Raw genomic sequence first — 57671 nt, forward strand, 5'->3', positions numbered from 1 at the left:
GTCCACGCCGGGTCGACCACCCCGATCCAGTGCTCTGGGGCCCGGCGGGCAGCCTCCCGTACGGCTTGGGGTATCTCGGGGGTGTCGACGCTCTCAGTGGTTCCCGCGGTGTCGGCAGCAGGTGACTCGGGGGTGGCGGTCGGGCCGGAGCCACCGGGCACCACGGGCAGGGCGTCAAGCCTGCCCTCTTGCCGTTCTCCGGGCCGCATCTTCACCTGAACTCTTCGGTTCGTACGAATTCTTGGGTGCGGCACAGCATGTGCGCACGCCGAAATTGATCAGATCGGGAAGGCAACAGAATGCCACACGAGCCCCGCGCGAGGCGCCTCCGGGCAGATCCGTTTCCTCCGCCCGCGTGCCCGTTTGCTGCCCGGGTGGAGAACTTTCCGGGAGCAGTGAGGCGTGGGTGGACAAAGCGATGGGCGCTTGGGGCCGAGGGTGCTGCTGTCACCCCCGCGACGGGCTAAGTTGGGTGCGCCATCGGACCCGTCCATGCACAAGGGCCTTCTGCCGGGACGTCCAAGCCAGGGCCGTACGGGAGGACTTGGCAGCTCGGGAAGGTACCGAATCGGTCTGATGCCGCCACTGCGGCGGGTCACACGGATCTCGACGACCAGGATCGAGCCGGACGGGCTCACCTCGGCGCGGCACCTGCCCAAGCCCGCCGAGCCGGCTGGCGTTGTTCCGACCCGGCCGCTGTTCCCGTGCCCACCACCGACAGCTCCGCCACCGAGGAGGAGTACCGCACATGTCCCCCCAGCAACAGACCCCCGGCGCGAATGCGGAGGCGGCCGCCACCCGCCCGGAAGAGGCCGAGTCCCCACCCGCGACCTCGGCACCGGACAAGCAGGCGACGGCCCCTGCCGCGAGCCCCGAGGCGGAGTCGAGCACCGCACCGGCCGGGGAAACAGGAACCACCCCGGCTGAGAAGAAGGGCACCGCACCGGCCGGAGAGACCACCGCTTCGGCGGCAACCCCGGCCGCCGAAGCGCTTGAGACGCCCGAGGAGGGCGTCGCCGTGGCGGCGGCCATCGGGACGACGCCGCCGGGCACCAAAACCGACACCGTCGTCCACAGCACACGCCCCCGCAAGCCGGTACTGGCGGGGGCCGCGATCGCCGGCGCCGTCCTGATCGCCATACCGCTGATGCTGGCCGGCAGCGCTCAGGACGACGGGCGCCCCGACAAGAAGGGACTGGCCGCAGAGGGGTCCGACACCGTCCTGAACGCGAGCTCCGCCCCTGCCGTCCTCGACGACTACGTGACCGAGAAGCCGAGTTCGTCCCCGCGCAAGGAGAAGCCGAAAAAGAGCGAGGCCGCGAAGGTCGTCCCCGAGGCCGTCGCGCCCGTACCGGAGACCAAGACGAGCAGCCCGCCCACGAAGAAGGCGAAGTCCACACCCAAGCCCAAGGCGGACCCGAAGCCCAAGGCGGACCCGAAGCCGAACTGGGGCACCAAGACCGTCTACGCGACCAGCGTCCTCCAGGTCAACCAGTCCTGGAGCACCAACCGCATCCGCATGGTCATGCAGTCCGACGGCAACCTCGTCGTATACAACGAGAAGAACAAGCCCATCTGGGCGTCCATGACCTTCGGCGCCAACCACCGGGCGATCTTCCAGGAGGACGGCAACCTCGTCATCCACAACGGCGACGACCGCCCGATCTGGGCCTCCCAGAGCCACGACCACGCGAACGCCCAACTGGTCCTCCGAGCCGACGCCAAGGTGGTCATCCTCCACAACGGCGGAGTCATCTGGTCGACCTGACCCAGCCCGGCGAGCTCGCGGTCCGAACTCACCGCTGCATGGGGAGAGGGTCGGTAACGCCCCCGAGGTGACGGGAGACCCCAGCCGACGCGCGGCTGGGGTTCCTCGACGCGATGAGCATCCGTCAACGGTCAGCGTTGCAGGGTGAGGACGCCCGGCCGCCACGGCAGTTGGTCGTAGGGGCCGCTCGCGCTGGGGGACTTGCCCTGGTAGAGGAACTGCAGGTTGCAGGGGTCGATGGTCTTGGTCTGGTCGGGGTTGTTGCGGACCAGGTCACCGTGGCTGATGTCGTTGGTCCAGGTGGCACCGCTGTTGGCCTTGCCCGCGAAGGGGTTGGATTCGGTGGCGGCCTGCGGCGTCCACGAACCGTTCAGGCTGGAGGCCGTGAACGAGCGGAAGAAGCGCTGCTCGTTCGCACCCCGAGCCTCGACGATCATCAGGTACTGGTTCTGGCCCTGGACCTTGTAGACCTCCGGTGCTTCGAACAGGTTCTTCACCGTGTCGCTCATGACCGTCGTGTACGACGAACCGAAGGTGCCCGGGAAGTTCCCGATCGGCATGCTCGCCCGGTAGATCTTGCCGTTGTCACCGGCGAAGAACAGGTACATGTTCTGGTCGTCGGCGATCAGGGTCTGGTCGATCGGGGCGGCCCCGGAGATGCTGCCGGTGAACAGCGGCTGGGGTGCGGACCAGCCGTTGGGGTTGGTGGGGTCGCTCGACGTGCGGTAGATGAAGGGCCACTGACCCCACTGGTACGCCAGCACCCAGATGTTCTTGGGCGCGAAGTAGAACAGCGTGGGCGCCACCGCGGCCTGGCTCATGCCGGTCTGGCCGGCCGACGCCATGTCGGACCAGTTCGTGAAGGGCGCGAACCGCATCGAGCCGTACGACGATCCCGACACGTTTGACGCGTAGACCAGGTGCTTGCCGTTGTAGACCACGTTGGTGAAGTCCTTCAGCGAGACCCACCCGTTCGCCGGCTGCGCCAACGCTCCCGTCGACGTCCACCGGTACGACGACGGCAGAGTGCAGTTGCCACCGCCCGGCGGGGTCGTCCCGGACAGGCCCGTCCACTTCTGGTTGCTGCCGCCGTTGCACGTCCAGATCTCCACCGCCGTGCCGTTGGCCGTACCGGAGCCCGTGACGTCCAGGCACAGTCCGGACTCCACGCCGACGATCGTGCCGTCGGAGTTCACTCGCCACTGCTGGTTCGCACCCCCGCTGCAGGTCCAGATCTGCACGCGCGTACCGGCCGTGGTGGCGTGGCCCGGAACATCGAGGCATTTGTTGCCGAACACGGTCAACTGATTGCTGTCCGTCGCCGTCCACTGCTGGTTGGTCCCGCCCGAGCAGTCCCAGATCTGCAGCAACGTACCGTCGGTCTGGCTGGAGTTCGGCACATCGAGACATCGGCCGGCGGCGACACCGCGCAAGGCGCCGCTGCTGGCCGCCTGAGCCGGGTTGGCGACGAGCATCGCCGCCAACGCGACCAGGGCCGCGATCGCGGCGGCGAGCACCACGGACACACGTCCGCGGTCGAAACTACGTCTGCGCATGGGGACCTCGTTGTCCTTGAGTGAGCGGCTCCGGCTGCCCCATCTGAAGGCCGGCCGGACTGTCGAGGTGGTGCGGTGCGTAGATGTCCGCGGCGGCGCAGGGCCGGTGGCTGCCGTCGACGCACGACAGTGAAAGCGGGCTTGGCAGGACCATGACATATGTATCGCGCGGCATACCCTTTGCGGCTCAGGCGTTGCGGCAGACGAGTGCGGTGACGTCCGGCGGTGCGAGTGGAGCGGCCCTCTTGTTCGCAATGCCGAACAACAGTCGAACTGTCGAGCAATCTGGATGATAGGGAACCGCAGAACGGCGTCAATACTTCTCGCATGATTCGCCATGAATCCCGAAACATTCGACGCGACGAGGAGCCACCAGAACTTGCCGACGGACGAGACGAGTTCGCCCGGTGGCCGAAACTGGCCGCCGACGTCGCCGACTTTCAGCCGCCCTCTCGGTCAACGGTCTTCCACGGGCCTCGAAACAGAACCGCCCGGATCCCTGAGGGATCCGGGCGGCGGGCGGTGCTGTCAGGTCAGGGGGCCAGCTGCCAGCGCGCGATGTACCCGACGTCGACGGACGCCCGGTCCTGCACGCGCAGCTTCCAGGTGCCGTTGAGCGGTTGTGCGGAGGCGTCGACCGTGAAGGTCTGGTCGACGTCGTCGGCGGAGCCGCCGCTGCGGTTGAGCAGGGAGTAGACGGTGCCGTTGGGGCCGACGAGGTCGACGGTCAGGTCACCGCGGTAGGTGTGGACGATGTTGACGTAGACCGTGGTCGTCGCGGAGGCGTTGCCGTCGCGGCCGGTGATGGTCACCGGGGACTCCACGGCTGCCCCGTTGTCGGGGATGTCCACCCGGGTGGCGTTGGCGTAGACGTAGGCGATGTGCCAGCTGAAGGTGTCCGAGGCGCTGGCCCCGGTGCTGTCGGTCACCTTGACGGTGACGTCGCCGGTGCCGAGGGTGGTCGGGGTGCCGCTGATCAGACCGGTCGGGCTGATGGTCAGTCCGTCGGGCAGGCCGGTGGCCTCGTAGGTCAGTGTGGCGTCGGTGTTGGTGGTGTACGCGTCCAGTTGGAGGCTGACCGCCTGGTTCAGGCCGCTGGTCTGGTCGGCGACCGGGGCGAGGTTGACGCCGAGGGCGATGCGGTTGCCGACGTTGATCGCCGCCCAGGCGTCGGCCACGGCGAGGTAGGTCGGGCTGTAGGCGCCGAACAGGTCGGCGGCGGCGGACAGGGTGGCGGTGCGGGCGCCGGCGTAGTTGGTCGTCGAAGTCATGTACGTGGTCAGCGCGCGGTACCAGATCGCGGCGGCGTTCTCGATGCCCACGCCGGTGACGGGACGGCCGTCGTAGGTCGGGCTGTCGTAGGAAACGCCGTTGACCGTCTTGGCGCCGCTGCCCTCGGAGAGCAGGTAGAAGAAGTGGTTCGCGGGACCGGAGGAGTAGTGGACGTCGACTCCGCCCAGCGTGGAGCTCCAACTGTCGTACGAGGAGCCGTCCTTGGAGGGCTTGTCCATGTAACGCAGGGGCGTGCCGTCGCCGTTGATGTCGATCTTCTCGCCGACGAGATAGTCGCCGGGATCGGCCGCGAGGTCCTCGTGGAACTCGACGGCGGCGGCGAAGATGTCGGAGGTTGCCTCGTTCAGACCGCCGGACTCGCCCGAGTAGACCAGGCCCGCGGTGGCGGCGGTGACGCCGTGGCTCATCTCGTGGGCGGCCACGTCGAGCGCGGTGAGCGGGTGGGTGTTGCCCGAGCCGTCGCCGTAGGTCATGCAGAAGCAGGAGTCCTGCCAGAAGGCGTTGACGTAGTTGTTGCCGTAGTGGGCGCGGCTGTAGGCGGCGACACCGTCGTTGCGGATGCCGTTGCGGCCGTATGCCTCCTTGTAGAAGTCCCAGGTGGCCGCTGCTCCGAAGGCCACGTCGACGCCCGCGGTCTGGCGGTTGGAGGGCAGGCCGGTGCCCCAGACATCGTTGTCGTCCGTGAACAGGGTGCCGGTGCCCGAGGTGCCCTGGTTCAGGTCGTACGTCTTGTGTCCGGCGCGGTCGGGGTCGACGAGCTGGTACGCCGATCCGGAGGGGGTGGTGCCGAGCGGGACCGTGCCGACGTACTGGCCGGTGCCCTCGCCGGTGTGCACCTTCTCGGCGGCCAGGAGTTCCTTGCCGGTGGTGGCATCGGTGACGACCTGGAGCTCACTGGGCGTGCCATCCCTCTGGACACCCTTCACCAGGGTCTCCCATGCCAGGACGGGCTTGCCGGAGCCGGCCCAGATCACCCGCCGGGAGGAGTTCTCCACCTCAGCGCGCTTGACGTGATCCTTCTTCGAGGCCGCAAGAGCCTTGTCGGTGGCCCCGGCAGCCGTGACCTTCGGGCTCAGAGCGGACACCGAGAGGCGTGCCGCGTTCGCCTTGGTGACGGTCGTACGGCCGCTGCTGTCGTGGACGACGAGGTCGCCGCCCAGGACGGGCAGACCGGCGAAGGTGCGCTCGTAGCGGGTGTGCGTGGTGCCGTCGGCATCGGCGACGACGTCCTTGACGACGAGCTTCTCCTTGGCGCCGAGACCGATGCGCCGCGCCGTGTCGGCCGCCGCGGACTGGGCACGCTTGACCAGGGCAGTGCGGCGGGCGGGGGTCAGGGAGGTCTGGGCCGCGCCGGCCCGGGGGGTGGCAGCGATCTTCGCACGCCCCAGGTCCGCCGGGGCCGCACCGGCCAGGCCGGGGGCGGCCACCACGAGCAGGGAGCCAACGGCGGTGAGGGCAAGGGCACTTGCGCGTCTGCGTCGCACGAGCGCGCGGTGGGTCAGGGACAACGGGTTCTCCTTCGGTACGAAAGCCGGCCCGTGGTGGGGGCCGTGGACGAGGCGGATCGGCGGGGTACGCCGGTCCGGAGCGCTGCACGGCATGCGGGTGGAAGGAGGTGGGGGGTGACGGAAGCGCGACTGGTCTCACGCGTGGAACCTGTGAGGGAACTGTAATTTCTCGGAGAAGAGTGGCACTGCGTGCCCAACGTTGTCATGGAAGCATCAAGACAACGGCTTGAATTGACCATGCCCACCTGGCAAATCGGCACATGGGGCGCCGGTTTTCGGCCGTCGAACGAGCACCAGTCACCCCGCGTCGATCTCGTCGCCGAGCCGGGAATCGAGGGGTCGATCAGTTCGGGCGCCGGCGACGCCGTCCTCGACGCCACCGGCCCTGCACGCACGTAGGGCGCCTGTGTACATCCGCTGCGTGGCGCACTCCCCCGGCCCGGTCAAGACAGTGCCACAGTCCCTGCTGACGCCCCTTGCACGGGGAACCCCGGGGTCATGAGCAAGACCGCACCGATCGTGTCGTCTTCGACAACGGCAAGGGTGAGTTCACCCAGACCCGTCGGCGCGTGTGGTCCAGCTACGGCCGGCTGCCCATGGGCGGCCTGACGGACCGTCGTCATGAACTGCCTGATGGGCGTTACCTGTCAGTTCTGCAGGCGCCAGTGCTGGTTGGCGCCGCCCGAGCAGCTCCACAGCTGGACTTTCGTCCCGTTGCCGGTCCCCTGGCCTACGGCGTCCAGGCAGAGCCCCGACTGGGCTGCTGTGATCGTGCCGTCGGGGTTGACGTTCCATTGCTGGTCTGGCTGTCCGCTGCAGTCCCAGATCGCCGCCGGGGTGCCGTTGGCCGCGCCCTGGCCGACGCCCAGGCACTTGTTTCCGTAGACAACCAGCTGCTTTCCGGCGGAGTAGGTCCACCGCTGGTTCGAGGCGCCGTTGCAGTCCCACAGCTGTGCCTGCGTGCCGTTCGCCGTGGTGGAGTTGTTGATGTCGAGGCAGCGCCCCGACTGCTGGCCGACGATCTCCTGGTTGCCGGACTGCGGGGGCGGCGGCTGGTTCGAGCCGAACTGGGTGAAGAACTGCCACACCGCCGCCGAGGTCCAGGTGCGCCAGCCGTCGCCGGTGGTGCCGTCGATGGGACCGGGATCGTGGCCCGCTCCGTCGAACGCGGCCCAGACGACGGGGTATCCGGACCTGCATCCGGAGTAGGTGGTGATGATGTGCGTCAGGCTTCCGTGGGCCGGCTCGGGCGGGTTCCGCGGGGTGCAGCCGTTCGTCCGGACGAAGGTGTCGCGCAGGTCGCGTCCCGACTGGATGGGCAGCACGTTGTCCCTGAGGCCGTGCAGTCCCATGTAGGCGAGGGGCTGGTTGCCGTCGCAGCGCGCCGAGGGCCGCTACCGCCTGATGCCGGGCATCATCGGCGCCCTGAGCGACCACGCCAACCCCTTCTCCATCCTGACGAAGGGCACGCTGATCCTGCGCGACCTGGACCTGCTGATTCGGGCGTCCGAGGTGACCGACGTCGGCATCTCGGTCTCGGTCGGCTTCACCGACCCCGCGCTCTGGCGCACCGTCGAGCCGGGTACTCCGGCGCCGGAGCGGCGCCTGGAGGTCGTACGGACGCTGGGCGAACACGGCATCCCGTGCGGGGTCCTGATGGCGCCGGTGATCCCGTTCCTGAGCGACCAAGCGGCCCGACTGCGGGAGACGGTGCGCGCGATCGCGGCGGCCGGGGCGACCTCGGTCACCCCCCTGATGCTGCATCTGCGTCCCGGTGCCCGCGAGTGGTTCATGGCCTGGCTGGCCCGGGAGCACCCGTATCTGGTGCGGCGCTACGAGCGGCTGTACGCGGACGGCTCCTACGCACCGAAGTGGTACCAGCGCCGGATCACCCGTCAGGTCCACGAGCTGGCCGAGGAGTACGGCATCGGTCCGACGCGCGCGGGGATGCCGCGCCGGATCCGGCAGCCCGAGCCGGAACAGCCCGACCTGTCCGAACCGACCCAACTTTCGTTGATCTGAGAGCATCCGAGCGCATAGCGCGACCCGATCGGGTCAAACTATTGCCAGAACGCGTTCTTCCAGGTCGTCTTTCCGGGACGATGCGGCGGGACCGCGACCCTCGCGGCCCGAAGACCCTCCGTCCTGGGAGGACTCCATGAGAAAACGCGCAGCCGTGCTGTGCGGTGTCGCCGTCGTCGTGGCCGGGGCCTTCACGGCCGTCCCGGCCGACGCGAGCGCCCCGCGCTCCGCGGAAACCGCTCGAGCCGCCCAAGCCGCTCAAGCCGCGAAACCCACCTGGAAGAAGTGCGGCACCACCGACTACCCGACGCTGCAGTGCGCGTCCCTCAAGGTGCCGCTCGACCACGCGAAGCCGCACGGGAAGCAGATCACCCTCGCGCTGTCGCGAGTGCGGCACACCGCGAAGAAGTACCAGGGCCCGCTGCTGGTCAACCCCGGCGGTCCCGGCGGCAGCGGTCTGACGCTGGCCGGCTTCGTCGCGTCCTCGCTGCCCAAGGCCGTCGCGGCACAGTACGACGTCATCGGCTTCGACCCGCGCGGAGTGGGCGCGAGCAAGCCCGCGCTGGACTGCAAGCCCGGCTACTTCGACCCGGTGCGGCCGGACTCGGTGCCGAGCACGCCCGCGCTCGAGAAGGCCAACCTGTCCCGCGCCAAGTCCTTCGCCGCCGCCTGCGGCAAGAAGTACGCGAGCGTGCTGCCGTACATCGACACGATCAGCGCCGTACGGGACATGGACTCGATCCGCGCGGCGCTCGGCGCGAAGAAGATCAACTACTTCGGTTACTCCTACGGGACCTACCTCGGCGCGGTCTACGCCAAGCTCTATCCGGACCGGGTGCGGCGCCTGGTCCTGGACTCGATCGTCGACCCCACCGGCGTCTGGTACGACGACAACCTCACCCAGGATTACGCCTTCAACGACCGTCACCGGGCCCTCATGGCGTGGATCGCCCGGAACGACACCGCATACCGGCTCGGCACCGACCCGGAGAAGATCGAGGCCAAGTGGTACGCGATGCGCGCGGCCCTGGCCAAGAAGCCGGCCGACGGGAAGGTGGGTGCCTCCGAGCTGGAGGACACCTTCATCCCGGGCGGCTACTACAACGGCTACTGGCCCTATCTGGCCGACGCGTTCGCGGCGTACGTGAACGACAAGGACACCGGCCCGCTGGTGGAGGCGTACGAGAACTTCGCCGCCATCGACGCGTCCGGGGACAACGGCTACAGCGTCTACACCGCGGTGCAGTGCCGTGACGCCTCCTGGCCGCGCGACTGGAACCAGTGGCGCAAGGACAACTGGGCGGTGTACGAGAAGGCACCGTTCATGACCTGGAACAACGCCTGGTACAACGCACCGTGCGCGTTCTGGCCCACCAAGTCGCTGAAGCCGGTGAACATCGCCAACAGCAAGCTGCCGCCGGTGCTGCTCTTCCAGGCGACGAACGACGCGGCCACTCCCTACGAGGGCGGCGTCACGGTCCACCGGAAGCTGGCCCACTCCAGCCTGGTGGTCGAGGAAGGCGGCGGGAACCACGGCATCACGCTCAGTGGCAACACCTGCCTGGACAAGCACCTGTCCGCGTACCTGACCGACGGCACCGTGCCGCGCGGTCACGGTGAGGCCGACGCGGTCTGCCGGGCGCTGCCCGACCCCAAGCCGCTGACCGCGGCCGCGGCCACGTCGGTGGCGCCGTCGGCGTCGGCACACGGCTCGACCCTGCACGGCCTGCTCGGCTTCCGCGGCTGAGCAACCCCGTGAAGGTCCGGCGGGGGCGTTGTGCCGGGGCGTTGTCAGACCCGCGGTCCACCATGGACGCGTGAGCGGGCTGACGAGGATGTCCGCCCTGGGCACGGTCGCCCCCGCCACAGTCATGGCCGCACAGCGGCTTTCGTGACCGTCGGCCGGGCGTGCCGTCCGCGTCGGAAGCTCAGGCGTGTACCTCCCCACCGCGCAGAGTCCACGCCCATCGGTAGGTCCCCGGACCTGCCAGGTAGGCGGGCAGGGTGTCCGGGCCGCAGGAGGCGGTGCCCAGTCCCCGGTGGGCGGCGTCGAGGTGGACGGTGACGCACGGCCGGGGGGTGAGTTCGTCGTGGTGGCGCGCGGCGGCCAGGTCGGCGGCGGTGAAGTGGGTGAGTTGGACCTGACGGGGTGTGTCCAGGTGCACGGTGAGGCCGTCGTCGTCGTCCGCCGTGAGGGAGAACCAGCGCACCCCGTGTCTGCCGCCGCTCTCCTGGGGCCGGACGTAGGGGGTGAACAACTCCCGCACCGGTGCGCCGTAGTGGCCGACGGCACCGCCCGCGTACCGGTCGGGGTACGTCTCTCCCGGGCCGTGGCCGAACCATTCGGCCCGGTCGAGTCCCGCGGCGGCGGTGAAGACCGTCCCGACCCGGGGCAGGTCGTCGAGCCCCTCAGGAATCACCGCGGTCTCCTCGACCAGGAGCACCCCGGCGGCGAGCGCGGTGAGTACCTGCTCGTGGAGGACCGGGCCGACCGCCGTGAGGTACTCCGCGCGGACGACGACGCGTTCGCCGTCCCGCTTGATGTCGGTGAGGGAACGCGCCGCGGACGGCAGGCCCTGCTCCGCCCAGCGGTCGGCGGCCCGGCCGAGCCGGTCGTTGTCGGTGGGAGCGCGCCACAGGCTGAGCACGGGCGGGGCGGCCAGCCGGGGGTGGACGAGGAAGCCCTGGTCGTCCACGCACACCGGGGCGGCCGATCGTTCCTCCCGCGCCGTGGCGCGGGCGAGAAGTCCGCGTGCCTCGCGGCGCAGCCGCACCTGCGGGACGCACACCTCGGTGCCGCGCGGCGCCCACACCTGGTCGGCGGCGGTGCGGACGCGGAGCGTCAGCCATGCCTCGCCGTCGGCCGCCTCGGGCAGCCGGGCGAGCAACTCCGCCGGGACGGGGAGCGTCGCGCTCTCGCCCGGCCCGAGGTGCGGCAGCTGCGCCGGGGCCAGGCCGGCGGCCGCGTCGGGGGTCTCCAGCCGCCACTCGCCGGTCAGCCACGTCAGGTCGCGGAAGTGCTGGTGGTTGGTGATCAGGACGTCGCCGGAGTCGAGCCGTCGCAGCCGGACGGGTGCGGCGATCTCCCGGTGCTCGTACATCGCGGGTTTGGGTGTGCGGTCGGGCAGGACCAGCCCGTCCGCGCAGAAGGTGCCGTCGTGGGGGTCGTCGCCGAAGTCGCCGCCGTACGCCCAGCGATAGCCGGGTGCGGTGACCCCGGCCGCGTATCCGCCGGTGGTGCCGGGGCCCGCCGGGCGGCCGGAGCCCGGCCCGTCGGCGACGCGTTGCAGGATGCCGTGGTCCCAGAACTCCCAGACGAAGCCGCCCTGCAGACCGGGGGTCGACTCGATGGCCGTCCAGTAGTCGGCGAGTGAGCCGTTGCTGTTGCCCATGGCGTGCGAGTACTCGCACAGGATCAGCGGCTTGGTCTGCTCGCCGGAGGTGGCGTGCGCGACGATCGTGTCGATCGGCGTGTACATCGGGCAGATGACGTCGGTGGCGGTTCCCGGCCGCGACCAGTCGGCGCCGAGCGCGCCCTCGTACTGCAGGGGACGCGTCGGATCGTAGCGGCGCAGCCAGCCGGCGGCGGCGTCGTGGTTCGGGCCGTAGCCGCTCTCGTTGCCCAGCGACCAGATGACGACGCTCGGATGGTTCTTGTCGCGGCTCGCCATCCGCGCCACCCGTTCCAGGAAGGCGGCGCGGTAGCCGGGTTCGTGGGCGATCTCGTCGTAGTGGCCGTGGCTCTCGATGTCGGCCTCGTCCACCACGTACAGGCCGAGTTCGTCGGCGAGGTCGAGCAGCGCGGGATCGTTGGGGTAGTGGGAGGTGCGGACGGCGTTGAAGCCGAAGCGCTTGATGACGGTCAGGTCCGCGCGCAGGTCGGCCTCGTCGAGGACCCGGCCGGTGAGCGGGTGGAAGTCGTGCCGGTTGACTCCCCTGATGAACACCCGCTCGCCGTTGACCAGCAGGTCGCGGCCGCGGATCTCGACGGTGCGGAAACCGACACGGCAGCCTGCCTGGTCGGCGACCGTACCGTCGGGGTGGTGGAGCCGTACCGTCAGCTCGTACAGCTCGGGTGTCTCGGCCGACCAGGGGCGGACCTCGGGGACCGTCGCGGTCAGGGTGGCCCGGCCCTGCCAGGGGGAGCTCTCGTGGGGCGGGACGGCCTCCCGGGTGAGCGGCTCGTCCAGGCCCTCCAGCTGTCCGGAGACGTACCAGCCCGCGGGGAGGAGACCGCCGGTGTGCCGTGGGTCGGCCTCGACCCGCAGCCGCCCGGTGCCGCCCTCGGCCAGGTCCGCCGTCACGCGGAGGTCGGCGAGGTACAGCGGGTCGGTGGCGTACAGGAACACCGAGCGGGTGATGCCGCCGTGCCACCAGTGGTCCTGGTCCTCGACATAGGTCGCGTCCGACCATTTGACGACCGTGAGCCGCACGGTGTTGGACTGCCCGGTGCGCACGGCCCCGGTGACGTCGAACTCGCTCGCCAGATGTGCGTCCTTGCCCGCCCCGACGGGCTCCCCGTTGACGTGGGCGATCAGCGCGCTCTCGGCGGCACCCACGTACAGGACGATCCGCCGTCCCGCCCAGTGCGCCGGGACGTGGATCTCGCGCTCGTGCACTCCGGTGGGATTGACGGGCGGCAGGTGGGGCGGCGGCTCGGGCCAGGGCATGCGGTAGTTGGTGTACTGCGGCAGGTCGCCGACGCCGTGGAGGTCGTCGAAGTCCTGCATGGTCCAGCATCCCGGCACCTCCAGGTGCGACCAGTGGGTGTCCGGCTCGGCGTCGGGGCCCGGCAGCAACTGGAAGCGCCAGCGGCCGTCGAGGTCGAGGCGGTCGCTCTGGCCGGCGCGGGGTACGGCGTGCAGGGGCAGTCGCCGCCAGCCGCTGACGTCGGGGCTCTCCCACAGGCGCAACGGGAGGGCGAGGGCGTGGGAGCGGGTCATGCTGATCCCTCCAGGGGGTGGGGTGCGCGCACGAACCGCAGGGTGACGATCTGGAACGGTCGCAGCGACAGCTCCACCGTCGCGTCGTCCCGTACGGAGGTGACGGCCGCCCGGTGCGGCCAGTCGTCGTCCCACGGCCGCTCCAGCAGGTCCGTCTCCACCACCCGGTCGGCGGTGAATCCCGGTGTGAGGGCGGCCCGCGCCCGGGCGCCGTGCGCCTCGTACAGCCGGACGACGACGTCACCGGAGCCGTCGTCGGCCAGCTTGACCGCCTCCACGACGACGGCCTCGGCGTCGTCGCCGACGACGGCCACCAGCGGAGCGACCCGCGCGTCGCCGGGCATCTCGCGCTCCGGAAGGTTGACGCGGTATCCCTCGCGGACGGCGTCGGCGATGCCCGCGCCCGGCACGAGCGCGTAGCCGAACCGGTGGACGCCGCGGTCGGGGTCGGGGTCGGGGAAGGTGGGCGCGCGCAGCAGCGACAGCCGGACGGTCGTGGTGATGCCGCCGTCCCCGCCATCGGCCTCGTCGCGGCGGGAGCGGGTGACGTCGTGCCCGTAGGTCGAGTCGTTGACGACGGCGACCCCGTAGCCGGGTTCGCCGACGTGGATCCATCGGTGGGCGCAGATCTCGAACTTGGCCGCTTCCCATGAGGTGTTGGTGTGCGCGGGGCGGTGGACGTGCCCGAACTGCGTCTCGGAGGACGACCGGTCGGTGTGCACGTCGAGCGCGAAGGCGGCCTTGAGGATGGTCCGCGTCTCACGCCAGTCGACGGTGGTGTCGATGTCGAGGCGCGCGGCGCCGGCGGCGAGCCGCAGCGTCTGCTCGACGCGCGAGTCACGGAAGCGGCGGACGACCTTGACGCTCACGGCAGCCGGTCCGTTCTCGAGGGGTGTCACCTCGTCCGCGTCCGTCAGGTCGGTGACGGTGTGCCGGTAGTAGTGGTCGACGTCCCAGGCATCCCCGTTGTTCGGCAGGTCGGGGTGGAGTTGCAGCAGGTTGCCGTAGCCACCGGGGGCGATCGCCTCCCGGCCGGTGGTGCTGTCCCGCGCGGACACGACGAGCCCCCGGGCGTCGATGACGACGCGCACCCGTCCGTTGTCCAGCACATGACCGCCGTCGCTGGGCGTGAGGGTGGCGGGCGACCCCTCTGCCGAGCGGGCGGTGGTGGGTGTGCCGCCGAGCGCGGGCACCCCGTCACGTCCGTGGGGCGCCGCGTTGAAGACGACGGTGCCGCCCGCCGAGGTGTCGCCGGCCAGCGCCCGCAGCGCCTCACCGATGACGGTCTCCAGCTCGGACATGACGTCCTGGTAAGTGGTGCGCGCCTCGCGGTTGACCCAGGCGATCGACGATCCGGGCAGGATGTCGTGGAACTGGTGCAGCAGCACCGTCTTCCACAGCCGGTCCAGCCGCTCGTACGGGTAGGCGAGCCCGGTCCGGAGCGTGGCCGTGGCCGACCACAGCTCGGCCTCGCGCAGCAGGTGCTCGCTGCGCCGGTTGCCCCGCTTGGTGGTCGCGACGGACGTGTAGGTGCCCCGGTGCAGCTCCAGGTACAACTCCCCCAGCCAAACAGGGGCGTTCGGGTAGTCGGCCCGGGCCTTGGCGAAGAACGCCGACGGTTTCTCGATCTCGACGCGGGGCGCGCCTTCCAGGTCGGCGAGGCGGCGGGCGCGGGCGAGCATCTCGCGGGTGGGTCCTCCGCCGCCGTCGCCCCAGCCGAAGGGCACCAGGGAGCGGGTGGCGGAGCCCTTGTCCTGGAAGTTGCGGACCGTGTGCGCCATCTCCTCGCCGGTGAACGAGGCATTGTAGGTGTCGACGGGCGGGAAGTGGGTGAAGACCCGGGTGCCGTCGATGCCCTCCCACCAGAAGGTGTGGTGCGGGAACTTGTTGAACTGGCTCCAGGAGATCTTCTGCGTCAGGAAGTACGTGGAGCGCGACAGGCGCACCAGCTGCGGCATCGCGGCCGAGTAGCCGAAGGAGTCGGGCAGCCAGACCTCGTCGGTCTCGATCCCGAACTCCTCCAGGAAGAACCGCTTGCCGTGGGTGAACTGGCGGGCCATCGCCTCCGAGCCCGGCATGTTGGTGTCGGCCTCCACCCACATGCCTCCGACCGGCAGGAACTGCCCGCTCGCCACCTTCTCCCGGACCCGCGCGTACACCTCGGGCCGTCGCTCCTTGATCCATGCCAGCTGCTGGGCCTGGGACATCGCGAAGACGAACCCGGGGTCGCGGTCCATGAGGTCGGTGACGTTGGAGGTGGTCCGGGCGACCTTGCGGACCGTCTCACGCAACGGCCACAGCCACGCCGAGTCGATGTGGGCGTGTCCGATCGCGCTGATCCGGTGCGCCGAGGCGTGCGCTGGTCTGGTGAGCGCGTCGGCGAGCACGGCACGCGCTCGGGGCGCGGCCCGGTTCACGTCGCCGTCGAGGTCGAGCAGGTCGACGGCGCGTTCGAGAGTGCGCAGGATCTCCCAGCGGCGCGGGTCGTCGGTGGACAGTTGCAGCATCAGCTGCTGCAGCACCTCGAAGTCCTGGGTGAGCTCCCACACCTCGGTGTCGAACACCGTCAGGTCCATGCGGCGCAGCCGGTAGATCGGGTCGTCACCTGAGGTGTCCCAGTCGCCCATCCGGCTGACCGGGCCGTCGATCTCCGGGTTGGAGGAGGCCTCCAGGTGCATCAGCACCGCTTCGCCGCCCTCGGCCTTGTCGACGACGCGTACCCAGGTGGTGCGGGGGTTGAGGGACTTGATGGCCGTGGCGTCCGGGCGGTAGACCAGCGCCTCCGCCTGGAAGCCGGCGACGGCGCCGGTGAAGCCGAGGTCCATGACGGCCTCGACCGCCCGCCCGGCCCACTGGTCGGGCACGGTGCCCCGGACCCGGAACCAGACGGTCCCCCATGGACGGCCCCACGCCTGGCCTGCCTCGACCGGCTGGTACGGCGCCGCCAGCCCCTCGGCCACCGGGACCGGTTCGCCGGGTGCGCTCCAGGCCTCGACCTCCAGGGGCACCGACTGTGGATGGACTGCCGGGCTGATCCGTTCCGCGAGTGCTTTCGCGAGCCTCGTCTCGATCAAGGTTCTGTCGTCGTGCATGACTGATGCTCCTTGTACACCGCGTCGGCAGCGCCAACTCATCGGATCTTTTGAGGCTTGCAGTACGTGTTGCCGGGTGTCAATGCCCTTCGGTGACTCAGCCCTCGACGGCGCGCCGAGGTGACCGGCAGGACGCTTTCCATCGCCTTCTCTCAGCAGCTCATAAACAACTTGACAGGGATGTTGACATACCGGCGGTGCGCCTCCATAGTCGGTTCGCAACAGAGCCCGTGAACGATCCCGGTATCGTTATCGGCGCAACTTCCCCACCGTGTGCTGCGCCTCTAGAGCTCCGATGTATCTGCTTCGGTCGGCCCATCCCCCAGAGGCCCCATCTGCGACGCGACGAGCGCGCCGAGAACCAAGCAACTCGGGAAGGAACCCACACATGAGAAAGCGGCTGCGGCCGGGTGCGTCTTGTGCCGTCGTGCTCGGACTGACCCTGTCGCTCGGCGCCTGTTCAGGAGGCGCCGCGAAGCAGTCCTCGGCCAACGCGGGCACGATCACCGTCGAGGCACCCAACAGCGCCCCCACGTTCACCGACAACTTCAACCCGTTCAGCGCCTCGGAGACGGGGCCGGGGCTGAACATCATCTACGAGCCGCTGGTCGCCACCAACCGCGCGAAGGGCGGCACGCTCATCCCCTGGCTGGCCACGTCATGGGCGTGGTCCGACGGCGGCCGCACCGCGACCTTCACGCTGCGGCCCGGCGTCACGTTCTCCGACGGCCATCCGATGACGGTGCAGGACGTGCTGTTCAGCCTCCAACTGCCGCTGAAGAACCCGAAGGTGGCCGGCGCGGACTACACGTCCGTCACCGCGGTGGGCTCCGACAAGGTGGCCGTCACCTGGAAGGACCCGGCCTACCAGGCACTGGTGAACATCAAGAACATCAACATCCTCGAGAAGACGCTCTGGACCGGCCGCAACCCCCTGACCTATCTGGACAAGAAGCCGGTCGGCACCGGCCCGTTCAGCATCAAGACCTTCTCGCCCCAGGCGGTCACCATGGCCGCACGTGGTGACTACTGGGGCGGCAAGCTCGCCGTGAACAGACTGCGGTTCGTCGCGGCGACCAGCGCCAACATCCAGACCCAGCTGCAGAACAACAGCATCGACTTCTGCACCTGCGACATCGACGCGAAGAGCTACGTCAGCTCCGACCCGAAGAACCACCACTTCATCATGGCCTGGGACGGCTCGGTCGTCTCCGTCATGCTCAACAACGCGAAGGCACCCTTCGACGACGTGAACGTGCGCCGCGCCTTCGCGAACGCGGTGGACATCACCGCGATCGCCAAGCTGTCCTCCAGCAAACTCCCCCTCACGCAGGCACCCGCCAGCCCCACCGGCCTGTCGACCAAGACGTACAAGGACTGGATCGATCCCAAGTACCTGGCGCCGCGGGCGCAGGACGTCGCGGCCGCCAAGGCCGACCTGCGGGCCGGCGGCTGGAGCGTGCAGGGCGGCTCACTCGTCAAGGGCGGCAAGAAGTACCCGATCACCTATGTGGCGCCCAGCGACACGCCGTTCCTGAAGACCATCGGCCAGCTGGTCGTGCAGCAGATCAAGCAGTCCCTCGGCATCCAGGTCACCCTCAGCGGCGGGTCCGGGGCCAACACGGGCTCCGACATCAACAAGGGCAAGTTCGACATGGCCGCCACCTGGCTGTCCCGGGGCGACAGCATGTACTACGCCCTCCAGCAGTTCGACGGACGTCTGATCCAGCCGCTCGGCACCGAGTCCGTCGGCGGCAACAACACCGTCCGGTGGAAGAACGACGCGTTCGACAAGATCCTCGCTCAGATGGCCGCGACGGACGACCAGTCCCGCCTCAAAGCCCTGTCCAAGCAGGCCCAGACGATCTTCGTGGACCAGGTGCCCACCATCCCGCTCTTCTCCTCGGGCGCGGCGGGCGTGGCCAACACCCTGCGCTGGACGGGCTGGCCCGACCCGGAGAACCCGGCCTACCTGGCCAACACCGGCTCGGGCTCGGAGTTCATCACCACGCTCCTGCACCTCAAGGCCGCGAAGGGCTGAGGGGAGAGACCCCATGACCGCCCCCCTGACCGCCGCCGAGACCGGCCTCGCCCACCAGGGCGGGGCCGGGGAGGCCACCCAGCTTCCGGCCCGCCGCCGCTCCAGCCTGACCTGGCTCGGCAGCCGGCTCGGTTTCTACCTCTTCGTCACCCTGGTCGCCATCACCCTGAACTTCTTCATCCCCCGGCTGATGCCCGGGGACCCGGCGCAGGCGATCATCCAGGCGATGACCCAGCGCAACGGTGCCGCGCCCTCCCCCGCCACCGTACGATCCATCGAGTTGCTCTTCGGCAATCCCGACAAGCCCCTCATCTCCCAGTACCTGGGCTACCTCGGCGAACTCGCCCACGGTGACCTGGGTCTGTCGATCAGCCAGTACCCGGTCCCGGTCGCGGACCTGGTCAAGGCCGCCCTGCCGTGGACGCTGGTGCTGGTGGGCAGCACCACCGTCATCGCGTTCGTCATCGGAGTGGGGCTGGGCATCGTCGTGGGGTGGCGGCCCGGTCGCCGGCTGGACACGGTGGTGACCCCGCTGTCGACCGTCCTCAGTGTCGTCCCGTACTTCTGGGTCGCACTGCTGGCCGTATGGGTCTTCGCCGTCAAGCTCGGCTGGGCGCCCGTCTCCGGCGGCTACCCGCCCGACGCCGTACCCGGATTCAATCTGCCCTTCCTGCTCGGCGCCCTGCACTACGGACTGCTGCCCGTCGCCACCATCGTCTTCTCCTGGTTCGGCGGCTGGGTGTTCGGACAGCGCAACATGATGGTCACCACGCTCAGCGAGGACTACGTCCTGCTCGCCCGGGCCAAGGGACTGCCCGGCTGGAAGGTCATGCTGAGGTACGCGGCACGCAACGCCATGCTGCCGAGCGTCACCCAGTTCGCCCTCGCCATCGGGGGACTGGTCGGCGGCTCCCTGCTCACCGAGATCGTCTTCTCGTACCCGGGCATGGGGTTCCTGCTGTTCGACGCGGTCTCCAAACGTGACTACCCGACCATGCAGGCGGTGTTCCTGCTGATCACCCTCACCGTCCTGCTCGCCAACTTCCTGGCGGACTCCCTCTACGCACTGCTCGACCCCCGGACCAGGGAAGTCAGGTGACACCAGGATGACCGAGCGACTGCTGGCCGGCTGGAAGGTTCGCCTGGGCCTCGCCGTGTTCGCCTTCTTCTGCGTGCTCGCCCTCGCCGGGCCGTGGATGACGAGTGCGTTGCTCCACCAGAGCCCCACCACGCTCGACCTCAACGCCGTGAGTTCGCCGCCCGGTGCCAAGCACCTCCTCGGCACCACCGCGAGCGGACAGGACGTGCTCGCCCAAGTGGTCACCGGGGCACGGGAGTCGATGCTCGCGGGGCTGGTGGCCTCCGTGCTCGGCACCTTCATCGCCGTCGTCGTGGGGGTGACCGCCGGTCTGGCCGGCGGGATCGTGGACTCCGCCCTCACCGGGCTGACCAACGTGTTCCTCACCATGCCCTCCTTCGCGCTGATCTTCGTGATCAGCGGCTACACCCAGGGCGCCGGCCCGCTCACCATCGGCGTCATCATCGGAGTCTTCGGCTGGGCGGGCGGCACCCGGGCGCTGCGGTCGCAGACCATGAGCCTGCGCGGCCGGGACTTCGTGCACGCGATGCGCATGCTCGGCGAGAGCCGCTGGCGGCTGGCCATGGTCGAGGTGCTCCCGCACCTGATCGGCTGGATCTCCGCGATGTTCCTCACCGGCTTCGTCGGCGGCGTACTGGCCGAGTCGGGCCTCGCCTTCCTCGGGGTGTCGAGCTCCTCCACCGTCAGCTGGGGCGTGATGATCAGCGAGGCGCAGCAGGGCAACGCCCTGATCAGCGGCATGTGGTGGTGGTTCGCCCCACCGGGCCTGTGCATAGCCCTGCTCGGCGCCTCCGTCGCCCTGATCAACTTCGCGGTCGACGAGGTCTCCAACCCGCGGCTGCGCAACGCCAATCGCGTCCTGGTCAAGCGCGCACGGAACGCCCAGCGCGCACGGACGAAGGAGGCCTCGCATGCCTGAGGAGTCCCGCATGCCCGAAGACGACCGCGAAACACTCCTGGACGTCCGGGCACTCACCGTCGAGTACGTCTCCGAGCACGGCTCCGTACGTGCCTGCGACGACGTGTCCTTCTCCGTCCGGCGCGGCGAGATCCTCGGCGTCGCCGGTGAGTCCGGCTCGGGCAAGTCCACCCTGATCACCGCGCTCACCCGGCTGGAACGGCCCCCCGCGGTGACCACGGCGGGCGAGATCCTGTTCCGTCCCCGGGGCGCGGCGGACCCCGTCGACCTGGTCGGCCTGAGTGAGCGCGACCTCAGGAAGCTGCGCTGGCGGGACATGGCCATCGTCCTGCAGAGCGCCATGAACGCCCTCAACCCGGTCGCCCGGCTCGGCGCCCAGTTCACCGACGTCCTGCGCGAACACGACCGGACGCTCAGCCGTCAGGCGGCGCGCCAACGCACCGAGGAACTCCTCACCCTCGTCGGCCTCACCGCCGGCCAGGCGAACCGCTACCCGCACGAACTGTCCGGCGGCACCCGGCAACGCGCCACCATCGCGCTCGCTCTCGCCTGCGGCGCCGACCTCGTCGTCATGGACGAACCCACCACCGCCGTCGACGTGGTGATGCAGCGTCAGATACTGGCGAACATCCTGCGGCTGCGCGCACGGCTCGGTTTCGCCGTGGTGTTCGTGACCCACGACCTGTCGCTGCTGGTCGAACTCGCCGACCGGATCGCCATCATGTACGCGGGCCGCATCATCGAGATCGGCACCGCCGCCGACATCTACCACCACCCCAGGCACCCCTACACCGAGGGCCTGCGCGCCTCCTTCCCGCCGCTGCGGGAACCGGTCCGGCGGCTGAGCGGCATCCCGGGCTCGCCACCGGACCTGCGCCACCCGCCGCCGGGGTGTGCCTTCCACCCGCGGTGTCCCGAGCGGTTCGCGCTGTGCGACAGCGTCCTGCCGGTGCTGGGCCCGGTCGGCGACCAGCAGGTCGCCTGCCTGCTGCACTCCGGGGGTCCCACCGTGGGGCACGCGCGAAAGGAGAGGACCGACGATGCTCTCGGACACTGACGGCGGCGTGGACGCGTGGCGGCACCCCGAGGAGTCCGACGTCGTCCCGGAACCGCCCGTCCTCGAGGCGGACGACGTGACCATGCACTTCACGGTGCGCGGCGGGCTCGGCCGTACCTCCACCGTCAAGGCGCTGGAACACGCGTCGCTGCAATTGCGACGCGGACGCATCGTCGCCCTCGTCGGTGAGAGCGGCAGTGGCAAGACGACCCTGGCGCGGTTGTTCGCCCTGATGTACACCCCGACCTCCGGTGAGATCCGGCTGCGCGGTGAGCCGGTCGGGCCACGTCGCGGCCGGGCGGCCCGGGAGTACTACTCCGAGGTCCAGATGGTGTTCCAGGACCCGTTCGCCTCCCTCAACTCCATGCACACCGTCCGCCACAACCTCGCGCGCGCCCTGCGCATCCACCACCGGGCGGGCCGCGGCGACATCGAGGAACGGGTGCTCGACCTGCTGGAGCGGGTCAGCCTCACACCCACCCGGGACTTCATCGGCAAACTGCCGCACGAGCTGTCCGGCGGCCAGCGCCAGCGGGTGGCCATCGCCCGGGCCCTCGCGGTCGGCCCCCGGGTGCTCCTCGGCGACGAACCCATCTCGATGCTCGACGTGTCGATGCGGTTGGACATCCTCAACCTGCTCGCCAGGCTGCGCGACGAGGAGGACCTGGCCCTGCTCTACATCACCCACGACATCGCCGGCGCCCGGTACCTCGCGGAGGAGATCCACGTCATGTACGCGGGCCAGATGGTCGAGGGCGGACCGACGGAAGAGGTCATCCAGAATCCCCAGCACCCGTACACGCGGCTGCTCCTGAGCTCCTCGCCCGACCCGGCGCGGACCCTCGCGCCCGGCGGGAGCTCCGTCTTCACCGACGTGGAGGACAGCGGCGAACCCCCGAACCTCGCGGCCCCGCCGACGGGCTGCCGCTTCCATCCCCGCTGCCCCTTGGCCACCGACAGCTGCCGCCAGGCCTTCCCCGCCCGGACCGAACACCCCACCGGCCAGTGGGTGCACTGCTGGCTCTACCCTTCCGGAGCTTCCGCATGACCATGAACATCAGCCGCAGAGCCCTCGGCAAGTCGGCGCTCGCGGCGTCCGCCCTGGCCGCCGTGCCCACCCTCGCCGGCGCCACGGCGGCGGGCGCCTCCACCACCTCCACGGTCCCGACCGGGGTCGCCCTGCCCAAGGGCACCGCCCTGCGGTCGCTCGACGTGATCCCGTCGGCCAACCTCACCTCCAACCCGGACCGGGTGCTGGTGGCCTCGCTCCAGGGCCTGGTCGCCAAGACCTCCTCCGAAGGCATCTTCATCGACGAGGGCGGGCCGGGCGCGATCTGGAAGAACTTCCTGCACACCACCTACGGCATCGCCCTCAATGACGCCTACCCCACCTGGCAGCAGCTGCTGACCCGCTTCCGGCGCACCGTACGCGGCTACATCCGGTACGACCTGACGGCCAACCCGGCGTCGCTCAACGTGGCGTCCTCGCTGGGCGGACCGATGAACGCCCTGACCGTCGACGTGACACAGGAGAGCGCCGTGCAGGCCCTCGGCGTCACGCGGATGCTGCTCGACGTCTCGGACAAGGACGAGCACTGGGCGTACAGCACCTACCGGTCCCTCTTCGCCGACCACATCGCGGCGGAACTCAACCCCACCGTCTACTACCACCTGCGCGACTACATCGCCCTCACCGACTCGTTCACCTTCTACGACGGGGTGACCAAATGGCGGGCCGGCGTGCTGGGCGATCTCCAGGCGCCCGCCACCCTCATGGGATACGGCAACGACGAGACCGCGATGATCCAGCAGGCGTCCGAGGAAGGCGTCGTGTCCATCCCGTCCGACCTGGCGCCCAACCTCTCGGTGCTGAGCGGCATCCACAGCACCGACGGCCTGTCCCAGAAGCCGGAACCCGCACCGGCGACCGCGAACAAGCACTACGTCACCTTCGTCATCAGCGACGGCGACAACGTGGCCTTCAACCTGTGGGGGCTGCACGAGTACTTCGCCAACCCGGTGCGCGGCAGCTTCGACGTGGGCTACGGCATCAGCCCCTCCCTGGTCGACCTCGCACCCGGCCCCCTGCGCTGGTACTACGAGAACGCCTCGGCCGGCCCGGCCTGGGACAACTTCGTCGCCGGTCCCAGCGGCCGCGGGTACACCTATCCGAGCCACATGTCCGCCGACGCGCTCGACGCCCACACCGTCACCCTGAACGCGTACATGGGCAAGGCGGACCTGCGGATCTGCGAAATCCTCGACGACCAGCCGGTGTTCAAGCGCTCCGACCTGTGGGCGCCGTACCTGCGGCAGCCGAACATCGACGCCCTGTTCTACTTCGGCCCCGGCGTGAAGGGCGGGGTCAGATGGGTCAACGGCAAGCCGGTGATCGCGCAGCGGAACGTCCTGTGGGCAGGGCAGACCGAGGAGCCCGACCTCATCGACGCCATCAACAAGCGCCCCGCCGCCCCGGGCTCCGCCGACGGTTACACGCTCATCCTGGTGCACTGCTGGACCAAGAGCCTGACCGATGTGCAGACCGTGGTGAACGGACTGGGACCGCAGGCCGAGGTGGTCACACCGCGCACCTTCGTCCGTCTGATCAACGACAACCACGTCCACTGAGCGCACCCGAGGGAATCTGGTAAGCACATGACCTCCGAACCCTTTCTCCGGGTCGCGGTCGACCCCGGCGACAGCGACGACGAGCTGCGCCGCAAGGCGTCCACGGTCCGCCCGGCGCCCCGGCAGGTCGCCTGGCAGCGACAGGAACTCGTCGCCTTCGTGCACTTCGGCATCAACACGTTCACCGGCCTGGAGTGCGGCACCGGCACCGACGACCTGTCCCTGTTCGACCCCAGGGAGCTGGACTGCGGACAGTGGGCGCGCAGCCTCGCGGACGCCGGTTTCCGGTCGGTGATCCTCACCGCCAAGCATCACGACGGGTTCTGCCTGTGGCCCAGCCGCTACACCCCGCACTCGGTGGCCGCGACGCCCTGGCGAGCGGGGCGGGGCGACGTCGTCCGCGAACTCGCCGAGGCCGCCCGCACGGTGGGACTGGGCCTCGGGGTCTACCTCTCCCCCGCCGACCTGCACCAGACGCACGCCGCCGACGGCTGCTACGGCAACGGCAGCCCCGCCGTCGAGACGGTCATCCCGACCCTGGTGCCGGGCGACGACCGGACGGCCCGCGTCGAGTCGGGGGAACTGCCTTCCTTCACCTACGTGGTGGACGACTACAACCGCTACTACCTGAACCAGCTGTACGAACTGCTCACGGAGCACGGGCCGGTGGGCGAGGTGTGGCTGGACGGCGCCGATCCGACCGCCACCAAACAGCACTACGACCACGACGCGTGGTTCTCCATGGTGCGCGCGCTGGCGCCCGACGCCACGTGCGCGGTCGGCGGTCCCGACGTCCGCTGGGTGGGCAACGAGAGCGGCTACGCCCGTTACAGCGAGTGGAGCGTCGTCCCGATGCGCGACGAGCCGTCCGAGTTCGGGCACACCACCGCCGTGGCGGAGGAGGAACACGACCTCGCGGGGCCCGAGGCCATGCGCCGGGCGGGCCATTTCGCCTGGTATCCCGCCGAGGTCGACGTCTCCATCCGGCCGGGCTGGTTCCACCACGCCTCCCAGGACACCGCCGTCAAGTCGCTGCCCCGGCTGATGGACCTGTACCGGCACTCGGTGGGCCGCAACGCCGTCCTGCTGCTCAACGTGCCGCCCGACCGGCGGGGCCTGCTCGCCGACCCGGACGTGGCACGGCTCACCGAGTTCGGCCGCGTCCTGCGCCAGGTGTACGGCGTCGATCTCGCCGCCGACGCGCACACCGGCGAGGACGGTCCCGGCAGCGTCCTGGTCGAGCTGCCGCAGCCGCGCACCTTCAACGTGGTGGGGCTGAGCGAGGACATCCGGCACGGGCAGCTCGTCGAGTCCTTCGCCGTCGACGTGTGGCTGTCGGGCGCGTGGCAGCGGGTGGCGACGGGCACGACCGCGGGCCACAAGCGCCTGGTGTCACTGCCCCGCCCCCTGACGTCCCACCGCCTGCGGGTCCGTGTCCTCGCCTCGCGTGGAGCCGTGCGGCCTGACGTCTCCCTCATGTTCGATCCGACGGTGCCCGCGCCCGTCGTCCACGAGTCCTTCGCCGCGGCCCGCGACAGCAGAGGGATCAGCGGCGACGACGCCCCCGGCCTCGCCGACCTGGGCGGCACCGGCATCAGCCTGTCCGCGCAGGCCCTGGCCGCGGCCGGCATCGTCCCCGGCGCCACGGTCGCGCACGGGGGCCTCGCGTTCCGGTGGCCCGACACCGCCCCCGGCGAGCCCGACAACGTACGGGCCGACGGGCAGACCATCACGTTGAGCGGCTCGGGGTCCCGAATCGGTTTCCTGCTCCTGGGCACCGCCGACCGCAGCTTCGGGCCGGGCCTGGCGACCTACACCGACGGCAGCCGGCAGGAGATCCCGCTGCTGGCCCTCGACACCCTCGGCGAGGGGGACTACCCGGCAGGCGCGCACACCGTCGTCTCCATGCCGTACCACAACCGCCCTGACGGCCGCGTCGACAGGCCCGCCCGCGTCGGCTGGTGCGCGGCGCCGCTCGACCCCGCGAGGATCCTGGAGTCGATCACTCTGCCGCGTTACGGAGAGGGGAGGAGTCCCGAGGAACCCGGGGTGCACATCTTCGCCGTCACCCTTGGCTGACAATGTGGGAGCTCTCAGACCAGGCATGAGCACACCTTTTTAAGGACGGTTGACATGGTGCCGGGCAAACAGCAGCGATCCGCTGATCACACACGCGTCCGGCCCGGCCGGGCCACGATCGTGGACGTCGCCAGGCTGGCCGGGGTGTCCCGGCAGACCGTCTCGCGTGCCATCAACGACAAGGGCGAGATCGGTCCCGCGACCAAGGAGCGCGTGCTGGCCGCTGTCCGCAGCCTCGGATACCGGCCCAGCCGGCACGCCCGGGGCCTGCGCCGGGCGGGCTCGGTGACCCTCGGGCTGGTCGTCTCCGACCTCGCCAACCCGTACTTCCCCGAGGTCGCCGCCGGTGTGCTGGAGGTCGCCAAGCCGCAGGGCTGGAACGTGACCGTGTGCGAGTCCCGGCACGACGCCGAGGAGGAAGAGGAGGCGCTCGACCTGCTGTCCGGCCAGGCCGACGCCATCGTCGGCTACTTCGACAGCACCGACGAGGTGCTCGCCCGGTACGCCGCCGGGCTGCCGATCGTGCTCCTGGAACGCGCCCCGGACCAGACCCGCTTCGGATCGGTGGGCATCGACTTCGCGACCGGCATGCGGGTCGCCATGGCGCACCTGGTGGAGCGGGGGCACCACCGGATCGGCATGCTGGACTGCGCGCTGCCCGGAACGCGCAGCCCCCGCGGCGAGTACTTCCTGGCCGAGGCGCGTGAGCACGGGCTGGCGGTGGGCCCGGACTGGCTGTCGCGCTGCGACGACCACAATGTGGCGGCGGGCGAGCAGGCCGTCGAGCGGCTCCTGGAGCGGCATCCGGACGTCACCGCCGTCGTCGGCTTCAACGACCTCGTCGCCATCGGCGGCATGCGGGCCGCCCGCCGCCAAGGCCGGCGGGTGCCGCAGGACCTCGCCGTCCTCGGCTTCGACGGTCTGTCCCTGGGCGAACTGGTCGAGCCCGCGCTGACCACCCTGCGCATCGACAAGCGGCAGGTGGGCCGTCTGGCGGTCGAGCAGGTGACGCAGATGCTGGAGGGCAAGGAACCCGCCGTGGGGGAAGGCGCGTGGATGGTCCCGGAACTCGTGGTCCGCGCCTCGACGTGACGGCCGGCCCCGGGCGCCCCGGTCGGCTAGCTCGTCGGGGTGGTACGGGGAGCCACTCGGGCCCGAGTGCCGTCCCCTCACCTCCGGCCCGCTGACGCCTCATTGGCGCTGCCGGGGGATCCGGGCCAGCGCGTGCACGGCCGCCTCGGCGAGCGCCGGGTGGGCCAGGGCCTCGTTGAGGACCGGCCGGGCCCGTAAGTCGCCGAGCGTGCCGAGCCCCTCCACGCAGGCGAGCGCCACCCTGCGGTACGGGTCGTGCGGGCGCAGCCGCCGCTGCAGGGTGGTGATCAGCGCGGGCACGGCCTCGGGGGCGCGCAGTTGCACCAGGAGGCGCACCGGGTGCAGGGCGTAGGCGACCCGCAGTTCGTTGGTGGCCAGGGCGGCGGCCGCGCGGGCCGTGCGCGGATCGCGGAGGCGGGCCAGGGCGTGGGCGGCGGAGGCACAGCGCGGCGGGTCGCGGTGGTTGAGGAACAGGACGAGGGATTCGAAGGCCCGCCGGTCGCCCGCCGTCCCGAGCCGGAACGCGGCCAGTTCCCTGGCCCACAGCGGCTGTCCGGGAGCGGTGAGCACATCCGCCAGGTCGTCGAGGTCCTCGGTCGCCACCAGCCGGTCGTAACCGGCCGTCGCCCCTGCCTCCTGCCGTAAGCGTTCCGTGAGTGATCGCAACTCTTCGTCCATGGAACCTGAGATTAGGGGCGCCGCCGGGCGACCGGGACCTACATCACAAACTCGGGGGCTGGCGCGCTCGTTACCCACCGGTTAAGCTCATACGAGCGAGTTACCCACTCGTAGATCGGTTCGCGGTGGCCTGGTGACGCAGCCACCGCGGAAGCAGTCGGTTCGGTACATCGCGTACCTGAGTTCGACCCGGCCCCGGGACAGGGCCGGTCGGTTCCGCCGTTGTGGGGCGTGTGCACGCCCGTCAGCACGGCACCGGGCGTGTGCGCTCGCAGCCCGGCAACACCCGCACTCCTTCTTCCGCACCCGGTGCACGTGGTTCCCGGCTTCGGCCGCGTTCCCCCCGCGCACCGGGCGCGTTCCCAGTCGTCACCTCTTTCCTGGAGTCCGCGATGGCCACTCCCCTGTCCGACACCCCTCTGTCCCCGTTGCAGACCGTCGCCGTGGTCGGCCTCGGCACCATGGGCACCGGCATCGCCGAGGTCCTGGCCAAGGCCGGCCGCGACGTCGTCGGCATCGACGTCAGCGAGGCGGCGACCGCCAAGGCCGTCGCCGCCCTGGAGACCGCCACCGCCCGCGCCGTGGAGCGCGGCCGGCTGACCGAGCAGGAGCGCGCCGACGCGCTCGGCCGGGTCCGCACGTCCACCGATCTCGGTGCGGCGGCCGACGCCGACCTGGTCATCGAGGTGGTCCCGGAGTCGTACGAGATCAAGCACCAGATCTTCCGTGAGCTCGACCAGATCGTGCGGCCCGAGACGATTCTCGCGACCGGCACCAACGCCCTGTCCGTCACCCGGCTCGCCGCCGACTCGGCCCGCCCCGAGCGCGTGCTGGGTCTGCACTTCTTCAACCCGGCGCCGGCGATGAAGCTGGTCGAGGTCGTCTCGTCGGTGCTGACCGCGCCGCCCGCCGTCGCCGCGGTCACCGACCTCGCGCTGGAGCTCGGCAAGGAACCCGTCGCGGTCGGCGACCGGCCCGGGTTCGTCGCCGACGGGCTGCTGTTCGGCTACCTCAACCAGGCCGCCGCGATGTACGAGGCGAAGTACGCCTCCCGCGAGGACATCGACGCCGCGATGCGGCTGGGCTGCGGACTGCCCATGGGCCCGCTCGCGCTGCTCGACCTGATCGGCGTCGACACCGCGCGCACCGTCCTGGAGGCCATGTACGCCGAGTCCCACGACCGTCTGCACGCCCCCGCCCCGATCCTCAAGCAGCTCAGCGAGGCGGGTCTGACCGGCCGCAAGTCGGGCCGCGGTTTCTACTCGTACGAGGCTCCCGGCAGCGCCACGGTCGTGCCGGACGCCCTGACACCGCTGTCCGGCAGCCTCGACGCTCCCGCCCGTACGGTCCGCTCCGTCGGCGTCGCGGGCTCCGGCACGATGGCGTCCGGTATCGCCGAGGTGTTCGCCAAGGCCGGTTACCAGGTCGTGCTCGCGGCCCGCAGCGAGCAGAAGGCGCAGACTGCCAAGGCCCGCATCGGCAAGTCGCTCGCTCGCTCCGTCGACAAGGGCCGGCTGACCGCGGAGGCCGCCGCGCAGACCCTGGACCGGATCACCGCGGCCGGCTCCTACGACGCGTTCGCCGACGTCGATCTGGCCGTGGAGGCCGTCGCCGAGGACCTGGAGGTCAAGCGGCAGCTGTTCGCGACGCTGGACAAGGTCTGCAAGCCGGGCGCGGTGCTGGCCACGACGACGTCCTCGCTGCCGGTCGTCGCCTGCGCCCGCGCGACCTCGCGTCCGCAGGACGTGATCGGCATGCACTTCTTCAACCCGGCACCGGCGATGAAGCTGGTCGAGGTGGTCCGTACGGTGCTGACGGCCGACGACGTCCACTCGACGGTGCGCGAGGTCTGCGCCCGGATCAAGAAGCACGCGGTCGACTGCGGGGACCGGGCGGGCTTCATCGTGAACGCCCTGCTCTTCCCGTACCTCAACAACGCGATCAAGATGGTGCAGGAGCACTACGCGTCCCTGGACGACATCGACGCCGCGATGAAGCTGGGCGGCGGCTACCCGATGGGCCCCTTCGAGCTCCTGGACGTCGTCGGGCTCGACGTCTCGCTGGCCATCGAGAAGGTCCTGCACCGCGAGTTCCGCGACCCGGGGCTGGCCCCGGCGCCGCTCCTGGAGCACCTGGTGGCCGCGGGCTGCCTCGGCCGCAAGACGGGCCGGGGCTTCCGCGAGTATGCCCGCCGCTGACCGGCCGGGCGACCGGTTCGACACGGACACGGGTACGGACACGGGTACGGACTGGGGCGGGCTGCTCGACCCGGGCAGCGCTCCCCCGTCCGCCTGGCCCGGCACTCCCCCGCCCGTCCGGGGCGGGGGGACCCCCGGACGGGCGCGGCGAGCTGCGCACATGCAGTACGTTCAGGTCATGTCCCAGCCCGCCAAGTCCGCACGTACCCCAGCCACGCCCGACGCGCCGGAGAGTGCCGCAGGCAACCGCGCCGCCGCCCAGCGGCTCAAGATGCGCCGAGAGCTGGCGGCCGCAGCGATGGAGTTGTTCGCGACCAAGGGGTACGAGGCGACCACCGTCGACGAGATCGCGGCCGCAGCCGGGGTGGCCCGCCGCACCTTCTTCCGTCACTTCCGCTCCAAGGAAGAGGCGATCTTCCCGGACCACGACGACACGCTGATCCGGGCCGAGGCCGTCCTCAACGCCGCCCCCGCGCACGAGCACCCGCTCGACACGGTGTGCCGCGGCATCAAGGAGGTCATGCGGATGTATGCGGCCCGGCCGGAGATCTCGGTCGCCCGCTACACCCTCACGCGCGAGGTACCCACCCTGCGGGAGGCGGAGATCGCGTCCGTCGCCCGCTACGAGCGGCTCTTCACCCGCTACCTCCTCGGCCACTTCGACGAGCACGCGCACGACGACGACGCCAACGACGACCCGCTGCTGGCGGAGGTCGCCGCGTCCGCCGTGGTCACCGCCCACAACCACGTGCTGCGCCGCTGGCTGCGGGCCGGCGGACAGGGCGACGTCGAGGCACAGCTGGACCACGCCTTCGCGATCGTGCGGAAGACGTTCGGGTCCGGCATCGGGGCCGGACGCAGCACCCCCGCCAAGCCCCCCGCCGCGACGGTCTCCACGCACGGCGAGGTGCTGGTGACGGTCGCCCGCACCGACGCCCCGCTCGACCAGGTCATGCGGACCATCGAGGAGGCCCTCAGGGACCGCTGAGTCCCGCCCGCACCGCCTGGTCCCGCTGTGATCACGGCCACCCTCCGGGGTGGCCGTTTTGCCATGTCAGGGGCGCTTTTCAGGCACCTTTCACGAGCCATTCGATCGATCATCGCTCATTTGTTACGTAAAGATTTCACCTGAGAGCAGGTTCTGGCACTCAGTGCCTTGCGAGGTGACACGCGGTGTCATACGTTGAAGGTGTCCGGGCGGCCGGCGTGCAGAGACCATGCGTACGCCGGCTGTCCCAGCAAACCAACGGTCTGCCCGCCCGGACGCCTGCGTCACAGGCAACCTCCCGCGCCACAAAGCGCTGCCGAACAGCACCACCGCCGAACCGACGGCACTTCTCCACCCACCCTCAGCAGCACCGACGTAACCCTCAGCGTCTCCCCTCAAGACGCCATAGGCCGGAGGCAACACCGTGACCGTTAAGGACATCCTGGACGCGATCCAGTCACCGGACTCGACGCCGGACGACTTCGCCGCTCTGCCGCTGCCCGAGTCGTACCGTGCGATCACCGTGCACAAGGACGAGACCGAGATGTTCGCGGGCATGCAGACCCGCGAGAAGGACCCACGCAAGTCGCTGCACCTGGACGAGGTGCCGCTGCCCGAGCTGGGCCCGGGCGAGGCCCTGGTGGCCGTGATGGCCTCCTCGGTCAACTACAACTCCGTGTGGACCTCGATCTTCGAGCCGCTGTCGACCTTCGGGTTCCTGGAGCGCTACGGCAAGGTCTCCGAGCTCACCAGGCGGCACGACCTGCCGTACCACATCATCGGCTCCGACCTCGCGGGCGTCGTCCTGCGCACCGGCCCCGGCGTCAACGCCTGGCGCCCCGGTGACGAGGTCGTCGCGCACTGCCTCTCCGTCGAGCTGGAATCCAGCGACGGCCACAACGACACCATGCTCGACCCCGAGCAGCGCATCTGGGGCTTCGAGACCAACTTCGGCGGCCTCGCGGAGATCGCGCTCGTCAAGTCCAACCAGCTGATGCCCAAGCCCGACCACCTGTCGTGGGAGGAGGCCGCCGCCCCGGGCCTGGTCAACTCCACCGCCTACCGTCAGCTGGTGTCCCGCAACGGCGCCGACATGAAGCAGGGCGACAACGTGCTCATCTGGGGCGCCAGCGGCGGACTCGGCTCCTACGCCACCCAGTTCGCGCTGGCCGGCGGCGCCAACCCGATCTGTGTCGTCTCCAGCGAGCAGAAGGCGGACATCTGCCGGTCGATGGGCGCCGAGGCGATCATCGACCGCACCGCCGAGGACTACAAGTTCTGGAAGGACGAGCACACCCAGGACCCGAAGGAGTGGAAGCGCTTCGGGAAGCGCATCCGCGAGTTCACCGGCGGCGAGGACATCGACATCGTCTTCGAGCACCCCGGCCGCGAGACCTTCGGCGCCTCCGTCTACGTCACCCGCAAGGGCGGCACCATCACCACCTGCGCCTCGACCTCGGGCTACATGCACGAGTACGACAACCGCTACCTGTGGATGTCGCTGAAGCGGATCATCGGCTCGCACTTCGCCAACTACCGCGAGGCCTGGGAAGCCAACCGCCTCATCGCCAAGGGCAAGATCCACCCGACCCTGTCGAAGGTGTACTCGCTCGACGAGACCGGACAGGCCGCCTACGACGTGCACCGCAACCTCCACCAGGGCAAGGTCGGCGTCCTGTGCATGGCGCCCGAGGAAGGCCTCGGCGTGCGCGACGCGGACAAGCGCGCCCAGCACGTCGACGCCATCAACCGCTTCCGGAACATCTGAGAACAGCGGAGGCACAGATGACTGAGCGTCAGACCGCTGACGGGCGGCGGGAGAAGGACCGGCCGTGGCTCATGCGCACGTACGCCGGCCACTCCACGGCCGAGGCGTCCAACGAGCTGTACCGGCGCAACCTCGCCAAGGGCCAGACCGGCCTGTCGGTCGCGTTCGACCTGCCGACGCAGACCGGCTACGACTCCGACCACATCCTCGCCCGCGGCGAGGTCGGCCGGGTCGGCGTGCCGATCGCGCACGTCGGTGACATGCGCCGGCTGTTCCAGGACATCCCCCTGGAGCAGATGAACACCTCGATGACGATCAACGCCACCGCCATGTGGCTGCTGGCGCTCTACCAGGTCGTCGCGGAGGAACACGGTGCGGACATCACCAAGCTCCAGGGCACGACCCAGAACGACATCGTCAAGGAGTACCTGTCCCGGGGCACCCACGTGTTCCCGCCGGGACCCTCGCTCCGGCTGACCACGGACATGATCGCGTACACGGTCTCCCACCTCCCGAAGTGGAACCCGATCAACATCTGCAGCTACCACCTGCAGGAGGCGGGCGCCACACCGGTCCAGGAGATCGCGTACGCGATGTCGACGGCGATCGCGGTGCTGGACGCCGTCCGGGACAGCGGCCAGGTGCCGCAGGAACGCATGGGCGACGTGGTCGGCCGCATCTCCTTCTTCGTGAACGCGGGGGTCCGCTTCATCGAGGAGATGTGCAAGATGCGCGCCTTCGGCCGCATCTGGGACCGGATCACCCGTGAGCGGTACGGCATCGAGGACCCCAAGCACCGGCGCTTCCGCTACGGCGTCCAGGTCAACTCGCTCGGCCTGACCGAGGCGCAGCCGGAGAACAACGTCCAGCGGATCGTGCTGGAGATGCTCGCGGTGACCCTCTCCAAGGACGCCCGCGCACGTGCCGTGCAGCTCCCCGCCTGGAACGAGGCGCTGGGGCTGCCCCGGCCCTGGGACCAGCAGTGGTCGCTGCGCATCCAGCAGGTGCTGGCCCACGAGAGCGATCTGCTGGAGTACGACGACATCTTCGAGGGCTCGAAGGTCATCGAGGCGAAGGTGGGCGAGCTGGTCGAGGAGTCGCTCGCGGAGATCGAGCGGATCCAGGAGATGGGCGGCGCGATGGCCGCCGTGGAGTCCGGCTACCTCAAGTCGCAGCTGGTCTCCTCGCACGCGGAGCGCCGGGGCCGTATCGAGTCCGGCCAGGAGAAGATCATCGGCGTCAACATCTTCGAGACGACCGAACCGAACCCGCTGACGGCCGACCTCGACACGGCCATCCACACGGTCGACCCGGCCGTCGAGGCCCGGGTCATCGCCTCGCTCCAGCACTGGCGCGACACCCGCTACCAGCCGCCCTTCAACCACCCGCGCCCCTGCAAGGCGCTGGAGAAGCTGAAGGAGGCCGCCAAGGGCACCGACAACCTGATGGAGGCCACCCTGGAGTGCGCCCGCGCGGGCGTCACCACCGGTGAGTGGGCGGGGGCGCTGCGGGAGGTGTTCGGTGAGTTCCGGGCCCCGACCGGTGTCTCGTCGGCGCCGGTGGCGATCCCCGCCGAGGAGGGCTCGGCCCTGTCCGAGGTGCGCCGAAAGGTGGACCTCACGGCCAAGGACCTCGGCGTCGGCAAGCTGCGCTTCCTGGTCGGCAAACCCGGCCTGGACGGGCACTCCAACGGTGCCGAGCAGATCGCCGTGCGGGCCCGTGACGCCGGCTTCGAGGTGATCTACCAGGGCATACGTCTCACGCCCGAGCAGATCGTGGACGCGGCCCTGGCCGAGGACGTGCACGCGGTGGGCCTGTCGATCCTCTCCGGCTCGCACGCCCAGCTGGTCCCGGATGTGCTCGAACGGCTGCGTGTGGCCGGTGCCACAGACATTCCGTTGATCGCCGGTGGCATCATCCCGAATGGTGACGCCGAACAGCTGCGGGCAGCCGGAGTGGCCGCGGTGTTCACCCCGAAGGACTTCGACATCACCGGAATCATCGGCCGTGTCGTCGACGAGATCCGGACAGCGAACAAGCTCGACCCCCTGGAGGTCCCCGCATGACAACGCCCGTCAACCGTCTGCGTCCGCGACGCTCCTGCCTCGCGGTCCCCGGGAGCAACCCCCGCTTCCTGGAGAAGGCACAGGGCCTCCCCGCCGACCAGGTCTTCCTGGACCTGGAGGACGCGTGCGCGCCGCTCGCCAAGCCCGACGCGCGGCACACCATCGTCAAGTTCCTCAACGAGGGCGACTGGACGGGCAAGACGCGGGTCGTGCGCGTCAACGACTGGACGACCGAGTGGACGTACCGGGATGTCGTCACGGTCGTCGAGGGCGCCGGCCCCAACCTCGACTGCATCATGCTGCCGAAGGTGCAGGACGCCCAGCAGGTCGTGGCGCTCGACCTGCTGCTGACCCAGATCGAGAAGACCATGGGCTTCGAGGTCGGCCGCATCGGCATCGAGGCGCAGATCGAGAACGCGCAGGGCCTGAACAACGTCAACGAGATCGCGCAGGCCTCCCCGCGGGTCGAGACCATCATCTTCGGCCCGGCCGACTTCATGGCGTCGATCAACATGAAGTCGCTGGTCGTGGGCGAGCAGCCGCCCGGCTACCCGGCGGACGCCTACCACTACATCCTGATGAAGATCCTGATGGCCGCCCGCGCCAACGACCTCCAGGCGATCGACGGCCCCTACCTGCAGATCCGCAACATCGACGGCTACCGCGAGGTCGCGGGACGCGCCGCCGCGCTCGGCTTCGACGGCAAGTGGGTGCTGCACCCGGGCCAGGTCGAGGCGTCCAACGAGATCTTCTCGCCCTCGCAGGAGGACTACGACCACGCCGAGCTGATCCTGGACGCGTACGAGTACTACACCTCCGAGGCGGGCGGCAAGAAGGGCTCGGCGATGCTCGGCGACGAGATGATCGACGAGGCCAGCCGCAAGATGGCGCTGGTCATCTCCGGCAAGGGGCGTGCGGCCGGCATGAAGCGCACGTCCACGTTCGAGATCCCGGAGGCCTGAGCGCGATGCAGTTCGGACGCACCTACGAGGAGTTCGAGGTCGGGGCGGTCTACAAGCACTGGCCCGGGAAGACGGTCACGGAGTACGACGACCACCTCTTCTGTCTCCTCACCATGAACCACCACCCGCTCCACATGGACAGCAACTACGCGGAGCAGACGACAGACTTCGGCAAGAACGTCGTCGTCGGGAACTACATCTACTCCCTGCTGCTCGGCATGTCCGTACCGGACGTCTCCGGCAAGGCGATCGCCAACCTGGAGATCGAGTCGCTCAAGCACGTGGCGCCCACCTTCCACGGCGACACGATCTACGGGCAGACCACCGTGCTCGACAAGTGGCCCTCCAAGTCGAAGAACGACCGCGGCATCGTCCATGTCGAGACCAAGGGCTACAAGCAGGACGGCACGCTGGTCTGCGTGTTCCGCCGCAAGGTGATGGTGCCCACCGAGACGTACATCAAGGAGCGCGGCGGCGAGCAGCCCGGCCGGCCCCAGCTCACGGAGCAGGAGAAGTAGCCATGGCGCGACTCGCCCAGACCGCCGGTCTGACCGACATCCAGCAGGAGATCCTGTCCACCGTCCGCGACTTCGTGGACAAGGAGATCATCCCGGTCGCGACCGAGCTGGAGCACCGCGACGAGTACCCGCAGCAGATCGTGGACGGGCTCAAGGAACTGGGCCTGTTCGGGCTGATGATCCCCGAGGAGTACGGCGGTCTCGGCGAGTCGCTCCTGACGTACGCGCTGTGCGTGGAGGAGATCGCCCGGGGCTGGATGTCGGTGTCCGGCATCATCAACACGCACTTCATCGTGGCGTACATGCTCAAGCAGCACGGCACGCAGGAGCAGAAGGACCACTTCCTGCCGAGGATGGCGGCCGGCGACATCCGCGGCGCCTTCTCCATGTCGGAGCCGGCCCTCGGATCGGACGTGTCCGCGATCACGTCGAAGGCGGTGAAGGACGGCGACGAGTACGTCCTCAACGGTCAGAAGATGTGGCTGACGAACGGTGGCACGTCGTCGCTGGTCGCCGTTCTCGTCCGGAGTGACGAAGGACACCCGGAGGGGACCGCGCCCCACAAGTCGATGACGACCTTCCTGGTCGAGAAGGAGCCCGGCTTCGGGGAGGTCCGCCCCGGCCTCACCATCCCCGGGAAGATCGACAAGATGGGCTACAAGGGGGTCGACACCACCGAACTGATCATGGATGGCCTGCGCGTTTCGGCCGATCGGGTGCTCGGCGGGACCACCGGCCGAGGTTTTTACCAAATGATGGACGGCGTGGAGGTCGGCCGCGTCAACGTGGCGGCACGTGGCTGTGGCGTCGCTCAGCGTGCCTTCGAACTGGGCGTCTCGTACGCCCAGCAGCGGCACACCTTCGGCAAGGCGATCGCCCAGCACCAGGCCATCCAGTTCAAACTGGCCGAGATGGCTACCAAGGTCGAGGCGGCCCATGCGATGATGGTGAACGCGGCTCGCAAAAAGGACTCCGGCGAACGTAACGACCTTGAAGCAGGGATGGCGAAGTACCTCGCCTCCGAATACTGCAAGGAGGTCGTGGAGGACGCATTCCGGATCCACGGCGGCTACGGCTTCTCCAAGGAGTACGAGATCGAGCGCCTCTACCGTGAGGCTCCGATGCTGCTGATCGGCGAAGGTACCGCCGAGATCCAAAAAATGATCATCGGTCGCAGGCTGCTCGAAGAGTATCGACTCCAGAGCTAGATGTCCCGGTTGGGGGTGTTTTCTTCGAGAAGAAGATCACACCCCGTCAACGGTCCTCAGCCGCCGACTCGGCTTCCTGGCTTGCCCAGTTGTGGCCCGCGACCGGTATCCTCCCGGGAAAGCCGCCGTCCCCCGTTGCAGTGCGGCATCATCCGCTACGAAGGTCATCCATGCCCCACAGCCAAACCTCTGCACCTCGCGACAGCCTGGCAGGCGTACGCCTGGCGCGCGGAGCATCGCCGTGGCTTCTTCCGACCGTCGCCACCGCAGCCCTCAGCCTGGTCCGGGCGCGCCGTTCCGGCGCCGCCAAGGCCGTCGCCGTACCCGCCACCGCGCTCGCGGCGGGCATGCTGTGGTTCTTCCGCGACCCCGAGCGCGAGATCACCCAGGGCCGGGTCATCTCGCCCGCCGACGGTGTGGTGCAGAGCATCATGCCGTGGAAGGACGGCCGCACCCGCGTCGCCATCTTCATGAGCCCGCTCAACGTCCATGTCAACCGGGCGCCGCTCTCCGGCACGGTGACGTCGGTCGAGCACATCCCGGGTGGGTTCGTTCCGGCGTTCAACAAGGAGAGCGAGAACAACGAGCGCGTCGTCTGGCACTTCGACACCGAACTCGGTGACATCGAGATGATCCAGATCGCCGGCGCGGTGGCCCGTCGCATCGTCCCGTACGTGCCCCAGGGCACCAAGGTCGAGCAGGGCGACCGGATCGGGCTGATCCGCTTCGGTTCGCGTGTCGACATCTACCTGCCCGAGGGCGTGGAGGTCGCGGTAGAGGTGGGCCAGAAGACGGTGGCTGGGGTGACTCGCATTGACCGTGGTTGATCCCGAGACCCAGGCGGGCTGGATGCCCGGGGCCGACGAGGTGGACGACGAGGAGGAGATGCCCCTCTCTCTCCGCCTCTCAATAGCGGACACCCTCACCCTCGGCAACGCCACGTGCGGCTTCATGGCCGTGTACTTCACCACCACCGGCATCCTGATCCCGGACCTCACCGGCAGCCAGGAGTCCGGCATGGCGCGCAACAGCGCGGCCACGGCGGTCATCCTGATGCTGTGCGCGGCGGTCTTCGACCTGTTCGACGGCCTGGTGGCGCGCAAGCTGCGCTCCTCCCCCATGGGCGCGGAGCTGGACAACCTCTCCGACCTGATCAGCTTCGGCCTGGCGCCGGCGTACTTCGTCCTGGTCTACGGCATGGTGGCGGACGGCGCGTACCAGCGGGTGGCGGCGGTGGGGGCGATCGTTGTGCTCCTGGCCGTCGTGCTGCGGCTGGCCAGATTCTCGTGCGTGACGGTGAAGGACGGCACCTTCCAGGGCATGCCGTCTCCGTTCGGGGCGCTGACGGTGGTCTCGATCGTGCTGCTGGAGCTGCCCTTCGTGGCGACGCTCCTCGCGATCCTGGGTACCGCCTGGCTGATGGTGAGCCGGGTGGAGTACCCGAAGCCGCGGGGTCGCCTCGCGGTGGCGATGCTCTCCTGGATCGTGCTGTCCATGGGGCTGCTGACGGCCTGGGCGTTCGACGCGCCGGGCGGACAGCTGCTGCTGCAGACCGGCTGTGCGCTGCAGCTGGTCATGGGGGCGGTCATCCCGCTGTTCGCCACGGCTCGCCGGGTGAACAACTTCCGTGGCAACCGACGTGAGGCGCGGGCGGCACAGCCGTAAACGCATCCGCTCACGCAAGGGCCCCGGACCAGACGGTCCGGGGCCCTTCGCCTGTCCGGGGTCAGGTCAGGAAGTCACGGGCGATCTGCCGCGCGACCCGTTGCAGGATCGGCCCCGCGTCCGCGATGCAGGTCGCCACGTCCGGCTCGACGTCCGTCAACGGATACACCCGCCGGAAACCGGCCCGGCCGAGCGCCTCCGGCTGCAGGGCGAGCCGACCGCACACCGCGACGACCTCCTTGCCCTTGGCGCGTGCCGCCGCCGCGACGCCCGCGGGAGCCTTGCCGTGCAGCGTCTGCTGGTCCAGGGATCCCTCGCCGGTGATGACCAGCGTCGCGTACTCCAGCGCGGGCGCGAAGCCCAGGACGTCGAGCATGATCTCTATACCGGGCCGGAAGCGGGCGCCGAGGAGCAGCGCGCCGTAGCCGATGCCCCCCGCCGCGCCGGCGCCCGGCGAGCCCGCGTACGCGGCGGCCTTCGCGCCGACCGCCCGCTCCAGCACCGTCACGTAGTGCGCGAGTGCCTCGTCCAGCGCCGCCACGTCGTCCGGCGAGGCGCCCTTCTGCGGGCCGTAGACGGCCGGTGCGCCCTTGGGGCCGGTCAGCGGGTTGTCCACGTCGCTCGCGAGCACGAACTCCACGGACGCGAGCCGCGGGTCGAGTCCGGACAGGTCGGCCGAGGCCAGGTCGGCGAGGCCGCCGCCGCCCGGTGGCACCGGCTCCCCGTCCGCGTCCAGCAACCGCGCGCCGAGCGCGGACAGCATGCCGGCGCCGCCGTCCGTGGTGGCACTGCCGCCCACCCCGAACACGATCGTCCGCGCGCCCGCGTCCAGCGCGGCCCGCAGCAGCTCGCCGGAGCCGTACGTGGAAGCCGTCAGCGGTGCGAAGACACCCGCGGGCAGCCGCTGCAGCCCGCTCGCCTCCGCCATCTCCACGACGGCCGTGTCCCCGCGCAGCGCGAACGCGGCCGTCACCTCCTGGCCGAGCGGCCCCGCGACCGGGACCTCGCGTCGTTCGAACCCGGCGGCGACCGCCGCGTCCACCGTTCCGTCGCCGCCGTCGGCCACCGGCAGCGCCTCCACCGCGAGGTCCGGCCGGACCTCGCGCAGCCCGGCCGTGATCCGCTCGGCGACCTGTACGGCCGTCAGTGAGCCCTTGAACTTGTCCGCGGCGATGAGCACCCGCGCTGTCGCCCGGGCGTCGTTCCCTGCAGCGTCCGCCACCTTGTCTTCCCCTTGCTCCTCAGGCCCCACGCACGTCAAGGCCAGTCGCGCCGCTGTGACCTTAACCGCAGGACGACCCCGCCGTCATGCACCGACCGGTCCCCGGAACACGCCGGGGACGCGGCGCCCGAACCGCGCGCGGACGCCCCCACAACCGGGTAGACGGTAGGTATGACCCCAGTGGGCATCGAGCCAGAACTCGCCGACCGCGTCCTCGGGGGCTGGCTCGGCCGGATCGCGGGCAACATGCTCGGCAAGCCGGTCGAGCAGGGCGACCTGTGGACGCGGGACCGGATCGACCGCTATCTGCGACAGGCCGCGGCCCTGCCGCTCACCGACTACCTGCCCGAGCCCGTCGGCGCGAGCGAGGGTATCGAGCTGCGCCCCGAGTGGCGCCAGTGCGTCCGCGGCCGCATTCACGGCAGCTGCCGGGACGACGACGTCGACTACGCCATCCTCGGCCTGGACCTGCTGGAGACCCACGGCTTCGGGTTCAGCACGGAACAGGTCGGCGAGCTGTGGCTGCTCCGGCTGCCGTACCGGCAGACCTTCACCGCCGAGAGGGCCGCGTACCGCAACCTCGCCAACGGGCTGAAACCGCCGCTCACGGCGACGTACGACAATCCGTACCAGGAGTGGATCGGGGCCCTCATCCGGGCGGACATCTACGGCTGGACCTGTCCGGGGGTGCCGCGTCGCGCGGCGTCGCTCGCCCGCCGGGACGCGGTGCTGTCCCACACCGGCAACGGCGTGTACGGCGCGATGTGGGCGGCGGCGCTGATCGCGGCGGCGTTCACGGCAGGTACGGTGCGCCAGGCCGTCGACCAGGCACTCACGGTGGTCCCGGCGAACAGCCGCCTGGCCCGGACCGTGCGCCGTGTCGTGTCGCTGCACGCCACCCGGATGCCCTGGGAGGACACGCTCAGCACGGTCGCCGAGGAGACCGCGGGGCTCGGCTGGATCCACACCGTGCCGAACGCGGCCGTCCTGACCGCCGGGCTCCTGTACGGCGACGGCGACTTCACCCGCACCATCACGCTCACCGTGCGCGGTGGCCTGGACACCGACTCCAACGGCGCGACCGCGGGTTCGGTGGCCGGGGTGCTGACCGGGGCCGAGGCCATCCCGGAGCAGTGGAAGGATCCGCTGGAGGACACGGTGCGCAGCGCGGTGTTCGGCTTCGACGGGGCACGGATCAGTGAACTGGCGCGGCGGACGCTGCGGTTGGCGCAGGCGGAGCCGTGACCGGCGACGGGGCCGGGGACACGGCTGACCGGAGCGGCCGGGGAAGCTGGATACCCTTTCCGAATGACCACCTCTCAAGACTTCGCCGCCTACATCGCGGGGCTCCCCCGGGTGCTCGCCGGGGCCGCCGCCCTCTTCCGTGACGCTCGGGGGCGGGTGCTGCTCGTCGAGCCCAACTACCGTGAGGGCTGGGCGCTGCCGGGCGGCACGATCGAGTCCGACGACGGTGAGACCCCGCGCCAGGGCGCGCGCCGGGAGACCGCGGAGGAGATCGGCCTGGACCGGGAACTCGGGCGGCTGCTCGCGGTGGACTGGGTGCACGGGACGGGCCGGCCGCCGCTGGTGGCGTACCTGTACGACGGCGGAGTGCTCACCGAGGACGATTTCAAGGCGATCCGGCTCCAGGAGGAGGAACTGCTGTCCTGGCGGCTCGTACCGCGCGAGGAACTCACCGAGTACCTGCCGGGCTCCCTGGGCCGCCGCGTCGTGACCGCGCTCGACGTTCTGACGGAGGGCTCGGGGACGGCGGAGCTGGAGAACGGGAACCGGGTGAGCTGACCGAGCCTGCCTGGCTCTAGAACAGCGCCGCTCCGCTCTCGAAGTCCAGCAGGCGCTGCTTGCGGTCCAGACCGCCGCCGTATCCGGTGAGGCCGCCGTTCGCGCCGACCACACGGTGGCAGGGCACGATGATGCCGACCGGGTTCCTGCCGTTGGCGAGCCCCACCGCGCGAGAGGCGGTGGGGCTGCCGAGCGCGTCGGCCAGTTCGCCGTACGTGCGGGTCTCGCCGTACGGGATCTTCCGCAGCTGGTCCCAGACGCTGCGCTGGAACGGGGTTCCACGCAGGCCGAGTTCGATGGTGAACTCCTTCAACTCGCCCGCGAAATAGGCCTCGAGTTCTTCCTCGGCCGCCGCGAAGGGGGCCTTGGCGAAGGGGGCCTCGGCGCGGGTGCCGAAGGTCTCCTCCGCGGGGCGGTGGCGCTGGTCGGTCATGTAGAGGCCGCACAGGACACCGTCGTCGGCGACGAGGGTCAAGGGGCCGTAGGGGCTGTCGATCACGGTGTGCTGCTTCGGCGAACTCATCACGAACGTCCTTGGCCGGGAAGGTAGTTGATGGGGTGGCTGTCGGTCGCCCACAGGTACTGGACCGCGTACGCCCGCCAGGGCCGCCAGGCCGCCGCGCGGGCCGTGAGCGCCGCCGGGGTCGAGGGCAGGTCCAGCTCCTGTGCGGCGCGGCGGATCCCGAGGTCGGTCGCGAGGAAGGCGTCCGGGTCGCCGAGGGCGCGCATCGCGATGACGTCGGCCGTCCAGGGGCCGAAGCCCGGGAGCGCGAGGAGTTGGGCGCGGGTCCGGGTCCAGTCGCTCCCCACCCCCAGGTTGAGGGTGCCGTCGGAGAGGTGGGTCACCAGGGTGGTGAAGGTGGTGCGGCGGGTGCGTGGCATCGCGAGTGACTCGGGGTCGAGGGCGGCGAGCGCCTCGGGGGACGGGAAGAGGTGGGTGAGGCCCCCCTCGGGATCGTCCACCGGGTCGCCGTACGCGGTGACCAGGCGGGCGGCGTGGGTGCGGGCCGCCGCCGTCGAGACCTGCTGGCCGAGCACCGCGCGCACCGCGAACTCCGCCTCGTCGACGGTGCGTTGGACCCGTCGGCCGGGTGCCTTGTCGACGAGTGGCGCGAGGACCGGGTCGGTGCGCAGCTGGTCGTCGACCGCGACCGGGTCGGCGTCCAGGTCGAGCAGTCGGCGGCAGCGGCTGATGGCGACGGTCAGGTCCCGCAGGTCACTGAGGGTGAGTCGGCAGGCGATGTGGTCCGGCCTGGGTGTGAGGGCCACGATGCCGTGGCCGTACGGCAGTCGCAGGGTGCGCCGGTAGGCGCCGTCCCGCCACTCCTCCACGCCCGGGACGGCGGTCGCCGCGAGGTGACCGAAGAGGTTGTCGGGGTTGAGGGGCGCGCGGAAGGGGAGCCGGAGGGCGAGCGCCCCTGGAGTGGCCGGGGCCCCCGCCCCGGAAGCGGGCGGGGTGTTCTTCCTCGGTAGCCGGGCGCGCAGTTCGCTCGGGGAGAGGGCGAAGACCTCGCGCACGGTGTCGTTGAAGGTGCGGATGGAGGAGAACCCGGCGGCGAAGGCGATCTCCGCCATCGGCAGCGGGGTCGTCTCGATGAGCAGACGCGCGGTCTGGGCGCGCTGCGCGCGGGCGAGGGCGAGCGGGCCCGCGCCCAGTTCGGCGAGCAGCTGACGTTCGATCTGCCGGCTGCTGTAGCCGAGCCGGGCGGCGAGTCCGGGCACGCCCTCGCGGTCCACGACGCCGTCGGCGACGAGCCGCATCGCCCGGGCCACCAGGTCGGCGCGCTGGTTCCACTCGGGTGAGCCCGGGCTGGTGTCGGGGCGGCAGCGCTTGCAGGCCCGGAAGCCGGCCTGCTGGCAGGCCGCCGCACTCGGGTGGAAGGTCATGTTCTCGGGCTTGGGCGGCACGACCGGGCAGCTGGGTCGGCAGTAGATGCGGGTGGTCAGGACGGCGGTGAAGAACCAGCCGTCGAACCGTGCGTCCTTCGACTGCACGGCGCGCACGCAGCGCTCGGTGTCGGTGTGCATTCCCCTCTGCATGTCTCCAGCATCGGACACGCGGGGCGTTCGGGCTGGCGAGAATCCGACATCAACCTCGGCTGTCCAGGGCCCGCCCGGATCCCAGGCCCCGGGCGGAGCACGGCGGCGGCCCGGGACACCGCCTCGTCGGCGTCCCGGGCCGCCGCGCGGTCACTCGGTCGCCGTCGGCCGCCGCGAGGCCGCCGTCGCCTTCTCGACGTCCCGCAGCGGGCGCAGCCGGTAGGTGTAGGCGTAGTCACGGTTGGCGAGGAGCTTGTACTCGTCGTGGGTGTGCGCCCCCCAGCTGTTGTCGCCGCCGACGCCCATCTGACGGTGGTTCACCCGCAGGACGACCTCGTCGCGAGGCGTGAGCTGGTAGTCGTGGCGGGCGCCCACCGACAGGTCCTCGGGGGTCAGGTGCGAGGCGTTGACCTCGATCAGCGGCTCCCCGCTGACCAGCAGTCCGACGCCGCCCGGACCGGTCAGCGCGGCCCAGCGGACGTCGGTCTTGTTGCCGTTCTCCTGCGGGCGCAGGTAGGAGGTCCGCTGTTCGGCGACGGTGCCGGAGTACAGGCCGACGTCGGTGCCGTTGTTGCGGTCCCACATGTTCTCCTCGGGACCGCGGCCGTAGTAGTGCAGGCGGTCCAGGCGTCCCGGCAGGAACAGCAGGGTGCCGACCTCGGGGATGTACGGGAGTGAGGCCGCCCCCGGGTGCAGGGTGTTGTCGACCTTGATCTCGCCGTTGCCGAAGACGGTGTAGGTGGTGGTGTACGTCGACTCGACGGTCGTCGGCAGAGTGCCGCTGACCTTGATCTCGACGGCCCTGTCGCGCAGGGCGCGCACGCCGACGTCCGTGACCTCGCGCCGGGCGCCCGCGTCGCGCCAGGTCTGGTTGCGGGTGTGCTGCCCGTTGCCCCGGTCGTTGTCGGTGGGTGCCCGCCAGAAGTTCGGCACCGGCCCCGAGGTGATCAGGCGGGCGCCGTGGGCCTCGTACGACGTGATGGTCCCGCTGCTCTTGTCGACGGTGACCGAGAATCCCTCGCCCCGGACGGTGACGGTCTTCGCGCCGTCCTCGTGGCGCAGCGTCGGTACGCGGTCCAGCGGTACGGGCGTCACGGCGGGGCCGCTCGCGGTGACGGGGAGTTGCTGCTTGGCGATCTCGAAGCCGGCCGTCGCCCACTTCGTGGGCTCCTTCGTGGTGAAGGAGAGGTGCAGGAAGTACTCCGTGCCGGGCGCCCCACGCGCCGGCACCCGCACCGGGACAGTGATGTCCTTGCTGGTCAGCGCCGGGACGTCCAGCTGATCGCGGGTCAGCCTGCCGCGCTGGACGACCTTGCCGTCGGCCAGCAGCGACCAACGGCCGTCGAACTCACGGAGGTTGGTGAACAGGTACTCGTTGGTGAGGGTGACCCGCCCCGAGGTGACCGCGTCGCCGGAGGTGGGAGCTGCGTTGATCGCCTGGTAGATCTGCTTGACCTCGGCGGCCTTGCCGGTGTGGCCTCGGTCGGCGGTGACGATGCCGTCTCCGGAGAACGCCCCGTCGTTGGGGTTGTCGCCCCAGTCGCCGCCGTAGGCGAGGAAGGTCTTGTCGTGTGGCCGCTTCTCGGTGAGGCCCACGGTGGCGGCGTCGAACCAGAACCGCACGCCGTCGTCGCCGGGGCCACGGCTGTCGGAGGCCAGTTCGTCGGCGCTCAGCGCCCGGGCGTACACGCGGGCCCGCCGGACGGTGCCGCTGAGCTCCCGCGTCGGGTTGTCGACGTCGGTGGCCAGGGACAGCGGGGCCGTGTTGACGGCGGGGCGCCGGGTGGTCGTGAGGGTGGCGCGGACCGCGCCGTCGACGTGCAGGGTCAGGGTGCCCGCCGCCGCGTCGAAGACTCCCGCGACGTGGTGTTCTCTGCCGGTCCAGTTGTCCGGCAGTGCCCAGCCGGCGGTGACCCACTGGCCGCCGCCGTGGATGAAGAACTCCAGGGTGTCGTCCGACTGCTTGAGGGCGTACTGGGTGTCGCCCTTGGCGAGGATCGGCTGGTGACCGCCGGTGAAGTGCGGGGTGACCCAGGCCTCCAGGGTCAGCGAGCCGGTGAGGTCGAGGCTCGCGTCGCGGGCGAAGACGGTACCGCCGAAGACGCCCGTGTCGCGGCCGAAGCCGCCGCTGGGGGCAATGACCTCACCGCGAAGCGCGCGGGGTCCGGACTCGGTGAGCAGCTTGCGGGTCGGGGTGGGCCAGCTCAGGGCCTGGTCGACGAAGTCCCAGATCCAGCCGCCCTGGAGGACGTCGTAGCGGCGGACGACGTCCCAGTACTTCTTGAAGTTGCCGTTGGAGTTCCCCATCGCGTGGGAGTACTCGATCATCACGTACGGCCGGGTGTCGCCGGCGTCCTTGGCCCGTGCCTCGACGCGGGAGGGGCTGTCGTACATCTCGGAGCGGATGTCGCTGATGCCCGGCCGGTCGTCGCCCTCGTACTGGATGACGCGGGTGGGGTCGTAGGAGCGTATCCAGTCGTGCATGGCGTTGAAGGTGCTGCCGCCGCCCGCCTCGTTGCCGAGCGACCAGATGACCACCGAGGCGTGGTTCTTGTCGCGGTGGACCATGCTCTGGGCGCGGGCCACGCACGCCTTGGTCCACTCCGCGTGGTCGCCGGGGTACTCGTCCCGGATGCCGTGGGTCTCCAGGTTGGTCTCGTCCACGAGGTACAGGCCGTACTCGTCGGCGAGTTCCAGCCAGAGCGGGTTGTTGGGGTAGTGCGAGGTGCGAACGCTGTTGATGTTCAGCCGTTTGATGATGCCGATGTCCTCGACGAGGTCCGCGCGGGTGAGCGCCGAGCCGTGCACCGGATGCATCTCGTGCCGGTTGGTGCCGCGGAAGGAGATCGGCTTGCCGTTGATGCGCATCAGCCCGTCCTTGAGGGCGAACTCACGCAGACCGACCCGGTGGGAGAGGGTCTCGATCACCTTGCCGGACGGGTCGCGCAGGCGCAGCACCGCGGTGTAGAGGTTCGGGTGCTCGGCCGACCACAGGCGCGGCGCGGGCACGGCCTTCGCGGCCTGTACGGTCCTCTCGTCGCCGGATTCCAGAGCGACGGTCTGCTGGAGCGGGCGGGACCAGACCGGGTGCCCGCCCGCGTCGTACAGCTGCGTCTCGACGGAGTACCGGCCGGCGCCCTTGCCGCCGTAGTCGCGCACGCTCGCGGTGACCGACAGTTCGGCGGACGTGTAGTCGTCGCCGAGCGGGGTGTCCAGCTTGAAGTCGCGCAGGTGCACGGCGGGCGTGGAGTACAGGTGGACCGAGCGGAAGATGCCGCTCAGCCGGATCATGTCCTGGTCCTCCAGCCAGTCGCCGTCGGAGTAGCGGTAGACCTCGACAGCGATCTGGTTGGTGCCCGGCTTGAGGTGCTCGGTGATGTCGTACTCGGCGGGGTCGTAGGAGTCCTCGTGGTAGCCGACCAACTCCCCGTTGATCCAGACGTAGTGGGCGGACTTGACCCCCTCGAAGTGCAGGAACGTCCGCCGTCCGGCCCAGTCGCGCGGGACGGTGAAGGTGCGCCGGTACTGGCCGACGGGGTTGTGGCGGGTGGGGGCGGCCGGGGGCTGCGCCTCCTCGCCCCGGCCGTTGGGGCCCCACCACGGGTAGGTGATGTTGACGTAGATCGGGCGGTCGTAGCCGTGCAGCTGCCAGGCGGAGGGGACCGGGATGGTGTCCCAGTCCCCGTCGTCGAGGTCCGTACGGTGGAAGTCGACGTCGCGGTCGTCGGGACGGTCGGCGTAGGCGAACTTCCACCTGCCGTCGAGGCTGAGACGGTAGGGCGAGCGGGTGCGGTCCGCGGCCAGCGCCTGTCTGACGTCCTGGTACGGCATGAGGGTGCTGTGCGGGGGCTCGGCGCCCAGCCGGAAGACGGCCATGTTGCCGTTCCACTCCGGGGTGCCGTCCGCCGCCGCGCGCCGGCCGGCCGCGTGCGCGAGGGAGGGGGACGCGGTCAGGGCGAGCGCACCGAACACCGCGGCACCTCCCTCCAGGAGACGGCGACGGCTGACGAGCGGTCGGTCGGCGTGGGGCACGTGCGGGTGCGGCATGGCGGGGCCTTCCTCGGTGCGACGGTGGGGGTGCGCGGACTGAGGGTGCGTCAGCCAGGAAACCCTAGAACTCGAACACAACCGAAGCAATGATCCTGTCGGACTTTGTGCGGTCCTGTTTGCCTGGCGCGAACCGGACCCCACCACGTGTGACGCAGGCCACGCAAGAAACGACGCCGTTTCGATAATTGCGAGAGCTATTCTTTCCTCAGGTAAACGAAACCGTTTCGTTTAGAAGGGGTGAGCATGGTCACCGTCTTCGTCTTGCATCAGCAGTCCCTGCAACGACTCGGTCTGCGCATGCTCCTGTCGTCCCGGCCCGGTCTGACCGTCGTCGGCGAAACAGCCGACGAGGCCGAGGCGATCCGGACGAGCGACCGGCTCCGCCCGGACGTCGTCCTCATGGACGGCTCCGGCCTCGGCACCGGCGGGATCGAGACCGTTCGCCGTCTCGCTCGTTCGTCCCGCGTGCTCCTCCTGAGCCCCTCCGGCCACGACACGGACGCGTACGCCGCCCTGCGCGCCGGGGCAGGCGGATTCGTCCTCCCGGACGTCACGCCCGACGAACTGACCTCGGCCGTGCACGCCGTGGCCGTCGGTGACGTGGTCATCTCCCCCGGCCTGACCCGCGAACTCATCGACGCCGTCCGCAGCCTCCGACCCGCCGGGACCTCCGAGCGGGCGCACGGGATCGGCTCGCTCACCGAGCGGGAGCGGGACGTGCTCACCGGGGTCGCCTCCGGCTGGTCGAACGCCGAGATCGCGGAGCGGCTGCACATCGCTCCCACGACCGTGAAGTCCCACGTCAGCAACATCCTCACCAAGACCGGTGCCCGCGCGCGCGTGCAACTGGTCCCCTTCGCCTACGAGAACGGTCTGATCCGGCCCACCGTGACGCCCCTGCGGACCGCGGCGGCGCCCGTCCCCGTCGCCGCCTGAACACCGCATGCGGATCCTGAACACCGCATGCCGGTGGTGTCCGGTCGTCGTGGATGAGGAGCGTCCGGCGACTGGAGGCGAACGCCCCTGCCGGTGCCCAGGCCCTCAATCCCCAGGTGGGCCCAGGAAGAACGGGAAGCCCGAACCGCGACTTCGTCAGGGGAGTCGCGCGGCGAACGCGTCGTACGCCCGGTCGTCGAAGAGGACGAACCTGACCTCCTCGACCGCCGTGGCCGTGGCCCGCACGGTCTCCACCGCGATGCGGGCGGCATCCTCCATCGGCCACCCGTAGATGCCGGCGGAGACGGCGGGAAACGCGACCGTACGAGCACCCAGCTCGTCCGCGACCCGCAGCGACTCCCGATAACAGGAGGCCAGCAACTCCGACCGGTCCTCGTCGTGGGTGAAGCGCGGGCCGACAGTGTGGATCACCCAGCGGGCGTCCAGCTCACCCGCGGTCGTCGCGACCGCGCGACCGGTGGCGAGGCCCTTGCCGTACTGCGAGGCGCGTAGTGCGCGGCATTCCGCGAGGATCGCGGGGCCGCCGCGGCGGTGGATGGCGCCGTCGACGCCGCCTCCGCCGAGCAGCGAGGAGTTGGCCGCGTTGACGATGGCGTCGGCGCGCTGCCGGGTGATGTCGCCCTGCACCAGGGTGATGGCGGTCATGTCTGGCGCAGCCTCCTCCAGACGGCCTTCGCCGCGTTGTGGCCCGACATGCCGTGCACGCCGGGCCCGGGCGGGGTGGCCGAGGAGCAGATGAAGACGGCGGGGTGCGGGGTGCCGTACGGGAACAGGGAGAGCTTGGGGCGCAGCAGGGTCTGGAGTCCGCAGACCGCTCCGGAGGAGATGTCGCCGCCGACGTAGTTCGGGTTGCGGGCGGCGAGTTCGGGTGGTCCGGCGGTCGCGCGGGCGAGGACCCGGTCGCGGAAGCCCGGGGCGAACCGCTCCAGCTGGCGTTCGATGGCCTCGGTGAGGTCTCCGGTCCAGCCGCTGGGGACATGGCCGTACGCCCAGAACACGTGCTTGCCGGCCGGTGCCCGGCCCGGGTCGACGACACTGGGCTGCACGGTGATCATGAACGGTTTGTCGGGTGCGCGGCCCTCCCGGGACGCCGCGCGCAGGGCGCTGCCGATCTCGGCGCTGTCCGCGCCGATCTGCACGGTGGTGGCCCTGTGCGGCTCCGGCGCGGTCCAGGGCACGGGGCCGTCCAGCGCGTAGTCGATCTTGAAGACGCCGGGGCCGTACCGATAGCCCTCGTAGTAGGTGCCAAAGCCGGCGATGCGGGCCAGGGCGGTGGGTGAGGTGTCGAAGACGTACGCGCGCGCGGGCGGCAGGTCGTCGAGCCGCTTGACCTCGTAATCGGTGTGGATCGCGCCGCCCAAGTCCTTGAGGTAGGCGGCGAGCGCGTCCGAGATGGACTGGGAGCCGCCACGGGCCACGGGCCAGCCGCGGGCGTGCGCGGCGAGGGCGAAGACCAGGCCGATCGCGCCGGTGGCGAAGCCGCCCAGCGGGGCCATGACATGGGCCACGAGACCGGCGAACAAGGTCCGGGCCCGCTCGTCGCGGAAGCGGCGGGTCAGCCAGGTGGACGGGGGCAGGCCGACCAGACCGAAGCGGGCGAGGGTGACCGGGTCCCGGGGCAGCGCGGTGAGCGGCAGCGACATGAAGTCCCTGGCCAGGGTGTCCCACTTGGGCAGGAAGGGCTCGACCAGTCGGCGGTAGGTGCCGGCGTCACGCGGGCCGAACGAGGCGGCCGTCTCGCCGACCGACCGCGCCAGGACGGCGGCGGTGCCGTCGGTGAAGGGGTGTGCCATGGGCAGGTCGGCGTGCAGCCACTCCAGGCCGTACCGCTGGAGGGGCATCGCGCGGAAGGCCGGCGAGTTGATGCCGAGCGGGTGGGCCGCCGAGCAGGGGTCGTGCCGGAAGCCGGGAAGCGTGAGTTCCTCGGTGCGGGCTCCCCCGCCGACGGTGTCCCGGGCCTCGAAGACGGCCACGGAGAAGCCCCGGCGGGCCAGCTCCACAGCAGCGGTCAGTCCGTTCGGCCCCGCACCCACCACGACCGCATCGAGCATCGACGGCACCTTCGGACTCCTTCGTCAGCCGATGGCCTGTGAGGATCAGGATATGACGCGGGCCCGACAGCGCCGGGCCGCGGGGCACCTCCCGGGACCACCGAGCCTTCGTCCACCGTGTCCCGCCGCTCGTCCGGTGACCGACGACCACCGCTGCCTCTCCCCTGCCTGCGCGCCGGCGACCGCCGGCGACCGGACGGCGACCGGACGGCTGAGGGTCCTTTCCCTAGGCCCTCAGCAGTTCCACCACCCGGCGGGCGGTGGCCGCGTCGCGGGCCGCGGTGAAGGGGAGGGCGTTGTGGCCGGTGATGCGGAACGGCTCGCCCGCCCGGGTCAGGTGCGTGCCGCCCGCCTCCTCCACCAGGAGCAGGCCGGCCGCGTGGTCCCAGGCCAGTTCCCACGTGAACGCCGTGGCGTCCAACTCGCCCCGGGCGACCGCCAGGTACTCCAGGCCCGCCGAGCCGCAGGAGCACGGTGCGACGCCCGCGGTCCGCAGCCCGAGCAGGGCCTGCTTCTCCGCCTCGTTGGTGTAGTCCGGGTGGGAGGTGGCCACGCGCAGGTCGCGGTCCGGCTCCGGTGCGCCGCAGGTCAGGCGCTCGCCGTCGAGGAACGCGCCCTGTCCGCGGACGGCGGTGGCCATCTGGTCGCGGGCCGGGGCGTACGTCCACGAGGCGAGCAGGACCCCGCGCCGGGCGAGCGCGATCAGGGTGCAGAATCCGGGGTCGCCGCGCACGAACTGTCGGGTGCCGTCGACGGGATCGACGATCCAGACCGGCGTGTCGCCCTGTATCGCCTGGTAGGACGCGGGGTCGGCGTCCACCGCCTCCTCGCCGACCACGACCGAGCCGGGCAGCAGCGCGCCCAGCGCCTCGGTGAGATAGAGCTCGGCATTGCGGTCGGCGTCCGTCACCAGGTCGTGCGGGCCGCTCTTCTGGTCGACCTCGTGCGCGGCGAGCCGGCAGAAGCGCGGCATGATCTCTGCCGCGGCCGCCTTGCGGAGGGCCTCCTCCACGTCGGTCGAGTGCCGAACGAGAAACTCGTCGATGGTTTCCGTGTCTTCGATCATGGCTCCATGAGAGCACGCGCCACTGACAATCCCCTCCGGCGCGGTGCACAACGGGTGGAATCACCATGAATACCGGGGTGTGGCGTTCCCGGCGAGAGCGGCGGCCGGTTCAGCGGCCGACGGCGTATCCCTGCATGCCGCGCGGGTTCGCGGCCGCCGACAGCACGCCGGTCCTGGGGTCCCGGGCGACCGCGCACAGACGTCCCTCCGACCACGGGGCACCCACCGTCACGTCGTGCCCGCGCCCGCGGAGTTCCGCCACGACGTCAGGATCCATGCGGGCCTCCACCGTGACGCTGCCCGGCCGCGTGCCGCGCGGGTAGAAGGAGCCGGGGAAACTGTCGTTGTGCCAGTTCGGGGCGTCGATCGCGCCCTGGAGATCGAGTCCGCCGCGGACGGTGGCGCGCAGCGCGACCGCGAGGAAGAAGTGCAGCTGCCACTGGTCCTGCTGGTCCCCGCCGGGCGTCCCGAACGCCATCACCGGTATGCCGTCACGCAGCGCGATCGAGGGGGTGAGGGTGGTGCGGGGGCGGCGGCCCGGGGTGAGCGAGTTCGGCAGGCCCTCCTCCAGCCAGGTCATCTGCAACCGGGTGCCCAGCGGAAAGCCCAGCTCGGGCACGACGGGGTTGGACTGGAGCCAGCCCCCGCTCGGGGTGGCGGCGACCATGTTGCCCCAGCGGTCGACGACATCGAGGTGGCAGGTGTCGCCGCGGGTGTGCCCGTCGGCGGTGACCTCGAACTCGGGCTCGCCCGGCACCGGGGAGATGCGAGGTTTGGCGACGGTGGGCTCGCCGACCCCGGGCCCGTCATGGACGGCGACCGTCGGCTCCCCGGCGCCCAGCCGGTCGAACCCGGCCCCGTCGCCGATGCCCGCACGCGCGTGGGCACTCGTGCGCGGGATACGGCCGTCGGGGCTGCCGGGCCGCGACTCGTACGACGCCTTCTTCCCGACGAGCTGCCGCCGACGCGCGTTGTACGTGTCCGACAGCAGTGCGTCGAGCGGCACCTCGGCCGCGTCCCCGTACCAGGCCTCCCGGTCCGCCATGGCGAGCTTGCAGCCCTCGATCAGCAGGTGGACGTAGTCCGCGGAGCCGTACCGGGGCAGTTCGGGCGGCAGCAGCGCGAGCTGCTGGAGGAGGACCGGCCCCTGGCTCCAGGGGCCCGCCTTGCAGACGGTCCAGCCGTTCCAGTCGTACGTGGCCGGCGCCTCGTAGGTCGCGGACCAGCCGGCGAGGTCGGCGGCCGTGAGAGTGCCGGTGTGCCGAACGCCGCTGGTGTCCATGGTGGGCCGCCGGGCCTGCCGTACCAGCGCCTGAGCGATGAAGCCGGTGCGCCACACCTCCCGCGCGGCCTCGATCTGCGCCGTGCGGTCCCCCGCCCCGGCGACCTCGGCGAGCAGCCGTTTCCAGGTGGCGGCGAGGGCGGGGTTGCGGAACAGCTCGCCCGGCCGGGGTGCCTTGCCGTCCGGCAGGTACACGTCCGCCGAGGTGGTCCACTCCGTCTCGAACAGCTCCCGTACCGTCTCGACGGTCGCGCCGACGTTCTCCACGGGCGCGTGGCCGTGTTCGGCGTAACCGATGGCGTACTTCAGGATGTCCGCGAGCGGTTTCGTGCCGTGGTCCCTCAGGAGCAGCATCCAGGCGTCGAAGGCACCGGGGACGGCGGCGGCGAGCGGTCCGGTCCCGGGGACGAGATCCAGGCCGAGGCCCCGGTAGTGGGCGACATCCGCCCCGGCCGGTGCGACGCCCTGTCCGCACAGCACCCGCACCTCGCCTCCGGCCGGCGCCAGCAGGATCGGTACCTCACCGGCGGGCCCGTTCAGATGCGGCTCGACGACGTGCAGCACGAACGCTCCCGCCACGGCGGCGTCGTAGGCGTTGCCGCCGTCCTCCAGGACGGCCATCGCCGACTGCGAGGCGAGCCAGTGGGTGGAGGACACCATGCCGAAGGTGCCCTGGAGGGTGGGGCGGGTCGTGAACACAGGGTCTCTCACCTCGCTGTTTACGGGCGTTGGCCGGGATGACGGGTGCTCAGGATCGGTTCTGGGGAGGATCTTGGGAGTTTACGCCGGGGCTCTCCGAGCGACCCAGGGGGTGCCGATGACGACCTCGACCGTCACGCTTATCACCCTGTCGAACCGGCGGGAACGGTGGTCGGTACGCTGCCTGAGCGCGCGGGCCATGCAACCCGCCAGGCCCCAGACCGCTCTCCCGTCCCCTCACGGACGGCCTTTCGATGGCCCGCCACCTGATGCGTCCGCACCGCCCGCAGGGAGCCGGCACTCCGGCGCCCGGTGTGCTGCGGGGGCTTCGGGCGAGTGTGCGTGCATGGCGTCGTCCCGGCGCAGGATGTCGCCGGGGGACATGTGGCCTCGTCCTGCCCGCCGCCGCGCTGACGGTTGCGCGGCACCGCGCTGCCCGCCCCGGCCGAGCCCCCGCGGTCAGGTGCCGCGCGCCGTCACCAGACCCGACTCGTAGGCGAACACGACCAGTTGGGCCCGGTCGCGGGCTCCCAGCTTGGTCATCGCCCGGCTGACGTGGGTCTTGGCCGTGAACGGGCTGATGACCATGTGCGCGGCGATCTCCTCGTTGCTGAGGCCACGGGCGGCCAGGGCGGTGACCTCGCGTTCGCGGCGGGTGAGGTGTTCCAGGCCGGGGGCGGTGGTCCGGTCCGGGGGCCGGGAGACGAACTCGCCGATCAGGGCCCGGGTGACCGAAGGGGAGAGCAGGGCCTCGCCCCGGGCCACCACCTCGATGGCCTGGAGCAGGTCGGCGGGTTCGGTGTCCTTCAGCAGGAAGCCACTCGCGCCCGCCCGCAGGGCCTCGAAGACGTACTCGTCGAGGCCGTAGTTGGTGAGGATCACGACGCGGACGGCGCAGAGGGCGGGGTCGGTGGCGATACGGCGGGTCGCCTCGATGCCCGTCATGACCGGCATCTGGACGTCGATCAGCGCGATGTCGGGTGTGTGGGCACGCACCAGGGCCACCCCCTGTTCGCCGTCCGCCGCCTCGCCGACCACCTCGATGCCGTCCTCGGCGTCCAGCAGGGCACGGAACCCGGCGCGCATCAGCGCCTGGTCGTCGACGAGTGCCACCCGGATCATCCGGCCGCCTGAAGGGGCAGTTCGGCCCGCACCGAGAAGCCGCCCTCGGTGCGCGGGCCGGTGTGCAACGTGCCGCCCAGGGCCGTGACGCGTTCTCGCATGCCGGTGAGGCCGATGCCCGGTCGCGGCGGGCGGGCCGGGTCGGCTGTTCCCTCGTCGTCCACCCGAATCGTCAACTCGTCCTCCCCGTAATCCAGTTGTACCCGCACCTTGGCCGGTCCCGCGTGCCGGGCGGCGTTGGTGAGGGCCTCCTGGACGATGCGGTACGCCGCCTGGTCGAGGCTGGCCGGCAGGGCGCGTTCGTCCCCGTTCACCGTCAGCTCGACCGCGAGGCCCGCCGCCCGGGCGCGATCCACGAGAAGGGCCGGTGTGCCGGCCGGTTCGTCGGTGCGCAGCACCCCCAGGGTGGCCCGCAGCTCACGCATGGCCTCACCGCCGGCCTCCTGGATGGCGAGCAGCGCGGGCGGCACCTCCTCGCCCCGCTTGCGGGCCAGGTGCACGGCGACACCGGCCTGGAGCTTGACGATCGAGATGCTGTGGGTGAGGGAGTCGTGCAACTCCCGGGCTATCCGCAGGCGTTCCTCTCCGGCCCGGCGCAGGGCCGCCTCCTCCCTGGTGCGTTCGGCCTCCAGGGCGCGTTGCTCCGTCTGGCGCAGGTAGGCCTGCCAGTTACGGTCGGCCAGGCCCGTCACCACCGCGCACAGGAACCAGCCCGCGAACAGCGCGGCCTTCTCCACGATCTCCCCGGTCGTGGGCCCGGTCGCCACGTAGGCCGCCAGATACACCCCGCTCGCGGCGGCGGCCCAGCCCCGGTGACCCGCACGGGAGGCCGTGTGCACGGCGGCGAGGACGGGCAGGGCGGCGAGCAGCCCGGGGTGGGCGTGCAGGACGTAGGCCACACCGGTCGCGGTGGCGGCGGCGAGTACGACCAGGGGGGCCGGGCGGTAGAACGCCAGCGCCGCCGAACCCAGCGCGATCAGGGCGTAGTCGACGGCGGTCGTGTCCGCGTCGGACACGGCCGTGGTCAGGACCAGCACGCCGACCACGACCGCCAAAGCGGCGTCGGCGAGATCCCTGCGTGTGACCAAGTGCCCACTCATGCACGCACAGTAGCGCCGGGAAAGGACGCCGGAATCAGCCCTGTGGACAACTCCCCCACTACTCCCGGGGGAGTAGTCCAGGCCCTCGGGCCGCCCCGTCGGCGCAGTGCCGGCTGTCTTCGGCGGTACGACGACCGCGCCCTCCCCCGTGGCGCACGCTGCTGCCCATGCCCACACCCTTCCGCTACACCGAGCCCCTGCCGCCCCGGTCGGCCACCGGCCGCGTCGCCGAGGTCTACGAGCAGCTCGCCCGCGACTTCGGCATCGACAGGCCCGTCACCTTCGTGGTCCTGTCGCCCGTCCCCGAGATCCTCGCGTCCGCCTGGGCGTTGATGCGCGAGTCACTGATCGCGGGCCCGGGCAGCCGCACCGGAAAGGAGTTGGCGGCGTTAGGGGTGTCACTCGCCAACAGGTGCCCGTTCTGCGTGGACGCGCACACCATGCTGTTGCACGCCACCGGCGACCACGCGCTCGCCGAACGCCTCGCCCGCGGGGAGCGACCGGAGAACGAGGAGCACGCGCGGCTGCTGGAGTGGGGCGAGCGGACCCGCGTCCCGGGCGGTCTCGGGCCACATCCGTACCCCTTCCCGCACGAGCACGCCCCCGGTTATGTCGGCACCGCTCTCGCCTTCCACTTCATCAACCGGATCGTGTCCGCTCTTCTGACCGAGAACCTGCTGCCGGGCAACGCCCAGCGGTTCCGGGCCGTGCGCAGCCTCGCGGGCCGCACGCTCGCCCGGACGGTACGCCGCCCCGCCCGGCCCGGCGAGGCGCTCGCGCTGCTCGACGGCGTCGACCCGGGCGAAGCCCCCGCGTGGGCGGGCGACACGGCCGTCGGGCTCGCGTACGCGGCGCTGCTCAGGGCGTCCATGGCGGGCGCCGGTCTGCTCGACGCAGATGACCACGACCTCGTGGAAGAGGTGCTGGGGGACTGGGACGGGGCTCATCCGTCGCTCGCCCTGACGGGGTTCCCGGACCGGCGGGAGCGGCCCGGCGCGCGCCTCGCGCTGCTGGCCGCCCTGGCGCCGTACCGGATCACGGACGAGGACGTGGCGGCCTGGCGGCGGCCGGAGCACACCGACGACGCTCTGGTGCGCCTCGTGGCGTACGGGGCGTTCGTGGCCGTGGACC

41 protein-coding genes and 1 pseudogene (2 of these 42 running past the window's edge) are annotated in these 57671 nt (G+C 70.7%); 25 read left to right on the top strand and 17 right to left on the bottom strand.

Features of this window, described 5'->3' with window-relative positions; translation table 11 throughout:
* Positions 1 to 209, bottom strand: partial view of a type VII secretion system-associated protein gene (locus tag ACFYRY_RS32105; RefSeq protein WP_389153909.1) — the 5' end (the start) only. Its footprint begins 592 nt before the window's first position; the window shows 209 of its 801 coding nt (coding positions 1–209); the start codon lies at positions 207 to 209; its stop codon lies off the left edge, out of view.
* Between the two features lie 539 nt (positions 210 to 748).
* Between ACFYRY_RS32105 and ACFYRY_RS32110 the strand changes: the two genes are divergently transcribed.
* Positions 749 to 1768, top strand: coding sequence for a mannose-binding protein (locus tag ACFYRY_RS32110; RefSeq protein WP_389153474.1), 1020 nt, complete (start codon positions 749 to 751; stop codon positions 1766 to 1768).
* Between the two features lie 131 nt (positions 1769 to 1899).
* Here ACFYRY_RS32110 and ACFYRY_RS32115 read toward each other — a convergent pair whose 3' ends face one another.
* Both ACFYRY_RS32115 and ACFYRY_RS32120 read right to left on the bottom strand, forming a co-directional pair.
* On the bottom strand, positions 1900 to 3324 hold the full coding sequence (locus tag ACFYRY_RS32115; RefSeq protein WP_389153477.1) for a non-reducing end alpha-L-arabinofuranosidase family hydrolase: 1425 nt from the start codon (positions 3322 to 3324) through the stop codon (positions 1900 to 1902).
* A gap of 533 nt (positions 3325 to 3857) precedes the next feature.
* Positions 3858 to 6125: a M4 family metallopeptidase gene (locus ACFYRY_RS32120; protein WP_389153480.1), complete on the bottom strand. Its 2268-nt coding sequence runs from the start codon at positions 6123 to 6125 to the stop codon at positions 3858 to 3860.
* Between the two features lie 237 nt (positions 6126 to 6362).
* Between ACFYRY_RS32120 and ACFYRY_RS32125 the strand changes: the two genes are divergently transcribed.
* Positions 6363 to 6524, top strand: a complete 162-nt coding sequence (locus ACFYRY_RS32125; protein WP_389153483.1) for a hypothetical protein — start codon at positions 6363 to 6365, stop codon at positions 6522 to 6524.
* A 248-nt stretch (positions 6525 to 6772) separates the two neighbouring features.
* Here ACFYRY_RS32125 and ACFYRY_RS32130 read toward each other — a convergent pair whose 3' ends face one another.
* Positions 6773 to 7477 carry a ricin-type beta-trefoil lectin domain protein gene (locus tag ACFYRY_RS32130; protein WP_389153485.1) on the bottom strand — a complete coding sequence of 235 codons (705 nt, stop codon included), beginning with the start codon at positions 7475 to 7477 and terminating at the stop codon, positions 6773 to 6775.
* Positions 7478 to 7502: 25 nt separating this feature from the next.
* On the opposite strand from ACFYRY_RS32130, the pseudogene ACFYRY_RS32135 reads away from it, so the two are divergent.
* Together ACFYRY_RS32135 and ACFYRY_RS32140 are read left to right on the top strand one after the other, a co-directional pair.
* Positions 7503 to 8147 (top strand): annotated as a pseudogene (locus tag ACFYRY_RS32135) (radical SAM protein); the annotation flags it as partial.
* Positions 8148 to 8283: 136 nt separating this feature from the next.
* Positions 8284 to 9894 (top strand): alpha/beta hydrolase, encoded by a 1611-nt coding sequence (locus ACFYRY_RS32140; protein ID WP_389153488.1) that lies wholly within the window; start codon positions 8284 to 8286, stop codon positions 9892 to 9894.
* Positions 9895 to 10075: 181 nt separating this feature from the next.
* Here ACFYRY_RS32140 and ACFYRY_RS32145 read toward each other — a convergent pair whose 3' ends face one another.
* Both ACFYRY_RS32145 and ACFYRY_RS32150 read right to left on the bottom strand, forming a co-directional pair.
* Positions 10076 to 13090 carry a glycoside hydrolase family 2 TIM barrel-domain containing protein gene (locus tag ACFYRY_RS32145; protein ID WP_389153491.1) on the bottom strand — a complete coding sequence of 1005 codons (3015 nt, stop codon included), beginning with the start codon at positions 13088 to 13090 and terminating at the stop codon, positions 10076 to 10078.
* Positions 13087 to 16182 (bottom strand): alpha-mannosidase, encoded by a 3096-nt coding sequence (locus ACFYRY_RS32150; RefSeq protein WP_389153494.1) that lies wholly within the window; start codon positions 16180 to 16182, stop codon positions 13087 to 13089. Before ACFYRY_RS32150 ends, ACFYRY_RS32145 begins: the two co-directional genes overlap by 4 nt.
* Before the next feature lie 388 nt (positions 16183 to 16570).
* Between ACFYRY_RS32150 and ACFYRY_RS32155 the strand changes: the two genes are divergently transcribed.
* The 8 genes from ACFYRY_RS32155 to ACFYRY_RS32190 all read left to right on the top strand — a co-directional run bounded on the left by ACFYRY_RS32155 (position 16571) and on the right by ACFYRY_RS32190 (position 27097).
* Positions 16571 to 18223, top strand: coding sequence for an ABC transporter substrate-binding protein (locus ACFYRY_RS32155; RefSeq protein ID WP_389153497.1), 1653 nt, complete (start codon positions 16571 to 16573; stop codon positions 18221 to 18223).
* Between the two features lie 106 nt (positions 18224 to 18329).
* On the top strand, positions 18330 to 19322 hold the full coding sequence (locus ACFYRY_RS32160) for an ABC transporter permease (protein WP_389153912.1): 993 nt from the start codon (positions 18330 to 18332) through the stop codon (positions 19320 to 19322).
* Positions 19323 to 19329: 7 nt separating this feature from the next.
* The gene (locus ACFYRY_RS32165; protein WP_389153500.1) at positions 19330 to 20241 is read left to right on the top strand and encodes an ABC transporter permease; all 912 of its coding nucleotides are present in this window, start codon (positions 19330 to 19332) and stop codon (positions 20239 to 20241) included.
* 10 nt (positions 20242 to 20251) lie between these two features.
* On the top strand, positions 20252 to 21298 hold the full coding sequence (locus tag ACFYRY_RS32170) for an ABC transporter ATP-binding protein (protein ID WP_389153503.1): 1047 nt from the start codon (positions 20252 to 20254) through the stop codon (positions 21296 to 21298).
* Positions 21299 to 21380: 82 nt separating this feature from the next.
* Complete coding sequence (locus tag ACFYRY_RS32175; protein ID WP_389153915.1) at positions 21381 to 22346, top strand: ABC transporter ATP-binding protein; 966 nt, start codon at positions 21381 to 21383, stop codon at positions 22344 to 22346.
* Complete coding sequence (locus ACFYRY_RS32180; RefSeq protein ID WP_389153506.1) at positions 22343 to 23926, top strand: GxGYxYP domain-containing protein; 1584 nt, start codon at positions 22343 to 22345, stop codon at positions 23924 to 23926. The genes ACFYRY_RS32175 and ACFYRY_RS32180 overlap by 4 nt, the downstream gene beginning before the upstream one ends.
* A gap of 27 nt (positions 23927 to 23953) precedes the next feature.
* Positions 23954 to 26005: an alpha-L-fucosidase gene (locus ACFYRY_RS32185; RefSeq protein WP_389153509.1), complete on the top strand. Its 2052-nt coding sequence runs from the start codon at positions 23954 to 23956 to the stop codon at positions 26003 to 26005.
* Between the two features lie 54 nt (positions 26006 to 26059).
* Positions 26060 to 27097 carry a LacI family DNA-binding transcriptional regulator gene (locus tag ACFYRY_RS32190; RefSeq protein ID WP_389153512.1) on the top strand — a complete coding sequence of 346 codons (1038 nt, stop codon included), beginning with the start codon at positions 26060 to 26062 and terminating at the stop codon, positions 27095 to 27097.
* Positions 27098 to 27196: 99 nt separating this feature from the next.
* Here ACFYRY_RS32190 and ACFYRY_RS32195 read toward each other — a convergent pair whose 3' ends face one another.
* A complete protein-coding gene (locus tag ACFYRY_RS32195) occupies positions 27197 to 27775 on the bottom strand; it encodes an adenylosuccinate lyase (protein ID WP_389153515.1) in 579 nt (192 codons plus the stop codon).
* A 392-nt stretch (positions 27776 to 28167) separates the two neighbouring features.
* Between ACFYRY_RS32195 and ACFYRY_RS32200 the strand changes: the two genes are divergently transcribed.
* From ACFYRY_RS32200 to pssA, 9 genes are all read left to right on the top strand, one after another.
* Positions 28168 to 29973, top strand: a complete 1806-nt coding sequence (locus tag ACFYRY_RS32200; protein WP_389153518.1) for a 3-hydroxyacyl-CoA dehydrogenase family protein — start codon at positions 28168 to 28170, stop codon at positions 29971 to 29973.
* A gap of 178 nt (positions 29974 to 30151) precedes the next feature.
* Positions 30152 to 30961, top strand: coding sequence for a TetR family transcriptional regulator (locus ACFYRY_RS32205; RefSeq protein WP_389153521.1), 810 nt, complete (start codon positions 30152 to 30154; stop codon positions 30959 to 30961).
* A 424-nt stretch (positions 30962 to 31385) separates the two neighbouring features.
* Positions 31386 to 32729, top strand: coding sequence for a crotonyl-CoA carboxylase/reductase (gene ccrA / locus ACFYRY_RS32210; RefSeq protein WP_389153523.1), 1344 nt, complete (start codon positions 31386 to 31388; stop codon positions 32727 to 32729).
* 17 nt (positions 32730 to 32746) lie between these two features.
* On the top strand, positions 32747 to 34795 hold the full coding sequence (locus ACFYRY_RS32215) for a protein meaA (RefSeq protein WP_389153526.1): 2049 nt from the start codon (positions 32747 to 32749) through the stop codon (positions 34793 to 34795).
* Positions 34792 to 35757 (top strand): HpcH/HpaI aldolase/citrate lyase family protein, encoded by a 966-nt coding sequence (locus ACFYRY_RS32220; protein WP_389153529.1) that lies wholly within the window; start codon positions 34792 to 34794, stop codon positions 35755 to 35757. The genes ACFYRY_RS32215 and ACFYRY_RS32220 overlap by 4 nt, the downstream gene beginning before the upstream one ends.
* Positions 35758 to 35762: 5 nt before the next feature.
* Entirely contained in the window at positions 35763 to 36275 is a 513-nt protein-coding gene (locus tag ACFYRY_RS32225) for a MaoC family dehydratase (RefSeq protein WP_389153532.1), read from the top strand.
* Between the two features lie 2 nt (positions 36276 to 36277).
* A complete protein-coding gene (locus ACFYRY_RS32230) occupies positions 36278 to 37483 on the top strand; it encodes an acyl-CoA dehydrogenase family protein (RefSeq protein WP_389153535.1) in 1206 nt (401 codons plus the stop codon).
* A 170-nt stretch (positions 37484 to 37653) separates the two neighbouring features.
* Entirely contained in the window at positions 37654 to 38310 is a 657-nt protein-coding gene (locus tag ACFYRY_RS32235) for a phosphatidylserine decarboxylase (protein WP_389153538.1), read from the top strand.
* A gap of 22 nt (positions 38311 to 38332) precedes the next feature.
* Positions 38333 to 39148 (top strand): CDP-diacylglycerol--serine O-phosphatidyltransferase, encoded by an 816-nt coding sequence (gene pssA, locus ACFYRY_RS32240; RefSeq protein WP_389153917.1) that lies wholly within the window; start codon positions 38333 to 38335, stop codon positions 39146 to 39148.
* Between the two features lie 61 nt (positions 39149 to 39209).
* Here the strand turns inward: pssA and ACFYRY_RS32245 are convergent, their stop codons facing one another.
* Positions 39210 to 40328 carry a glycerate kinase gene (locus ACFYRY_RS32245; protein ID WP_389153919.1) on the bottom strand — a complete coding sequence of 373 codons (1119 nt, stop codon included), beginning with the start codon at positions 40326 to 40328 and terminating at the stop codon, positions 39210 to 39212.
* Between the two features lie 213 nt (positions 40329 to 40541).
* Between ACFYRY_RS32245 and ACFYRY_RS32250 the strand changes: the two genes are divergently transcribed.
* Entirely contained in the window at positions 40542 to 41615 is a 1074-nt protein-coding gene (locus tag ACFYRY_RS32250) for an ADP-ribosylglycohydrolase family protein (protein WP_389153541.1), read from the top strand.
* 63 nt (positions 41616 to 41678) lie between these two features.
* Positions 41679 to 42173: an NUDIX domain-containing protein gene (locus tag ACFYRY_RS32255; protein WP_389153543.1), complete on the top strand. Its 495-nt coding sequence runs from the start codon at positions 41679 to 41681 to the stop codon at positions 42171 to 42173.
* 16 nt (positions 42174 to 42189) lie between these two features.
* On the opposite strand, the gene ACFYRY_RS32260 is transcribed toward ACFYRY_RS32255, so the two are convergent.
* From ACFYRY_RS32260 to ACFYRY_RS32270, 3 genes are all read right to left on the bottom strand, one after another.
* On the bottom strand, positions 42190 to 42696 hold the full coding sequence (locus ACFYRY_RS32260) for a methylated-DNA--[protein]-cysteine S-methyltransferase (RefSeq protein WP_389153545.1): 507 nt from the start codon (positions 42694 to 42696) through the stop codon (positions 42190 to 42192).
* The gene (locus ACFYRY_RS32265; protein WP_389153548.1) at positions 42696 to 44213 is read right to left on the bottom strand and encodes an AlkA N-terminal domain-containing protein; all 1518 of its coding nucleotides are present in this window, start codon (positions 44211 to 44213) and stop codon (positions 42696 to 42698) included. The genes ACFYRY_RS32260 and ACFYRY_RS32265 overlap by 1 nt, the downstream gene beginning before the upstream one ends.
* Before the next feature lie 150 nt (positions 44214 to 44363).
* Entirely contained in the window at positions 44364 to 48260 is a 3897-nt protein-coding gene (locus ACFYRY_RS32270) for a glycoside hydrolase family 2 TIM barrel-domain containing protein (protein ID WP_389153551.1), read from the bottom strand.
* A 246-nt stretch (positions 48261 to 48506) separates the two neighbouring features.
* Between ACFYRY_RS32270 and ACFYRY_RS32275 the strand changes: the two genes are divergently transcribed.
* A complete protein-coding gene (locus ACFYRY_RS32275) occupies positions 48507 to 49199 on the top strand; it encodes a LuxR C-terminal-related transcriptional regulator (protein WP_389153554.1) in 693 nt (230 codons plus the stop codon).
* A 156-nt stretch (positions 49200 to 49355) separates the two neighbouring features.
* Here the strand turns inward: ACFYRY_RS32275 and ACFYRY_RS32280 are convergent, their stop codons facing one another.
* The 6 genes from ACFYRY_RS32280 to ACFYRY_RS32305 all read right to left on the bottom strand — a co-directional run bounded on the left by ACFYRY_RS32280 (position 49356) and on the right by ACFYRY_RS32305 (position 56540).
* Positions 49356 to 49865 carry an O-acetyl-ADP-ribose deacetylase gene (locus tag ACFYRY_RS32280; protein ID WP_389153557.1) on the bottom strand — a complete coding sequence of 170 codons (510 nt, stop codon included), beginning with the start codon at positions 49863 to 49865 and terminating at the stop codon, positions 49356 to 49358.
* Positions 49862 to 51271 carry a phytoene desaturase family protein gene (locus ACFYRY_RS32285; RefSeq protein ID WP_389153560.1) on the bottom strand — a complete coding sequence of 470 codons (1410 nt, stop codon included), beginning with the start codon at positions 51269 to 51271 and terminating at the stop codon, positions 49862 to 49864. The genes ACFYRY_RS32280 and ACFYRY_RS32285 overlap by 4 nt, the downstream gene beginning before the upstream one ends.
* A gap of 226 nt (positions 51272 to 51497) precedes the next feature.
* On the bottom strand, positions 51498 to 52337 hold the full coding sequence (locus tag ACFYRY_RS32290) for an inositol monophosphatase family protein (RefSeq protein ID WP_389153563.1): 840 nt from the start codon (positions 52335 to 52337) through the stop codon (positions 51498 to 51500).
* 109 nt (positions 52338 to 52446) lie between these two features.
* A complete protein-coding gene (locus ACFYRY_RS32295) occupies positions 52447 to 54318 on the bottom strand; it encodes a gamma-glutamyltransferase family protein (RefSeq protein ID WP_389153565.1) in 1872 nt (623 codons plus the stop codon).
* Between the two features lie 459 nt (positions 54319 to 54777).
* Positions 54778 to 55440, bottom strand: a complete 663-nt coding sequence (locus tag ACFYRY_RS32300; RefSeq protein ID WP_389153568.1) for a response regulator — start codon at positions 55438 to 55440, stop codon at positions 54778 to 54780.
* Complete coding sequence (locus tag ACFYRY_RS32305) at positions 55437 to 56540, bottom strand: sensor histidine kinase (RefSeq protein WP_389153571.1); 1104 nt, start codon at positions 56538 to 56540, stop codon at positions 55437 to 55439. Before ACFYRY_RS32305 ends, ACFYRY_RS32300 begins: the two co-directional genes overlap by 4 nt.
* Before the next feature lie 167 nt (positions 56541 to 56707).
* Here ACFYRY_RS32305 and ACFYRY_RS32310 point away from each other — a divergent pair, with 167 nt between their 5' ends.
* A protein-coding gene (locus ACFYRY_RS32310; protein ID WP_389153574.1) for a carboxymuconolactone decarboxylase family protein crosses the window boundary here: on the top strand, positions 56708 to 57671 show its 5' portion. The gene runs 41 nt beyond the window's last position; the window shows 964 of its 1005 coding nt (coding positions 1–964); its start codon is at positions 56708 to 56710; its stop codon lies off the right edge, out of view.

Source organism: Streptomyces sp. NPDC005263, from assembly GCF_042872365.1.
In the GTDB taxonomy this organism is placed as follows: Bacteria; Actinomycetota; Actinomycetes; order Streptomycetales; family Streptomycetaceae; genus Streptomyces.

Coding starts and splice junctions, on each gene's coding strand:
- ACFYRY_RS32225 (WP_389153532.1), top strand. CDS start 35,763: ATGCAGTTCGGACGCACCTACGAGGAGTTCGAGGTCGGGGCGGTCTAC.
- ACFYRY_RS32150 (WP_389153494.1), bottom strand. CDS start 16,182: ATGCACGACGACAGAACCTTGATCGAGACGAGGCTCGCGAAAGCACTC.
- ACFYRY_RS32185 (WP_389153509.1), top strand. CDS start 23,954: ATGACCTCCGAACCCTTTCTCCGGGTCGCGGTCGACCCCGGCGACAGC.
- ACFYRY_RS32290 (WP_389153563.1), bottom strand. CDS start 52,337: ATGATCGAAGACACGGAAACCATCGACGAGTTTCTCGTTCGGCACTCG.
- ACFYRY_RS32175 (WP_389153915.1), top strand. CDS start 21,381: ATGCACTTCACGGTGCGCGGCGGGCTCGGCCGTACCTCCACCGTCAAG.
- ACFYRY_RS32180 (WP_389153506.1), top strand. CDS start 22,343: ATGACCATGAACATCAGCCGCAGAGCCCTCGGCAAGTCGGCGCTCGCG.
- ACFYRY_RS32285 (WP_389153560.1), bottom strand. CDS start 51,271: ATGCTCGATGCGGTCGTGGTGGGTGCGGGGCCGAACGGACTGACCGCT.
- ACFYRY_RS32170 (WP_389153503.1), top strand. CDS start 20,252: ATGCCCGAAGACGACCGCGAAACACTCCTGGACGTCCGGGCACTCACC.
- ACFYRY_RS32140 (WP_389153488.1), top strand. CDS start 8,284: ATGAGAAAACGCGCAGCCGTGCTGTGCGGTGTCGCCGTCGTCGTGGCC.
- ACFYRY_RS32260 (WP_389153545.1), bottom strand. CDS start 42,696: ATGAGTTCGCCGAAGCAGCACACCGTGATCGACAGCCCCTACGGCCCC.
- ACFYRY_RS32265 (WP_389153548.1), bottom strand. CDS start 44,213: ATGCAGAGGGGAATGCACACCGACACCGAGCGCTGCGTGCGCGCCGTG.
- ACFYRY_RS32220 (WP_389153529.1), top strand. CDS start 34,792: ATGACAACGCCCGTCAACCGTCTGCGTCCGCGACGCTCCTGCCTCGCG.
- ACFYRY_RS32215 (WP_389153526.1), top strand. CDS start 32,747: ATGACTGAGCGTCAGACCGCTGACGGGCGGCGGGAGAAGGACCGGCCG.
- ACFYRY_RS32270 (WP_389153551.1), bottom strand. CDS start 48,260: ATGCCGCACCCGCACGTGCCCCACGCCGACCGACCGCTCGTCAGCCGT.
- ACFYRY_RS32200 (WP_389153518.1), top strand. CDS start 28,168: ATGGCCACTCCCCTGTCCGACACCCCTCTGTCCCCGTTGCAGACCGTC.
- ACFYRY_RS32205 (WP_389153521.1), top strand. CDS start 30,152: ATGTCCCAGCCCGCCAAGTCCGCACGTACCCCAGCCACGCCCGACGCG.
- ACFYRY_RS32235 (WP_389153538.1), top strand. CDS start 37,654: ATGCCCCACAGCCAAACCTCTGCACCTCGCGACAGCCTGGCAGGCGTA.
- ACFYRY_RS32195 (WP_389153515.1), bottom strand. CDS start 27,775: ATGGACGAAGAGTTGCGATCACTCACGGAACGCTTACGGCAGGAGGCA.
- ACFYRY_RS32300 (WP_389153568.1), bottom strand. CDS start 55,440: ATGATCCGGGTGGCACTCGTCGACGACCAGGCGCTGATGCGCGCCGGG.
- ACFYRY_RS32230 (WP_389153535.1), top strand. CDS start 36,278: ATGGCGCGACTCGCCCAGACCGCCGGTCTGACCGACATCCAGCAGGAG.
- ACFYRY_RS32130 (WP_389153485.1), bottom strand. CDS start 7,477: ATGGGACTGCACGGCCTCAGGGACAACGTGCTGCCCATCCAGTCGGGA.
- ACFYRY_RS32110 (WP_389153474.1), top strand. CDS start 749: ATGTCCCCCCAGCAACAGACCCCCGGCGCGAATGCGGAGGCGGCCGCC.
- ACFYRY_RS32190 (WP_389153512.1), top strand. CDS start 26,060: ATGGTGCCGGGCAAACAGCAGCGATCCGCTGATCACACACGCGTCCGG.
- pssA (WP_389153917.1), top strand. CDS start 38,333: ATGCCCGGGGCCGACGAGGTGGACGACGAGGAGGAGATGCCCCTCTCT.
- ACFYRY_RS32275 (WP_389153554.1), top strand. CDS start 48,507: ATGGTCACCGTCTTCGTCTTGCATCAGCAGTCCCTGCAACGACTCGGT.
- ACFYRY_RS32125 (WP_389153483.1), top strand. CDS start 6,363: ATGCCCACCTGGCAAATCGGCACATGGGGCGCCGGTTTTCGGCCGTCG.
- ACFYRY_RS32155 (WP_389153497.1), top strand. CDS start 16,571: ATGAGAAAGCGGCTGCGGCCGGGTGCGTCTTGTGCCGTCGTGCTCGGA.
- ACFYRY_RS32280 (WP_389153557.1), bottom strand. CDS start 49,865: ATGACCGCCATCACCCTGGTGCAGGGCGACATCACCCGGCAGCGCGCC.
- ACFYRY_RS32255 (WP_389153543.1), top strand. CDS start 41,679: ATGACCACCTCTCAAGACTTCGCCGCCTACATCGCGGGGCTCCCCCGG.
- ACFYRY_RS32305 (WP_389153571.1), bottom strand. CDS start 56,540: ATGAGTGGGCACTTGGTCACACGCAGGGATCTCGCCGACGCCGCTTTG.
- ACFYRY_RS32165 (WP_389153500.1), top strand. CDS start 19,330: ATGACCGAGCGACTGCTGGCCGGCTGGAAGGTTCGCCTGGGCCTCGCC.
- ACFYRY_RS32115 (WP_389153477.1), bottom strand. CDS start 3,324: ATGCGCAGACGTAGTTTCGACCGCGGACGTGTGTCCGTGGTGCTCGCC.
- ACFYRY_RS32250 (WP_389153541.1), top strand. CDS start 40,542: ATGACCCCAGTGGGCATCGAGCCAGAACTCGCCGACCGCGTCCTCGGG.
- ACFYRY_RS32145 (WP_389153491.1), bottom strand. CDS start 13,090: ATGACCCGCTCCCACGCCCTCGCCCTCCCGTTGCGCCTGTGGGAGAGC.